The organism is Streptomyces sp. NPDC101165 (genome assembly GCF_044768135.1).
GTDB lineage: Bacteria > Actinomycetota > Actinomycetes > Streptomycetales > Streptomycetaceae > Streptomyces.
The window spans coordinates 226,092-283,762 of record NZ_JBIWPG010000004.1; the positions used below are offsets into that span (position 1 = coordinate 226,092).

The window sequence follows — 57,671 nt, forward strand, 5'->3', positions numbered from 1 at the left end:
GCCGGCTGCACGCGTACTCGATCTTCGGCTCGGTCGAGATCGACCTGAGCGAGGCGATCTTCGAGTACCAGCAGGTCGTGATCAAGGCCGTCTCGGTCTTCGGCGACATCCAGATCCGCGTCCCGGAGAACGTCTCGCTGCGCGGCACGGGCGGCGGTGTACTGGGCAACTTCGAGGTGGACACGCTGGATTCGGTCGAGTCCGACGCGCCCGTGGTCTACGTCGACGGGTGGGCCGTACTCGGCAACGTCGAGGCGCGGCCCAAGCGCGGCCGGCGCGTGGCGGACATCCTCGACCGCGTCCAGGACAAGGTCGACAGGAAGCTGCGCAAACACCTGGACCGTTGACGGTCGCGAATCCGCCGGTGACCGGAGGGTCGCGGAGCCGCCGCTGAAGGTGCCCGGGGGCGTGAACAAGCCGCCGCGCGCCTGCGGTTGGAAACGCTGTGCATAGGCGCGCGCACAGCGGGTAGGCCTTGCTGCATCGTCGCTCACTCGCGAAGCCGTCGTCAGGAGTAGACCGTGCTGCAACCGCCGCATTCGTCCTTGCAGGTCGCTGCCGTTCCGGCCCAGCGGGTGCCCGCGCGCGACCGGGACCAAGACGCACCCTGGCACACCGAGGCGGTGTGCCGGCGGGACGAGGCCGGTCTCTTCTTCGCCCCGTCCAAGGAGCCGACGGCCGCCCGGCTGTCCCGCGAGGAGGCGGCCAAGCGCGTCTGTGCGCGCTGTCCGGTCATGGTCGAGTGCCGTGAACACGCCCTCCTGCAGCCCGAACCGTACGGCGTCTGGGGCGGCCTGACGGCAGCGGAACGCCGAGTGGTCCTGGCCAGGCGGCGCAGGCGCGAGGTGGAACTGAAGAAGGCGGCACGCGCGACGGCGAACCGCATAGCGGGTTGATCTTCGGCAAGGGGCGCCCCCTCCGCACCGGGGGCGCTTCCTCACCTGGGAGCGCGGGGAACTGCGCGGTCACCCACGACGGACTCGTACCCGCCGGCGAACGCGCAGCCCCCTCCCACTAGGCGCTACTTCGCCCGATCGAAGTCGATCGCGCTGTAGGCACGCAGCTTGCTGAGTCGGTGCTCGGAGTCGATCCGCCGCACGGTCCCGGACTTCGACCGCATCACGATCGAGTCGGTGGTGGCGGTCTCGGACCGGTACCGAACCCCGCGCAGCAGCTCACCGTCGGTGATGCCGGTGGCGACGAAGAAGACGTTCTCTCCCTGCACCAGGTCCTCGGTGGTCAGGACCCGGTCCAGATCGTGCCCGGCGTCGATGGCCCGCGCACGCTCCTCGGCGTCCTTGGGCCACAGCTTGCCCTGGATCGTGCCGCCCAGGCACTTCACGGCACAGGCCGAGATGATGCCCTCCGGCGTGCCGCCGATGCCGAGCAGCAGGTCGATGCCCGTGCCCTCGCGCAGCGCCAGGATGGAGCCGGCCACGTCGCCGTCGGAGATCAGCTTGATGCGCGCGCCGGCCTCCCGGACCTCCTTGATGATGCCCTCGTGCCGCGGCCGGTCCAGGATGACGACGGTGACGTCCTCGGGTGCGGACCGCTTCGCCTTGGCGATCCGGCGGATGTTCACGGCCACGGGCGCGTCGATGTCGACGAAGTCGGCGGCCTCGGGTCCCGTGACCAGCTTGTCCATGTAGAAGACGGCGGACGGGTCGAACATGGCGCCGCGCTCGGTGGCCGCGAGGACGGCGATCGCGTTCGGCATGCCCTTCGCCGTCAGCGTGGTGCCGTCGATCGGGTCGACGGCGATGTCGACCTCGGGCCCGGTGCCGTCGCCGACGCGCTCTCCGTTGAAGAGCATCGGCGCCTCGTCCTTCTCGCCCTCACCGATGACGACGATGCCGTTCATCGACACGGTGGAGACGAGGGTCCGCATGGCGCGTACCGCGGCGCCGTCGGCGCCGTTCTTGTCGCCGCGCCCGACCCAGCGGCCCGCGGCCATCGCCGCGGCTTCGGTCACCCGCACGAGTTCGAGGGCGAGGTTGCGGTCGGGGGCCTCGGAGGGGACGTCCAGCTCGGACGGCAAGTGATGATGCTCGGTCATCGGAGCGCACCTTTCTGATACGACGACGGCCGGATGAGGGTGTGTCTCCGACTCTATCGTTAGGTAGACAAAATGAGCAGGGGACCCCACGGATGAGCGCTCCGGGCACCTGCGACCATAGGGGGCGTGGCAGGTTCGAACGGCAAGCAGAAGACGGCCCGGGACATGATTCTCTCCCTGTGCCTCATCGGGATCGCGGCGGCGGTCATCTACCTCTTCGTCCCGCACGACGATCACGCGCCCGACCTCAAGCGGGTCGACTACCGGGTCGAGCTGATCACGGCGCGCCGTGCGGCGGGCTACCCGGTGGCCGCGCCGGAAGGGCTGCCCACGACCTGGAAGGCGACCTCGGTGCGCTACCAGGGCGAGGACTCCGACCGCTGGCACCTCGGTTTCCAGACCCCCGACCGGCAGTACGTGCAGGTCGAGCAGTCCACGCAGAAGAAGCGCGCCGACTTCATCGACCAGGCCAGCCAGGGTGCCTCGGCGACCAAGCGGACCGAGAAGATCGGTGACCGCACCTGGACCCGCTACACCGGCGGCCGCTACGACGCCCTGGTCCTGGAGGACACCCCCGGTTCCACCACGGTGGTCGCCGGCACGGCCTCCTTCGACCAGCTGACGAAGATGGCGGCGGCGCTGAAGATGCAGTGAGCGCGTCCGCGTGGAAGGCGCGGTGAGCGCGCGCGTGAGCGCACACGCAGGAGGCCCCCGGCGACGCTGCTGGGGGCCTCCTGCCGTACCGGGGCGACTCAGACGGTCGTGACGACGTCCTCGTACGCCAGGCGCGGCGAGCGCGGGAACCAGGCGTCCGGGCCCGGGCGGCCGATGTTGACGACCATCAGCGGGGTGTGGTCGTCGTCCAGGAACTCCTTGCGGATGCCCTCGAAGTCGAGGCCGGTCATCGGGCCGGCGGCGAGGCCGGCGGCGCGGACGCCGATGATGAAGTACGCGGCCTGCAGGGCGGCGTTCAGCCCGGCGGCGCCCTCACGGGCGGGGCGCTCGCTGAAGAACACGTCCTTGGCCTGCGGGAAGTGCGGGAAGAGGGCCGGCAGCTCCTCGTGGAACTCGTTGTCCGCGGAGAGGATCGCGACCAGCGGGGCGGTGGCGGTCTTGGCCTGGTTGCCCTCGGCCATGTGCTGCACCAGGCGCTCGCGGGCTTCGGCGGAGCGGACCAGGGTGATGCGCAGCGGGCTCTGGTTGAAGGCGGTGGGGCCGTACTTGACCAGGTCGTAGATCGCCTGGATCTGCTCGTCGGTCACCGGCTCGTCGGTGAAGGTGTTCGCGGTACGGGCCTCGCGGAACAGCAGGTCCTGGGCGGTGGGGTCAAGAACGAGAGACATGCGTGACTTCCTCGGGTGCGCGTCCGGTCCGGGGGTGTGACCGGCTGACGCACACGACCTTACGCATGCGAAGTTCAACGTTCAACAAAAAGCGGGGTGTGGTGATCCGCTTCACAGCACCCCGCTCTTGCCTACTCGCGCTCTTCCTGGGCCTCTTCCTCGGCGAGCGCCGCGTCCAGCCGGGCCCGTGCGCCCTCCAGCCAGCGCCGGCACACCTTGGCCAGCTTCTCGCCGCGCTCCCACAGCGCCAGGGACTCCTCCAGCGTCGTGCCGCCCGCCTCCAGCCGCCGCACGACCTCGATCAACTCGTCCCGCGCCTGCTCGTACGAGAGCGCCTCATCCACCTTGCTGGTCATCCACCCACCCTAGACATCAGACATCGACACGAACCGTGAACTCACCCTCGGCGACCCGCGCGCGCAGCGCCTCGCCCTCCGCGACCTCCTCCGGGTCGCGCACCACATGGCCGTCGGCCTTCTGCAGCACCGCGTAGCCGCGCTTGAGGGTCGCGGCGGGGGAGAGGGCCACCACGCGCGCGTGCGTGTGCGTCAGCTCCGAGTCGGCGCGGTCCAGGAGGTGGCCGAGGGTGCGCCGGCCGCGGTCCAGCAGAGAGACCACGTGGTCGGCGCGCTCGTCGATCATCCGGTGCGGATCCTCGATCGAGGGCCGCGCCAGCGCGTGCGCCAGGCCCCGCTGCTCCCGCTCCACGAACGCCTCCACGCACCGCCGCGCCCGGTCCCGCAGCATCCGCACCCGCTCGAACTCCTCGCCGACGTCCGGTACGACCTTCTTGGCCGCGTCGGTCGGCGTGGAGGCGCGCAGGTCGGCGACGTGGTCGAGCAGCGGGTTGTCCGGCTCGTGCCCGATCGCCGACACGACGGGCGTACGGCACTGGGCCACCGCCCGCACGAGCTGCTCGTCGGAGAACGGCAGCAGGTCCTCCACGCTGCCGCCGCCCCGAGCCACGATGATCACGTCCACGTCCTCGATCGCGTCCAGCTCCTTCACGGCCTGCACGACCTGCGGGACGGCGTGCACGCCCTGCACGGGCACGTTGCGCACCTCGAAGCGGACGGCGGGCCAGCGGTGGCGGGCGTTCTCCAGCACGTCCCGCTCCGCGGCGGAGGCACGGCCGCAGACCAGCCCGATCAGCTGAGGCAGGAAGGGCAGCGGCTTCTTCCGCTCCGGCGCGAACAGCCCCTCGGCCGCGAGCGTCTTCTTCAGCTGCTCGAGGCGGGCCAGCAGTTCACCGACGCCCACGGGCCTTATCTCGGCGGCCCGCAGCGAGAGCTGCCCGCGCGGTGCGTACCACTCCGGTTTCGCCAGGACGACCACACGGGCGCCCTCTCCGACGACGTCGGCGACCGCGTCGAACACCTGCCGGTAGCAGGTCACGCTCACGGAGATGTCGTGCGACGGATCCCGCAGGGTCAGGAACACGACCCCGGCACCGGGCCGCCGCGACAACTGCGTGATCTGCCCCTCGACCCACACGGCCCCGAGCCGATCGATCCAGCCCCCGATCAGCCGCGAGACCTCACCGACGGGGATCGGCGCTTCGGGCGACGTGTTCACAGCCATGCGGCGAGCGTAACGGTCCCCTCCGACACCGGACTCCGAAGCGCCGTCAGGGTGCGGACCGTCGCCGACCGCGGGCCCGTCGTGGCTGGTCGCGCAGTTCCCCGCGCCCCCGGGGAGTCGCAGCCCCGTGGGCCGCATACCTTCCGTAGCTGCGGGCAGTCGTGCCGCCAGGGCGGCACGGGGTGTCGGACACGGGGACCGGTATTCCCCCGAAGGGGACGGGTACGCGATCTCCGGCCCGCCGAACGCACCCTTACGATGGGTCCCATGACCGCTTCGCCTGGCCGCCGTGTCCTGCTCGCCGCCCCCCGGGGCTACTGCGCCGGTGTGGACCGCGCCGTGATCGCCGTCGAGAAGGCCCTGGAACAGTACGGGGCCCCGATCTACGTCCGGCACGAGATCGTCCACAACAAGTACGTCGTGCAGACCCTGGAGAAGAAGGGCGCCGTCTTCGTCGAGCGGACGGAGGAGGTGCCGCCGGGCAACATCGTGATGTTCTCGGCGCACGGAGTCGCCCCGGTCGTGCACGACGAAGCCAGGCAGGGCCGCCTCGCCACCATCGACGCGACCTGCCCGCTGGTCACCAAGGTCCACAAGGAAGCCGTCCGCTACGCGGGCGAGGACTACGACATCCTCCTGATCGGCCACGAGGGCCACGAGGAGGTCATCGGCACCTCCGGCGAGGCCCCCGACCACATCCAGCTGGTCGACGGCCCCGAGGACGTCGCCAAGGTCACCGTCCGCGACGAGTCGAAGGTCGTCTGGCTGTCCCAGACCACCCTCTCCGTGGACGAGACCATGGAGACCGTCGACGCCCTGAAGACGAAGTTCCCGGGGCTCGTCTCCCCGCCGAGCGACGACATCTGCTACGCCACCCAGAACCGGCAGCTCGCCGTGAAGCAGATGGGCGCCGAGGCCGAACTGGTCATCGTGGTCGGCTCGCGCAACTCCTCCAACTCCAAGCGGCTCGTCGAGGTCGCCAAGCTCGCCGGCTCCCGCGAGGCCTACCTGGTGGACTTCGCCGGCGAGATCGACGAGGCCTGGCTGGAGGGCGTCACCACGGTCGGCGTCACCTCCGGCGCCTCCGTCCCCGAGGTCCTGGTCGAGGAGGTCCTGCAGTGGCTCGCCGAGCGGGGCTACGGCGACGTCGAGATCGTCAAGGCGGCCGAGGAGTCGATCACCTTCTCGCTGCCCAAGGAGCTCCGTCGTGACCTGCGCGACGAGGCGGCCGCCCTGGTCGCCGAGCGCGGCGGATCGGGTACGTCTGACGCGTGACCGTCCGTCCGTCCGGGGCGTGACTGTCAGTCGTCCGTCGTAACGTGGGGCCATGCAGATCTTCGGCGTGGACATCGGCGGATCCGGGATCAAGGGCGCTCCCGTGGACCTGGCCAAGGGCGACCTGGCCCAGGAGCGGTGCAAGGTGCTCACCCCGCACCCGGCGACGCCCGAGGGCGTGGCCGACGGGGTGAAGCAGGTCGTCGACCACTTCGGCTGGACGGGCCCGGTGGGCCTGACCTTCCCCGGAGTGGTCTCCGGCGGTGCCACGGTCCGTACGGCGGCCAACGTCGACAAGAGCTGGATCGACACGGACGCGCGCGCCCTGTTCAGCGGCCGGCTGGGCGGCCTGCCGGTGACCGTGGTCAACGACGCGGACGCGGCGGGCGTCGCCGAGATGCAGTTCGGCGCCGGCCAGGGCCGCGAGGGCACGGTCATCCTGCTCACCTTCGGCACCGGCATCGGCAGCGCCGTCTTCATGGACGGCGCTCTCGTGCCCAACACCGAGCTGGGCCACCTGGAGCTGAACGGCCACGACGCCGAGACGCGGGCCTCCAGCAAGGCCAAGGAGGACGGCGAGCTGAGCTGGGAGCGCTGGGCCCGCCGGGTGCAGAAGTACCTCGCGCACGTCGAGATGCTCTTCTCGCCCGAGCTGTTCATCATCGGCGGCGGGGTGAGCCGCAAGGCGGACAAGTTCCTGCACCTCATCGACGGCGTCAGGGCCGAGATCGTGCCCGCCCAGCTGCAGAACAACGCGGGGATCGTCGGAGCGGCGATGCGCGCGGCGCACGACCACGCGGGATAGCGCAGCGGTGCTCAGGTGCGGTGCCTGCGGGCCCGCACCCGCAGCACCCGGCGTACGAGCACGATCACTCCCGCGACCAGCGTCCCCCCGTACAGCCAGCCCGCCTGCGTGGCGAGCCCGGTGACCAGCCCCATCAGCCGGCCGAGCAGCCCCCCGCTGCCGTCGACGGCGGGGAAGAGACCCACGGCGAAGGCGATCGGTACGACGACGGGTGCGGTGAGCAGATCACTGCCGCGCACCCACAGGGCGGTCAGCGCGCACACCGGCAGGAACAGCACGCCGTACAACGTCAGCGACGCACCGAACAGCAGCTGGTCCAGCAAGCCGAGCAGGAACATCACGACCGTGCAGAACAGCCCCCCGCCGAGCCCGGTGAGCCGCGGTCCCGGCAGCCGGCCGGGGGACACCGCCGGCCGGGCGGTCCGGGCCGGCCGCGGGCCCCGCTGCGCACCCGGCGCGGGCCTGCGCGCACCGGCCCGCCGCCGTGCCTGCGGTGGCAGCGGCGCGCGGGGTGTGCCACGGCGTGGTCCGTCGTTCGGGGGTCGTGTCCTGTGATACTCCACTGGACCAACCTAGGTCGGTTAATGTGCCGAATCGCCCCTCAGACACGCCGATGAGGAGAGCTTGGCCAGGCGTTCGACGCTCCAGTGAGTCCGCCGCCGTCGACGCCGTAGACTGGTGGATCGGCCAGTGTCTCTGGCCCCTGGCAGCCCCTGGCCCCTCTCATCTACGGGAAGTCGTAACGTGTCGCTCACGATCGGAATCGTCGGCCTGCCGAATGTCGGCAAGTCGACCCTGTTCAACGCCCTGACCAAGAACGACGTGCTGGCGGCCAACTACCCGTTCGCCACGATCGAGCCCAACGTGGGTGTGGTCGGCGTCCCCGACGCCCGCCTGGCCAAGCTGGCGTCGATCTTCGGCTCCGAGCGCATCCTTCCGGCCACGGTCGACTTCGTCGACATCGCCGGCATCGTGCGCGGCGCCTCCGAGGGCGAGGGCCTGGGCAACAAGTTCCTCGCGAACATCCGTGAGTCCGACGCGATCTGCCAGGTCATCCGTGCCTTCAAGGACGAGAACGTCGTGCACGTCGACGGCAAGGTCTCGCCGAAGGACGACATCGAGACGATCAACACCGAGCTGATCCTCGCCGACCTCCAGACCATCGAGAAGGTCCTGCCGCGCCTGCAGAAGGAGTCGCGGATCAAGAAGGACGTCGCGCCCAAGGTCAAGGCCGTCGAGGAGGCCAAGGAGATCCTGGAGAAGGGCGACACGCTCTTCGCGCACGGCATCGTCCAGGGCACCGAGCGCAACGAGCTGCTGCACGACCTGCACCTGCTCACGACGAAGCCCTTCCTCTACGTCTTCAACGTCGACGAGGACGAGCTGGTCGACGAGGACTTCAAGAACGAGCAGCGCGCCCTGGTCGCCCCGGCCGAGGCGATCTTCCTCAACGCCAAGCTGGAGCAGGACCTCGCCGAGCTGGACGAGGACGAGGCCCTGGAGCTGCTGGAGTCCGTCGGCCAGCACGAGCCGGGCCTGGCCACCCTCGCCCGCGTCGGCTTCAACACTCTCGGCCTGCAGACCTACCTGACGGCCGGCCCCAAGGAGTCCCGCGCCTGGACGATCAAGAAGGGCGCCACGGCCCCCGAGGCCGCCGGTGTGATCCACACCGACTTCCAGAAGGGCTTCATCAAGGCCGAGGTCATCTCCTTCGGCGACCTGGTGGAAACGGGCTCGGTCACCGAGGCCCGCGCCAAGGGCAAGGCCCGCATGGAGGGCAAGGAGTACGTGATGCAGGACGGCGACGTGGTGGAGTTCCGCTTCAACGTCTGATCACCCCAGCACAGAAGGGGTCGGGCTCAGCAGAGCCCGACCCCTTCCGCGTTCCTGCGCCGACGTCTACACGTGCCGGGGTGGGGTGAGCTTGTCGAGGTTCAGGTTGATCTCGAAGGGCACGGAGCGCTGGAGAGTGCCTCGGAAGATACCGGCGGGGGCATATGCGCCAGTCGGTTCGTCGAGCTCGTAGGCGTGGACGACGGGGGCGCCATTGTCGTCCTCGATGCACCAGTAGTGCGGGATGCCTGCTTCCGCGTACTTACGGAGCTTGACCGTGCGGTCCCGGTGCGCGGACTCGGGTGAGACGACCTCAATGACAAGTCGTACCTCTTCCGGTGTGAACCAGGTGCGGTCGCCGTCATAGTCGGCTGTCGTCAACAGCAGGTCCGGTTCCGGTCGGTTTCGTTCGTCGAGCTTTATGGTCATCTCGCGGCCGACTCTGACATCGGCGGGCACCTGCTCCATGAGGGCGACGGTGAGCATGGTGACGAGGTGGCCGTGCCACCATCGCTGGGGCGACATCATGAAGACGAGAGCTCCGTCGATCAGCTCGGTATGGCGGGGTGCCTCGGGGAGGCGGTCCAGGTCCTCCGCGAACCAGCCTTCCTCGCGCGGTGGGCGCATCCAGTCGGGCAGTGCGGTCATGGCACCACGGTAGCGACTGGGCGGGGCCCGGGCCACGAGATCGTCGGCAGGGCCACCACCCGTCGGTGGGAGGATGCCCGGACGGTGTGAGAAGGGCGGGGCGTGTGGGGCGGGGCGAGCGGGATGTGGTTGCGGGTGGGGCGCGGCTGTACGCGGCGGCGCAGTCGGTGGCCGGTGACCACGGCAGGGTGGTCGAGGCGGTACGGGCGGCGCTGAAGCCGATCCTCGACGAGGCGGTGGGACGGGAGCTCGACGCCATCCCCGTCGCCCGGCTGCAGGACGTCACCGAGGGACGTCTGCGGCTGGGAAATGTCGAGAAGAGCGGACTGCGTACGGTGGGGCAGGTCCTGGAAGCAGGCCCCTACCGGTTGCGGCAGATTCCCGGGGTCGGCCAGCGGACCGTCGACCAGATCCTTGCCGCCGCCCGCCGGCTTTCCGAGGCCGCACACGAGACCGTCGCCGTCCACATCGACGTGGACCGGCCGGAGCCGAGGACCACCGCCCTCGTCCTGGCTCTGCACGTGCTGGTCGAGGCCGGCCCGGACGCCCGGCGCGCGGTCGACGCGGCCGCCGGACTGTCGAGACGCCTCGGGCCGTTGCTGGCCGACGCCCGGCCCGCCGCCGGACGGTTCCGGATGCTGCTGGCCGGCCGGGACAAGAAGGACCGTGCGCTGGCGGCGGTCGCGGAGATCCGGACGCTGGTGCAGCAGGCGGAGCAGGCGGGCCTGCCCGGGCTGTTCGCCCAGGCCTCGGTGGATCTGCTGCGCGGGCCTGCCACCGATGTCGCGGCCTGGGTCGACTTCGAGCTTCGCTCCGCCGAGTACTACAGCCTGCTCGCCGAGATCTCCGCAGGTGTGCCCGACGCGGCGAAAGCCGAGGGGTTCCTGCCGGACGAGATCGCCGAGCACATCCGGAGCCAGCATCTGGACGACTCCCACCGGCGGGTTTCCCTGCGCGGCTACCAGGAGTTCGGCGCGCGGTTCGCCCTCGCCCGGCGCAAGGTGATCCTCGGCGACGAGATGGGTCTGGGCAAGACCATTCAGGCGATAGCCGCGCTGACGCACCTGGCCGCCGAGGGCCACAGCCACTTCATGGTGGTGTGCCCGACGAGCGTCCTGGTGAACTGGACACGGGAGATCGAGGCCCGCAGCACCCTGCGCGGCATGCTGCTGCACGGACCCGACCGGCACGATGCGTTCGCCGACTGGAAGGGGCGGGGCGGGGTCGGTGTGACCACGTTCGACGCGCTGCGTGGCTTCCCCGCGCCGGGCGGCGGAGAAGTCGGGATGCTCGTGGTCGACGAAGCGCACTCCGTGAAGAACCCGAAGGCCAAGCGGACCCAGGCGGTCGCCCTGTGGACGGAGCGTTGCGAGCGCGCCCTCTTCATGACCGGTACCCCGATGGAGAACCGGGTCGCCGAGTTCCGCAACCTGGTCGGGATGCTCGATCGCGGCGTCGCTCAGTCCCTCGGCGAGCGGGACGCGCTCGCCGGGTCGGTCGCCTTCCGCAAGGCTGTCGCCCCGGTGTATCTGCGGCGCAACCAGGAGGACGTGCTGACGGAGCTGCCCAGCCTCCAGCGGATCGACGAGTGGGAGGAGTTGAGCGCCTCGGACGAGGAGGCCTACCGCGAAGCCGTCCGCGCAGGCAACTTCATGGCGATGCGCAGGGCCGCGTACCTGCGCCCCGAGAGGTCGGCCAAGCTGAACCGCCTTCGGGAGATCGTCCAGGAGGCCGGCGAGAACGGCCAGAAGACGGTGGTCTTCTCCAACTTCAAGGACGTGCTGGGCGTGGTGCGGGAAGCGCTCGCCGCGGGTCCCGGCGGCACCCCCGTGTTCGGTCCGCTCACGGGGGGTGTCCCGGCCGGGCAACGGCAGCGTGTCGTCGACGACTTCACGGCGGTCGCGGGTCCGGCGGTGCTGCTGGCGCAGATCCAGGCAGCGGGCGTCGGCCTCAACATGCAGGCCGCCTCCGTCGTGGTCATCTGCGAACCTCAGATCAAGCCGACCATCGAGCACCAGGCGGTGGCCCGGGCCCACCGCATGGGCCAGGTCAGGTCGGTCCGGGTGCACCGCCTGCTGGCCACCGGCGGGGTGGACGAACGCCTGGTGAAGATGCTGGAGAACAAGACCCGCCTGTTCGACGCCTACGCCCGCCGCAGCGCCGTGGCGGAAGCCACCCCGGACGCGGTCGACGTGTCGGACACCGAGATCGCCCGCCGGATCGTGGAGGAGGAACAGGCCCGCCTGGATGCCCATTTCCGGCAGTGAACCCCCGCGCGGCGTGTCGTGGAACTTGCGCGGAGGGTCGGCACGTTCGCACAATGGGTCGAAACGGGGGAGGTCTTGAGATGCGAATTCGCATTCCTGAAATGCGTGCTCTCGGCAAGTAAAAGGGGAATCACAGATTTCGCGGTGACGTACCCGGTGAAAAGGGCGGCCGGTGAAATCGATGGGGGGCAAGTTCACTTTCTCGGGTATTCTCGTCCGTTGGGCCACCTGACGGGACGTAGGGATGGAAGTTCTGGGGGAACATCCGTGGGCGAGCGGCTCAGGTTCGAGGTACTCGGGCCCGTGACGGTGACGTCACATGGCCGAAGTCTGCCGATCGGCGGTGCGCGTCAGCGAACGGTGCTCGCTCTGCTGCTGCTCAACTCGGGCCGGATCGTCCCGGTGGACACCCTCGTGGACGCCGTGTGGAACGACCACCCGCCGGCCACCGCCCGCACCCAGATCGCCATCGTGATCGCCGCACTGCGCAAGACGTTCAAGAGCCAGGGCGCGGCCGAGGACACCATCGTCACCGCCCACCCCGGCTATCTGCTCAGACCCGACGGCCACTCGGTGGACGTCCTGGAGTTCACCCGGCTGGTGAAGACCGCCGAGACCGCCGTGCAGCAGGGCCGGCTCCCCGAGGCCGCCGGGGCCTACACCCAGGCCCTCGCGTTATGGCGGGGTCCCGCCTTCGCCGGCATCTCCAGCTCCCTGGTCGAGGACGAGGCCGCCCGCCTGGAGGGCCACCGCCTCAACGCCTACGACGACGCCACCGCCGTCCAGCTGGAACTGGGCAACCACCACGACCTGGTGCCCGAACTCACCTCCGTGGTCCGTGAACAGCCGCTGCGGGAGCGGACCCGGCACCATCTGATGCTCGCCCAGTACCGATCCGGCCGGCGGGCCGAGGCGATGGCCACCTTCCGGGAGGCACGCGCCCAGTTCATCGAGGAACTGGGCATGGAACCGGGCCCGGACCTGCAAGGGCTGCACGACGCGATCCTGCGCGACGACCCGTCGCTGGCGCCCGCACCGGCCGTACCGGCGAGCGACGCGCTGCGCGCCGACACCCTCGTCGTCCCCTCCGAACTCCCGCCGGACGTCCCCGGCTTCACCGGGCGTCAAGTGGAACTCGCGTTATTGGACACGCTGGTCGCGAGCCGCGACCGGCAGCACGGGCCCGCCATCGGGCTGATCACGGGCATCGCCGGCGTCGGCAAGACCGGCCTCGCCGTGCGCTGGTCGCACCGCGCCGCCCAGCACTTCCCGGACGGCCGCCTCTTCGCCGACCTGCGCGGCTACGACGAACACCACGAGCCGACCCCGGCCCGTGACGCGATGAGCAGGTTCCTGCGCTCGCTCGGGGTGCCCAGCGACCAGATCCCCACCGAGACCGAGGACCTCGTCGCGCTCTACCGCAGCGTGCTCGCCGAGCGGCAGGTGCTGCTGGTGCTCGACAACGTCCGCTCCTTCGCCCAGATCCAGCCCCTGCTGCCGGGCAGCGGCGGCTGCGCCGTGCTGGTGACCAGCAGGGAGCAGCTGGAGGAGCTGGTCACCTGGCCGCAGGACGCCCGGGTCCACCTCGGGGTGCTGCCCGGGGACGACGCCGTGGAGCTGCTCGGGCGGATCGTCGGCGAGGAGCGCATCGACTCCGCCCGCGCCGACACGCGGCGTCTCGCCGACCTGTGCGACCGGCTGCCGCTGGCGCTGCGCATCGCCGCCGCCCGGCTCGCCTCCAAACCGCACTGGACCGTACGGCACCTGGTGACCCGGCTGGGCGACGAGCGGCGCCGGCTGGACGAGCTGAGCCAGGGCGCGGCGCAGGTGCGGGCCAGCTTCGAGCTGTCGTACCGCTATCTCCCGGACGACACGGCCCGGCTCTACCGGCGCCTCGGTCTGCTGGACGTACCGGACTTCGCCGCCTGGGTGGGCGGCGCGCTGCTCGACGTCGACGTGCTGGACGCCGAGCGGCTCATGGAGGATCTGGTCGACGCGCAGTTCCTGGAGGTCGTCGGGGTCGACGCGACCGGTCGGCTGCGCTACCGGCTGCAGAACCTGATGCGGCTGTACGCCCGCGAACGGGCCCAGGCCGAGGAGCCCGAGCCGGAGCAGCGCGTCGCCCGGGAGCGGGCGTTCCGCACCTGGCTGGCCCTCGCCGAGGAGGCCCACCGGCGGGAGTACGGCGGCCACTTCAGCGTGGTGCACAGCCCCGCGTCCCGCCGCCCCCTCGACCGTATCCACACCGACGAGCTGCTCTCCTCGCCGCTGGAGTGGCTGGAGGCCGAGCGGCTGTCGCTGGTGGCCGCGGTGGCGCAGGCGGCGGAGCTGGAGATGGAGGACCTCGCCTGGGACCTGACGGTGTCCGCCGCCGTGCTCTTCGAGACCCGGCACTATCTGGAGGACTGGCGGGAGTGTGCCGAGGTCGCGCTGGAGGCGGCCCGGCGCGGCGGCAACCTGCTCGGCCAGGCGGCCATGCTGCACCAGCTCGGCGGGGTCGCCCAGTCCTACCGGCGGCTGGCCGAGGCGCACGCCCGGTACACCGAGGCGATGGAGCTGTTCGAGGAGGCCGGGGAGCCGCACGGGCAGGCGCTGAACCTGCGGAACCTGTCGATCCTGGAGCGGTTCAGCGGCGACCTCGACCTCGCCATGACCCGGCTGGAGCGTGCGGGCGACATCTTCCGCACGGTCGGCGACGTCTCCTCCGAGGCGCACGCGCTGGACAACATGGCCCAGATAGAGCTGGAGCGGGGCAACACCGAGCTGGCGATGAAGCTGGGGGTCGAGGCCGTGCGGATCATGGAGTCGATCGACCGGGGCAGCAAGCGGGGCGTCGCACAGACCATCCACCGGCTCGGCCGGGTGCATCTGGCCCGCTCCGATTTCCCGAAAGCAGAAGAAGCGTTTCTGCAGGTGATCGAGCTGGTTCAGGCCAAATCGGATCTGGTCGGTCTCGCCTACGCCCTGCTCGGTCTCGGCGAGGCCCGGCTCGGCGCGGGTGACGTGGACGCCGCCGAGGCGACCCTCTCGGAGGCCCTGGACGTCGTCGAACGCATCGACAGCCCGCTCGTCGACGGCCAGATCAACCTCGTTCTCGGTGAGGCCCGCTCCCGCCAGGGCCGGCTCGACTCCGCCCGGGAGCGGGCGAGCGCGGCCCACGCCGTGTTCCTGCGCACGGGTTCGCCCCGGTGGCGCGCGCAGGCCGAGCGGCTGCTGTCCCGGCTGGACGAGCAGCCGGGCCGGAACGCCTCCGGCTGACAGTCGTCCCGTGTACGTCCTGTACCGCGTAATGCCGCACGTCCAGATCGGCCGCACGTCCTGCACCGCGTACCGCAGCACGTCCTGTTCCGCAGCACGTCCAGTACCGCAGCACGTGATGTAGACGCCCAATAATCAGCCGATAAGCGACGTGCCTACTTTCGGCTGGGACAGACGTCAGCCGAAGTGTGGAGTACAAGATGCCGCCCGTTGCCAAGGCGCCTTCCTTCGCGGTGATTTCCGGGGCCCAGGTCCACCGGGTACTCGACGGCCGGTACCGGGAGGTGGTGGGCCTGATCGAAACGGCGTACCGCGTCCACGGCGCCGGTGACACCGTCAATCCGCCGTCCTATTTCCTGCGCTTTCCCGACCGCCCGGCCTCCCGGATCATCGCCCTGCCCGCGTCGATCGGCGGCGAGGTCCGCGTCGACGGGCTGAAGTGGATCTCCAGCTTCCCCGAGAACGTGGCCGCCGGACTGCCGCGCGCCTCCGCCGTGCTGATCCTCAACGACCACGACACCGGCTATCCGCTGGCCTGTCTGGAGAGCTCCATCATCAGCGCGGCCCGTACGGCGGCCTCGGCGGCGCTGGCCGCGGACGCGCTGAGCCGGGGACGGGGCGAGCGGCCCCGGCGGATCGGGTTCGTCGGCACCGGACTCATCGCCCGCTACGTCCATCAGTACCTGGCCGGTACGGGCTGGCGGTTCGACGAGATCGGTGTGCACGACCTGTCGGCCGAGCACGCGGCCGGATTCGCCGGCTACCTGGAGGGCGCGGCGGACGGCGGCCGGGTCACCGTGCACGAGAAGGCCGAGGACCTGGTCCGCGGCAGCGACCTGATCGTCTTCGCCACCATCGCCGGTACCCCCCACATCACCGACCCCGGCTGGTTCGGTCACCACCCGCTGGTGCTGCATGTATCGCTGCGCGACCTCGCGCCCGAGGTGATCCTCACCGGCGCCAACTTCGTCGACGACATCGAGCACTGCCTGAAGGCCGACACCTCCCCGCACCTGGCCGAACAGCTCACCGGCGGCCGGGAGTTCATCGACGGCACCCTGTGCGACGTCCTCACCGGCGAGCGGGCCGTACCCGCCGACCGGCCGGTGTTCTTCTCCCCGTTCGGCCTCGGCGTGCTGGACCTCGCGCTCGGCAAGCACGTGTACGACACCCTGCACGCCTCCGGCGAACTCTCCGTCCAGCCCGACTTCTTCCACGAGCTGCGCCGCTACGGCTGAGCGCACTCCTGACCGGACCACCCCGAGGAAGGGGCCCCACCCGTGACCACCCTGCTCGACCCACCGCCCCACGCGGCCGGCACCCGGCGCCGGCCCGTTGCCGTCCGCGTCGACGAGACCCCGCTGCCCCCGCACGACCCGCTCGCCCTGTACGACACCCTGCGCGAACGCCTCGGTGACGGCGAGGTGTTCCTCCTGGAGAGCCTGGAGGCGCCCGAACTGGAGGGCGGGGACTCCCTCGTCGGCCACGGCCGGCTCGCCGAACTCCAGGTGCACGCCGACCGGGTCACGGTCGACGGCATCGCCCCGGTGGTGGACGCGCTGCTCACCGCCGCCGACGCCCTGGACCTCGCCCCGCTGCCGGGCGGGGCCCGGGCGCTCGCCTCCGACGACCAGGTGTGGGAGCTGCTGCGGGCCGCCGAGCGCGCCTTCGCTGTCGAGACCGCGGTCCCCGCGGACACCTATGCCTTCGGGTTCCTCGCCACCGTCGGCTACGGCGCCGCCTGGCACATGGAGCGGCTGCCGCGGCGCACCGCCGACGGCGGACCCGACCTGGTGCTCACCCTGTTCCGCGAGGTCGTCCACTACGACGGTGCCGCCGGCACGGTCGCGCTGCGCACCGCGCACAGCGAGGACTTCCCGCCCGCCGATCCCGGCACGGTCGTGGCGGCCGTCGCCGGGCTGCGGGCGGTGCCCGGTGCCGTACCCGAGGCGCCCGCGCCGCACGCGGTGCACGACAGCACCAACGAGGAAGCGTTTCTGGAGAACGTCGAACGCTGCCTCGGGCACATCCGGGTCGGGGACATCTACCAGATCCAGATCGGCCATCGCATCGACGTCACCAGCGACCTGGCCCCGCTCGACGTCTACCGGCGGCTGAGGCACCGCAACCCGTCCCCGCACATGTACCTCGTGCCGCGCGGCGGGACCACCCTCATCGGCGCCAGCCCCGAGGTGCTGTTCGCCACCCGCGGCGACCGGATCGTGATGCGGCCCATCGCCGGCACCACCCCGCGCAGCGGCGACCCGGCCGTCGACGGCCCCCGCGTCGCCGCCCTGCGGGCCAGCGAGAAGGAGCGCGCCGAGCACGTGATGCTGGTCGACCTGTGCCGCAACGACATCGGCCGGGTGTCCCGGCCGGGCACGCTGGCCGTGGAGCGGCTGATGACGGTCGAGACGTACTCGCACGTCTTCCATCTGGTCTCCAGCGTCGAGGGGCGGCTCGCGCCCGGCGAGGACACCTGGTCCGCGCTGCGCGCCACCTTCCCGGCCGGCACGGTCACCGGCGCGCCGAAGATCCGCGCCATGGAGATCATCGAGGAGCTGGAGAGCGAGCCGCGGCGCATGTACGCAGGCGCCGTCGGCCTGGTCGACGTACGCGGCTGGTCCAGGCTCGCGCTGTGCATCCGTACCGTCGCCCACGACGGGACGACGTACTCCACACAGGCGTGCGCGGGCATCGTCGCCGACTCCGACCCGCAGGCGGAGTGGCGCGAGACGCTGCACAAGATGGGCGCCGCCTACTGGGCGCTGACCGGTGAGGAGCTGCTGCCGTGAACGTCCTGCTCGTAGACGCCTACGACAGTTTCACCCACATCATCGACCAGTACCTGCGCACCCTCGGCGCCCGCACCGAGGTGGTGCGCTCGGGTACCCGTACACCGGAGCAGCTGCTGGCCGGGGTACCGGACGCGGTGGTCCTCGGACCGGGGCCCGGGCATCCGGCCGACTCCGGGCACGTGGAACTCGTGCACGCCTTCGCCGGGCGGGTGCCGCTGCTCGGCATCTGCCTGGGCCACCAGGCCATCGGGCTCGCCTACGGGGCCGAGGTGGCCGTCGCCGAGCGGCTCAAGCACGGCAAGACCAGCCCGGTCACCCATGACGGGGCCGGGGTGTTCACCGGGCTCGGCACCGAGGTGACCGCCACCCGGTATCACTCGCTGATCGTCGCCGAGCCGCTGCCCGAGGAGCTGACGGTGACCGCGCGGGCCGTGGACGACGGGTATGTCATGGGACTCCGACACCGGCAACTGCCCGTCGAGGGCGTCCAGTTCCATCCCGAGTCGGTGACCACGCTCGGCGGGCTGCGGCTGCTGGAGAACTTTCTGAGGGGTGCGGCGACGGTGGAGCGGGTCGCTTGACGAGCGGAATTAACGGCACCGTGTGCGGAATTACCCGTACCGGTGCCGATTCCACTTCCGGGGTATCGGAATTCAATGGTCCGTATTCTCGTGGACCGCCTCTGACCTGCATGTATATCGTCGTTATCGCCGGGTGTGCGGGGGCGAAGCTCGGCCGATAATAAAGCGAAGCGGCACCCCCATAGATTTCTTGCTGTCGGAACGAACCGCAGCAATGAAAACCCAACGGGAGACGAAAATGCAGCTCGTCAAGTCCGCTCGGAAGAACAAGCTCCAGGCTCTCGTCCTTGCGGCGCTGACCGCGGGCGCCGTTTTTACCGCGGTGGCGGGCGCCGACCACGCCGAGGCGCAGGAGCGGCCGGTCGCGGTCACCACCGCGGACGGGGTTCAGGCCGGCGTCGTGGTCTCCGGTGACGGGGTCACGGTGACGCTGGGCACCGACGGCGTGGACCCCTGGAGCTAGGCCGGGGCGACGGGCCGAACCACGGACCGAAGGAGAGTACCTGTGAGCACAGGCACTGAGACGGAGCGGACGGAACGCTCCTGGCCCGCACTGCTCGGGTCCGTTCTGAACGGCCGTGACCTGTCCGGCGCGGACACCGCGTGGGTCATGGACCAGGTGATGCGGGGCAAGGCCCCGGACGCCCTGATCGCCGGCTTCCTGGTCGCCCTGCGCGCCAAGGGGGAGACGGTCGGCGAACTGGAGGGGCTCGTACGGGGAATGATGGCGCACGCCGTGCGCATCGACGTGCCGGGGAGGACCGTCGATGTGGTCGGTACCGGGGGAGACGGGGCGAACACCGTCAACATCTCCACCATGGCCGCCATCGTGGCGGCGGGCGCCGGCGTACGGGTCGTCAAGCACGGCAACCGGGCCGCGAGTTCGGCCTCGGGGTCGGCAGACGTACTGGAGCGGCTCGGCGTGAGTCTCAGGATTCCGCCGGGGCAGGTCGCCGCGGTGGCGGAGGAGGCCGGGATCACCTTCTGCTTCGCCCCCGACTTCCATCCGGCGATGCGGCACGCGGCCGGGGCACGGCGCGCGCTGGGCATTCCGACCGTGTTCAACGCCCTGGGACCGCTGACCAATCCGGCGGCTCCCGCGGCGCACGCGGTGGGGGTCTCCGACCCGCGGCTGCTGCCGCTGGTCGCCGGGGTACTGGCGCGGCGGGGGGCCACCGCGCTGGTGTTCCGGGGCGACGACGGGCTCGACGAGCTGACGGTGACGACCACGTCCACCGTGTTCTCGGTGGCCGGGGGCCAGCTGCGGCAGGAGGTCTTCGACCCGCGGGACGTCGGTGTCGCGCTCGCACCGGTCGAGGCGCTGCGGGGTGGCGACGCCGTGCACAACGCGGAGGTCGCGCTACGGGTGCTGGACGGTGAACTTGGTCCCGTGCGGGATGCGGTGCTGCTGTCGGCGGCGGCTGCGCTGGCGGCTGTGGAGGACGCCGGCGGTCGTACGGTGACCGAGAGGATCGGTGCGGCGCTGGATCTGGCTGCGGAGGCTGTGGACTGCGGGGCCGCTCGGGCGACGCTGGAGCGGTGGGTGCGGGTGAGCGGGGAGAGGGCGCTGGCACCGGCCGCATGAGTGGGCCCCCGGGGTCGGCGTGACCGCCCCCGGGGGCTTCGCCCCTGGATCTCCGTATCGGCCCTGAAAGGGCCTCGTCATCAAACGCCGGACGGGCTGGGTTCTGCAGGCCGGTGCGCAGAGGCTCCCGCCTCCTGCGGGGTGTCCGGCACGGGCACGCGACGGAACCAGGTGAGCGCAGGAGAAGTGATCGCTGTGGTGAGGAGGGCCATCAGGACCAGGATCGTGAACAGGGCAGGGCCGATCACGCCCAGCTGAAGGCCGAGGTTGAGGGCCACCAGCTCGGTCAGGCCGCGGCAGTTCATCAGCGCGCCGATGGACATCGCGTCCCGCCAGGTCTCGCCGGCCAGCCGGGCCGCGGCCGTGCTGCCGCCCCACTTGCCGAGAGCGGCCACCGCCAGCACCGCCGCCGCCCACAGCCACTGGGTGGAGTCGCCGCTGAGCAGGGCCACGTCGGTCTTCAGGCCCGTGCTGACGAAGAACAGCGGGAGCAGCACCGGGACGGTGAACGCCCGCAGCCGGGCCGCGGAGATCTCGACGGTGCGCGAGCCGCGCGGGGTCACCACACCGAACAGGAACGCGCCGAACAGGGCGTGGATGCCGATCCGGTCGGTGACGAAGGCCGACAGGCACAGGCCGCTGAACAGCACCACCAGGACGGTGGACTCCACCGCCCGCGACGCCCGCTCGGCAGCCCTCGCCAGCAGCGGCCGTACGACCAGCAGCATCACCGCGAGGAACACCACCGACCACAGTGCCGTCAGCGCAGCGTCCTGCAGGGAGCCGCTCGCGCCGACCGCCGCCACCACCGCCAGCAGGCACCAGGCGGTCACGTCGTCGACGGCCGCGCAGGCCATCGCCAGCGAGCCCAGCCGGGTGGTGTACATGCCGCGGTCGGTGAGGATGCGGGCCAGCACGGGGAACGCGGTGATGCTCATCGACACGGCGATGAACAGGACGAACGGCAGCCGGCCCACGCCCTCGGGGGCGAACGTGCCGTACATGCCGAGCGCGAGCAGCGAACCGAGCGCCAGCGGCAGCGCGATGCTGGCCTGAGAGACGACCACCGCGGAGCGGCTGTGGCCGCGCAGCGCCGAGAAGTCCAGCTCCAGGCCGACCAGGAACATGAACGCCAGCAGCCCCAGATTGCCCAGCGCGCCGATGTACGGCAGCACTTCGGGCGGGAAGAGCCAGTGCTGGAACGACGGTGAGAGCCAGCCGAGCAGGGACGGGCCGAGCAGGATGCCCAGCGTGATCTCGCCGATCACCGGGGGCTGGCCCAGCCGCCGGAACAGGCCCGCGCCCGCACGGCACGCGGCGATCACCACCGGTACCGCGATCAGCAGGTCGGGCAACGGGTCAAAGGCGGGTGCCGACACGGGCGTCCCCTTCCAGGGTGGTGGGCAGGGGCACTTCGGTGGCGGCCTCGGCCGGCGGGCTGGTCGCCACCGACCAGCGGGCGTACCGGCGGCGGCCGTACAGCAGGGGCTCGCCCGCGTCCGCCAGCGTGACTCCGGTGACCCGGCCGAAGACGGCCGTGTGGTCGCCGACCTCGACCGTCTGCGCGACCTCGCAGTCCGCGACGGCCAGCGCCGCCCCGGTCAGATGGGGGCCGCCGGCGCCCAGGGGCAGCCGCCACTCGGCGCGCTCGAAGCGGTCGGCGTTGCCGGAGGCGAACAGGTCGGAGAATGCGCGGGCCCGCTCGTCCAGGAGGTTGACGGCGAACCGGCCGCTCTCCAGGGCGGCCTGCAGGGTCGGCCCCGCGGTGCGCAGGCAGACCACCAGGGTCGCCGGGTCGAGGGCCACGCTCGCCAGCGAGCTGCAGGTCATCCCGCGCGGGACGGAGTCGGCGTCGAGCGCCGTGACGACGGAGACCCCGGACGGGAAGCAGGACATCAGCGGGCGTATGTCGGTGTTGCCGGACGACGTGCTCAGGGATGTGCTCATGCAGGAGGACTCCTGTCCGTGAGAGGCCGGCGGTGCCGCGCCGCCAGGAGCGACGGGCACCGCCGTGCGGTGCTGGCTCTTACTTGCCGTGCAGCCGGCGCAGGTAGTCGTAGGTGCTGGGGAGGGTCTGCAGCAGGTGCTCCTGCTGCTGCCGAACCTGCTCGAACAGCGGCTCGGCACCCGCCACGGACTCCGGCTTGTGGGCGAGGGCCGGCAACGGGGTGTCGGGTTCCAGACCCAGGCCGGCGAAGATGCAGTAGTAGCTGCCGTTGGTCCAGAAGTTGCGGAACTCCGCCTCGAAATTGCCGTAGTACGTGGACTCGTCGGCGATCGGGGAATTGATCGGAAGGCCCGCCTTGTAGGCCGCGATCTTCTTCTGGATGTTCTCCGGCAGCGTCAGTTCCTTCTGGGCCTGCCAGAACGGGCTGTCGTTGCGCGGGGCGTAGTAGAAGTGTGCCTGGATGAAGTCTCGGGTGTCGTCGAACATCACCTCGATCTCGTTGTTGAAACTGTCGACGAGCGCCGGGTTGAAGGTGCGGTCCGGGAAATGCTTCGCGAGCTGGTAGATGGCGGCGGTGATGAAGTAGATGCCGGTCGACTCCAGCGGCTCCAGGAAGCAGGAGGCGAGGCCGATGCTCACCACGTTGTTGACCCAGGCGCGACGGTTGCGGCCGACCCGGAAACGGACGTGGTTGAACTTGGTCTCGGCCGGGTCCAGGTTCCACATTTCGCAGAATTCCCGGGTCGCCTCGTCCTGCGAGGTGAACTTGCTGGAGTAGACGTAGCCGGTGCCGAAGCGGTCCAGCATCGGGATCTTCCAGGCCCAGCCGGAGGACATCGCGATGGCGGAGGTGTACGGCTCCACGCCGTTCGCCTCGTCGTCGTGCGGAACGGCGGTGGCGACCGCGCTGTCGCACATGAGGTGGTCGCTCATGTCCAGGAACGGCTCGCCCAGGGCCTTGTTGATCAGCAGCCCGCGGAAGCCCGAGCAGTCCACGAACAGGTCCGCCTCCAGCACCCGCCCGGACTTGCAGTGCAGCGCGGTGACGTACCCGCGCTCGTCCTGCTCGACCTGCACCATCTCGTCCTGGACGTGCTCGACGCCCTGCTTGTCGGTGGCGAACCGGCGCAGGAAGTCGGCGACCAGCGCCGCGTCGAAGTGCCAGGCGTAGCGGGTGGAGGGGGTGCCGTCGAGCCACTTCGGGGAGAGCTTGGCGTCCATCGCCGGGGGCTCGCGGAAGCAGGAGTAGTCGAACGGCAGGTCCGTGCGGCCCTCGTGCTTGTTCTTGAACCAGTACTGCGACAACGGCGTGTTGTCGTGGTCCGGCAGGATGCCGAACGGGTGGTAGAAGTGGTCCGGCCGGCCGTCGTCCAGCGTGCGGGCCTCGGGCTCGCCCCGGCCCGGCGTGCGCCAGTTGACGAAGCGCACCGCCATCTTGAAACTGGCGTTGCACTCACGCATCCACTCCTCCTCGGGTATCCCGAGATAGTCGAAGAGCACGCGGTGCAGATTGGGAACGGTGGCCTCGCCCACGCCGATCCGGGGAATGGCGGGAGCCTCCAGCACCTGGATGTCCACGGTGCCCTGCAGCGCCTTGCCCAGATAGGCCGCGGTCATCCAGCCGGCCGTACCGCCGCCGAGGATGACGACCTTACGGATACGCGAGTCGGTATCGGTCATATGCGGGGCTCTCTCTCCTGGTCGGGTGGGTCGGGAGCACATTCGTCCCGACGCTGTCGAGCGATTCCACGCCAGATTCGGAGGGCCGGCTATGCCGCTTCTATAGATGGCTGGAATCTCGGCTTGAGCAGCTTTGTATGGGTGAGGTATAGGCGGCCCGGCGATTGTCGGTTGGCATAGAAACCGCCCCGCAACTCCCAGCAGAGGATGGCTGCATCAGATGCCGTACGAAGACGGGAATGCCGTTGCCCCGGGGCCGGGCGGACTCCCCGGCACTCCGCCGGCCGGACTCAAGGGAATTCTTTCCGCGGTGGGGGGAACCCCGCTGATCGAGCTGGAACGGCTCGTCCCCGGATTCCCCGGCAGGCTGTTGGCCAAAGCCGAACGGTTCAACCCCGGCGGCAGTGTCAAGGACCGCTCCGCGCTCGGCATGGTGCTGGGCCGGATCCGCTCCGGGGAGCTCGTGCCCGGCCGCTCCACGGTGATCGAGTCCAGCTCCGGCAACCTCGCGATCGGACTCGCCCAGATCTGCGGGTACTTCGGACTGCGCCTCGTCTGCGTGGTCGACGCCCGCACCACCCAGCAGAACATCGCGATCCTGCGCGCCTACGGTGCCGAGGTCGAAGTGGTCCGCGATCCGGACCCGGTCACCGGTGAACTGCTGCCCGCGCGGCTGCGCCGGGTGGCCGAACTGCTGGCCGAAACCCCCGACTCGTACTGGCCCGACCAGTACGCCAACCCGCTCAACCGGCAGGCGCACCTGACCACCATGCGGGAGATCGCCGAGGCGCTCGACGGACAGGTGGACCACCTGGTCCTGGCCGCCGGCACCGGCGGCACCCTGGGCGGCTGCGCCGAGTACATCCGGCAGGCGGGCCTCGCCACCACCGTGCACGCCGTCGACGCCGTCGGCAGTGTGCTGTTCGGGCCGACCACCAACTGCAAGCGGCTGGTGCCCGGGCACGGTGCCTCGGTACGGCCCAAGCTGCTGCGCACCGCGGACGCCGACCACGTCATCCACGTCACCGACCTGGACTGTGTGGTGGGCTGCCGGCGGCTGGTGCGGCGTGAGGCGATCCTCGCCGGGGGCTCCTCCGGTGCGGTCGTGTCGGCGCTGGAGAGCGTCCTGCCCCAGGTCGAACCCGGCGCGAACGTCGTCCTGATCCTGCCCGACGGCGGCGACCGCTATCTCGACACGATCTACGACGACGCCTGGGTGGGGCGCCACTTCGGCGGGGTCTCCCACCTCTGGGAGGACGGCGCCGTGTTCCCCCAACCCGCCAAGAGCACAAGCGAGTTGGCCGATATAGGGCATCGATAGCCGGCTCGCCCAGCATGGTCGGCATCGACCACGGAACCCCCTTTCATCCCCACTTACGGAGGCATCCCATGACCACGCAGATCCCCGCCCTGGACGAGACCGAGCAGAGCCAGATCAAGGACATCGTCTGCGACATCCTCGAGCTGGAGCTCGACGAGGTCACCGACACCAGCCTGTTCAAGGAGGAGCACGACGCCGACTCGCTGCGCACCATCGAGATCCTGGCCTCCCTGGAGCGCACCTTCGGCATCACCCTGAAGCAGTCCGAGCTGAGCCGCATGGTCAACCTCGCCGGCGTCTACGCCGTGGTCGCCGAGGCCAAGGCCCAGTGACCGGCGCCCGGCACCGGGTGGTCGTCACCGGCCTCGGGGTGGTGACCAGCATCGGCACCGGAGTGGACGCGTTCGCCGCGGGCCTGCGGGCCGGGCGCAGCGGCGCGAAGCCCATCACCGCCTTCGACACCACCGGCTTCGCCTACTCCAACGCCTGCGAGATCACCGACTTCGACCCCGAGGCCTGGATCACCGAGCAGTCCCCGGACGACCTCGGCCGCGCCGCCCAGTTCGCGGTCGCCGCGAGCCGGATGGCGGTGGCCGACGCCGGCCTCACCGAGGAGCAGGTGCGCGAAGTCCGGTCGCTGGTCTCCGTCGGCACCACCGACGGCGAGTCCCGTGACCTGGACCACCTCACCGGGCTGCAGGTCAACGGCGGCGACGACGTGCTCGACGCCGTGGTGGCCCGCCGGGTGTGGCCCGGCCGGCTGTCCGCCGGGATCGTGCGCGAACTCGGCCTGGAGGACGTGGAGACGGTCACCGTCCCCACCGCCTGCGCCGCCGGCAACTACGCCGTCGGATACGGCTACGACGCGATCAGCTCCGGCGACGTCGAGATGGCGCTGTGCGGGGGCGCGGACGCGCTGTGCCGCAAGACCTTCACCGGCTTCTACCGGCTCGGCACCATCGCACCCGACGTGTGCCGCCCCTTCGACGCCGACCGGCAGGGCATCCTGACCGGCGAGGGCGCCGGCATCCTGCTCATGGAGTCGCTGGAGTCCGCGCTGGCCCGCGGCGCCCGCATCTACGCCGAGGTGCTCGGCTACGGGCTGTCCTGCGACGCCAGCCACCCCGTCGCCCCGGACCGCGACTCGATCGCCCGCTGCATCACGGCCGCGCACCGCAACGCCGGGATCGAGGCGGCCGACGTCGACTTCATCTCGGCGCACGGCACCGGCACCAAGGCCAACGACGTCACCGAGGTCGGCGCGATCCGGCAGGTGTTCGGCGAGGAACTGCCGCGCACCGTCTCCATCAAGTCGATGATCGGGCACACCATGGGCGCGGCCAGCGCCCTCGCCTCGGCGGCCTGTGCGCTCGCCCTGCGCGACGGCTTCATCCCGCCCACCGTCAACCACCGCACCACCGACCCCGAGTGCGCGGTCGACTGCGTGCCCAACGAGGCCGTCGAGGCGGACCTCAGGGTCGTGCAGAACAACGGCCTCGCCTTCGGCGGCAACAACGCCGTGCTGGTGCTCGGCCGGTGGGACACACCCGCGCCGACCGCGGCCTGAGACAGACGGCCTCGGACAGACGGCCTGAGACAGACACAGCACACCGACACACGACGACAGAGGGGAGTGGGACGCCATGGCAGCCGAAACGGGCGCGCCGCCGGCGGAGCTGGTGATATCGGGCTGGGCCGTGTCCTCGCCGTACGGACTGGGCAGGGCCGCCTTCGCCGGGGGCCTCGCGTCCGGACGGCGTGCGATCGCCCCGCTGGACGGCGCCGACTGGCCGGTGCCGTACGAGGAGGCCGGGCTGATCCCCGGCTTCGACATCAAGGCGGTACTGGGCCGCAAGGGCACCCGTTCCATGGACCGGGTCACCGGCATCGCGGCCACCACGGTCGGCATGCTCCTCGCGGAGTACGGCACCGGGCTCGCCGCCGACCCGGAGTCCACCGGGCTGGTCCTCGGCACCTCCGGCAGCGTGCAGTCGATCATGGACTTCACGCGGGACGCGCTCACCGGTGACAAGCCCTACCTCGTCGACCCGGCACGCTTCCCCAACACCGTCATGAACTGCCCCACCGGACAGAGCGCCATCCGGCACACCCTCAAGGGCCCCAACGTCACCGTCTCCGGCGGCGCGGCGACCGCGCTGCTCTCCCTGCAGTACGCCTCCCGGCTGCTGCGCGGCGGACACGGCAGGGCGCTGCTGGCGGGCGCGGCCGAGGAGTTCTCCGTGCAGCGTGCCCGCCTGGAGCGGGTCGCCGACCACGGGGGTGCCGCACCGCAGCCGCTCGGCGAGGGCGCCGCGCTGTTCCTGCTGGAGGACGCGGCGGACGCCCGGGAGTCCGGCCGTCCGGTCCTCGCCACCGTCCTCGGCTCCCGCTTCCGCGCCTTCCAGGACACCGCGCGGGCCGGTACGGCACTGGAGCGCTGTGTCGCCGACGTGCTGGCCGCCGCGGGCGCCGCCCCGGACGACGTGGAGCTGATCGCGCCCGGCACCCCGCCCGGACTGCTCGGCAAGCAGGAGGAGTCCGCCCTGGACGGCCTCACCGGCAACCGGCTGCCCGTCCGCTCCCTGGTCGGTGACGCCGGCGCCGCCTCCGCCGCCTTCCAGCTCGCCGCCGTCCTCGCCGAGGCGGAGACCGACCCGCGACTGGTGGACCGGCTGACCCTGGTCACCGCCGTCGACCGCGACGGCACCGCGGGCGCGGTGCTGCTGCGCCTGGCCTGACGGCCGTACCCCCGACACTTCCGCAACCAACGGTCCGAACTTCCTAGGAGAGAGGCAAGTCCATGTCCGACACACCGAGGCCGGTGGCGCTCGTCACCGGTGGATCGCGCGGTATCGGGCGGGCCGTCGTGGAGACGCTGGCCCGGGACGGCTACGACGTGGCGCTGTGTTTCCAGTCCAACGAGCAGGCGGGCGAGCTGGCCGCGAAGGCGGCCGAGGCGCACGGCGCGCGGGCCCTGGCGCGCCGGGTCGACGTGACCGACCGGGCCGCCGTGGCGGACTTCGTGCAGCAGATCGAGGACCGGCTCGGCCCGGTCGACGTCCTGGTCACCGCGGCCGGCATCGTCCGGGACGGCCATCTGGCGATGATGGCCGACGAGGACTGGGACGCCGTCCTGCGCACCAACCTCGACGGCACGTACCACTTCGTCAAGGCGCTCGCCTTCCCCATGATGAAGCGCCGCCGCGGCACGGTCATCACGCTCTCCTCGGTCGCGGCGGAGGGTCACGCCACCCAGACCAACTACTCCGCGTCCAAGGCCGGGATCATCGGCCTCACCAAGGCCTTCGCCAAGGAGGCCGGCCGGTCCGGCATCCGCGCCAACGTGGTCGCCCCCGGCTTCATCGGCACCGACATGACCGGTGGGCTCTCCGAGAAGCACGTCAAGGAGATGACCCGCCGCATCCCGCTGGGCCGCTTCGGCGAGCCGCAGGAGGTCGCCGAACTGGTGTCGTTCCTGGCGGGCGAGCGCGCCTCGTACATCACCGGACAGGTCTTCGCCATCGACGGCGGCCTGGTCGTCTGACCACGGCACCACGGAAGGAATCAGCCATGCCACGCGCCGCCCGGCCGCCGCGGTTCTACTTCAACCTGCGCAGCCCCTACAACTTCTTCGCCCTGCGCGCGCTGCGCGCCCACCGCCCCGACCTGCTCGACCGGCTCGAGTGGCGGCCCTTCTGGGAGCCCGACGAGACCAGCCAGAAGCTGCTCGCCGAGGCCGGGGCCGAGTTCCCGTACACGCCCATGTCCCGGGCCAAGCAGTTCTACATCCTGCGCGACGTGCGCCGCCTGGCCACCGCCCGTGGCCTGGAGCTGACCTGGCCGGTGGACGCCGAGCCGTGGTGGGAGCCCGCGCACCTGACCTGGTTCGTCGCCGAGCGGCACGGCCTCGGCCAGGCCTGGGTCGAGCGGGCCGGCCGGGCCCGCTGGCTGGAGGGCCGAGACCTCTGCGACCCGGCCACGGTCGCCGAACTCGCCGCCGAACTCGGCTTCGAGGCCGCCGACACCGACGACCCCGAACTGCGCGCCCAGGGCGCCAAGGCGCTTCTGGACGTCGTACGCGACGGCGTGTTCGGGGTGCCGTACTTCATCAACGGCTCGGAGCCCTACTGGGGCCTGGACCGGGTGGCCGACTTCGTCGCCTCCTTCGACCGGCCGGGCGAGGAGAGCGACCCGGACGCCGCCGACCTGTCCGTCGTCGCGGGCCGCGCCTCCGACCTGAGCCACGCGGGAGGCTGCGGATGAGCACCGCCGTGCGCGCCCTGCCGCTCACCACGATCCAGGAGTCGATGTGGACGGCGTACCGCATCGCCCCGGACAGCGCCGCCTACAACATCGTGATGCCGCTCAGGCTGCGCGGCCGGATCGATGCCGCCGCCATGGACGCGGCCGTCGCCTCGGTCGGTGAACGGCAGGAGCTGCTGCGCTCCGTCTTCACCGAGCAGGACGGCCGCCCGGTCCGGGTCGTCGCCGAACAGCCGGTGATCCGGCTGGAGTTCCGGGACCTGGACGGCGCCGACGAGTCCCAGCTGTTCCAGGCCGCCGAGGAGGCCGGAGCCCGGCCGTTCCGGCTGGAGGCGGGCACCTTCCGGGTCGTCCTGCTGCGGCGCACCGACGACGACTGGGCGCTGGTCACCTCCGCCCACCACATCGTCAGCGACTTCACCTCGCGCTGGCTGCTGGTCCGTGACGTCCTGGACGCCTACGCGGCGCACACCACCGGCACCACACCCGCCTGGCGCCCCCTGACCTCCTCCTACAGCGAGTACGCGGCCGAGGAACTGCGCTTCACCGCCTCCGACGCGGGCCTGAGGGCCGTCGAGGAGTGGCGGAGCACGGTGAGCGGATCGGCCCCCGCCGAACTGCCCCTGGACCGCCCCCGGCCGCGGGTTCGCTCCCTGCGCGGCGACACGGTCGTACGACGCCTCGCGCCGGAGTCGGCAGACGGGCTCGGCCCGGCCGCCAACGCGGCGGGCGTGACCCCGTTCGCCTACCTGCTCGCCGTGTTCCAGGCCCTCACCCACCGCTGGAGCGGCCAGGACGACTTCCTGCTCGGTGTGCCCGCCTCGGCGCGCTCCGGGCGCGGCCAGCGGGACCTGATCGGCTGCTTCCTCAACACCATGCCGGTGCGGGCCGAGTTCGGCCCCGACACCACGTTCCGGTCGGCGGCCGGGCAGGCGGGGGAGCGGATCATGCGGGGCATGCTCGGGGTGCGCTACCCCTGCGGGCTCGCCTTCCCGGACACCGTGCTGTTCCGGGCCGCGCTGTTCCTGGTCCAGATGGACCGCATGCGGCCGCCCGTGCCCAACGTCCCGCCGGGCGCGGCCGTCGGCCCGGCCATCTCCTACGCCGGCCTCGACATCGCCCTCATCGACGTACCGCAGCAGGAGGGCCAGCTCGACCTGCTGCTGCGCATCGAGCAGACCCCCGACGGCGTCACCGCCGTCTTCTCCTACGACACCGACGTGCTGGACCGGACGAGCGTGGAGCGGCTCGCGGACGGTTACGAGCGGCTGCTCGCGGCCGCCGTGCGCGACCCGGACACGCGGATCGCGGACGTGGAACTGGCGGGCGCCGCCGACCTGGACGCCCTCCTCGCGCTCGGCGACTCCGGCACCTACGACGACTTCGCGATGGACGAGTCGTACGACTCGTTCGATTCCTTCGACTCCTTCGAGAACGCCTGGGACCACCGATGATGACGACCACCACGATCGCGGTGACCGGCGCCGGAATCGGCGGCCTCGCCGCCGCCGCGGCCCTGCATCACCGGGGCATCGACGTGCACGTCTACGAGCGCGGCGACACCCTGCGCGAACAGGGCGTCGGCATGCACCTGGGGCCCAACGGCACCCGGCTGCTGCACCGGCTCGGCCTCGCCGACGAACTGGAGCGGGCCGCCGTACGGCCCGAGGCGCTGGAGGTGCGGGCCTTCCACGACGGCTCCGTCGTGGCCCGGCAGGAGATGGGCGCGGCCTGGGAGCGGGCGTTCGGCGCGCCCTACCTCACCGTCCACCGCGGCGACCTGCACCGCATGCTGGCCTCCCTGTTGCCGGCCTCGCGGGTGCACACCGGGCGCGAGCTGGTGGCGTACGAGGAGAGCCGCAAGGGCGTCACCCTGCGCTTCGCCGACGGCACCGCGACCCGGGCCTCCGCCCTGGTGGGCGCGGACGGGGTGCACTCGGTGGTGCGGCGCTCGCTCGCGGGCGACGAACAGCCCCTCTACTCGGGCAACAGCGCGCTGCGCGGCCTGGTGGACGCGGCCGACGTGCCCGGGCTCGACCCCGCGCAGATGTACATGTTCGCCGGGCCGACGGCACGCGTGCTGGTGTATCCGGTCAGCGGCGGGCGGCAGTTCACCTACGTCGTGGTCGCGCCGGCACCGGAGGGCCACGCCGAGTCCTGGACCAGCTCCGCGGAGCGCGCCGACCTCGACGCCGCGCTCGAAGGCTGGGCACCGCAGGTGCGGGGGCTCGTCGAGGCGGCACGGAACGTACGGCGCTGGGCGCTGTACGACCGCGAGCCGCTGCGGCGCTGGAGCACCGCCCGCACGACGCTGCTCGGCGACGCGGCCCACCCGATGCTGCCGCACCACGGGCAGGGCGCCAATCAGGCCGTCGAGGACGGCATCGCACTCGCCGTCTGCCTCGCCGAGGCCGGACCCGGCGGCGACGGCATCGCCGCCGCGCTGTCCCGCTACGAGACGGCGCGCCGCCCGCACACCACCCGCGTGCAACTGGGCTCCCGGGACGGCGGCGGACGCGGCCCCGGCAAGGGGGTGCGGGACCAGGCCGCCGACGTGTCCTGGATCCTCGCGCACGACGTGGAGCGGAGCCTGTACGAGGAGGTGTCCGGGGAGAACGCCGCCTGAACACGTCTGACGCGCTACATGTCCCAGAGGTGGGTAAGGGCATCGGCCCGCACAGCGCAGTGCGGGCCGATTCGCGCGTGGTCGCCCTTCAGGAGGCTGTTGGTGTGGCGGTCGAGGCTGGCGTCTTGCCAGGCGCGGTGGGCTGCCCGGTGAAGACGACGAGGTGCCACGTGCCCTTGTCGCGGGTCACTGTGAAGGTGTCGTTCATGGGTTTGCCCGCCTTGTCAGTGGCGGTGAGATGGGCGCTACCGGTGTTGGGGCCCATGTCATGGTCGATCTCGAGATCGCTGATCTTCCATCCTCGTCCGCCCTTGTCGGCGAGGATCTTTGAGGCTTCTCGTCTCGACCAGGGCTCGTCCTTCACGCCGCCGATCCGGATGAGGCCGGTCGTACTGCGTGCGTTGAGAGCGGAGATGTAGTCGGTGACGGCCTGGCGTGCGCCGTCGGTCGGTGAGGCAGCGGGTTTGGCTTCGTCCTTGTTTGACGAGCAGCCGGCCAGGGCCAGTAACGCGAGCGCGGCGACGGCGATGCGGCGACGGTTCATGGCAGGGTTCCTTCTTCTCCTGTGAGGGGTCGGCAGCCTGTCACGTGCGATGGGCGTACCACCAGGTGTTCGGGTGGTCGGAGACGAGCGTGTTCACGGGCTTGTTGTGCGTGTCGTGGGTGTGGTACGTGAGGTAGGGGATGCCCCTGTACTTCTTGGTGACGAACATTGAGTGGTCGATGACGTTGTTGCGGTTCCAGTCGGCCTGGAGAACATCCGAAGCCAGCAGGTCATACACGTTGCGAAGCGCCTTCGTCCGCTTCGAGTGCTTGATCGCGAACCAGTACCAGTTCTCGGCTCCGCCCCAGGTGTACGAAGTCCAGAGACTGGTGGGTCCGTAGAACCAGTACTTGTTGCTCGTGCGCTGGATGATGGAGCCGCCCGCAGGCTTCCAGCCGCCGGCGAGCGTGATCTGCGACAGGAAATTCGTGCAGTCATTGCCGCCGTAGGTACGGAAGGCGGAGTTGTGGTGTTTCCAGTACTTGTCCGCGTAGGCGATCATCTTGTTGTAGCTGTACGCGGCTGTTGCGGCGGGTTTCACTGCCCCGGGCCCGGTGTCGGTGTCGGTGTCGGTTTCGGCAGGCGGCGTGGTGCTGGAACCCTCGCCCTTGGTGCCCTCGTCTTCGTCTGCGGTTCCACCCTCGTCCGTTGTCTCCGGCTCCACATCGACGTCGGAGACCTGTGTGGTCGGCGTAGGTCCGCTCCCGGCGTCCGCCTGGTCTGAGGCCAGAAGCCAGGTGCCGTCGTCGGCTTTCGTGAACTTGACCGTATGGGGGAGGGACGACTCCTCGTATTCGGGAGCGCCGTCCTCGATTTCCTTCTGCGTGAACGGGAAGTACAGGCGGGTGTCTTCGGTGAGTCGAAGCGTGGCCTGCTGGCCGTCGACCGTGGAGTCGTCGACACTGACGTCGACCTGGGCCTTGGTGTAGGTGGTGCCGATCTTCTCGTACCGCTCCCTCTTGGCGGCCAGCGCGGACAGATCGTCCTGCGTCTGGGCCGACATGGCGGGCGTCGCCTTGATGCGGGCTGCAACACCCCGGAGAGTGGGCGGGCTGGTCGTGAGCATGTCGGCGCGCTGCTGAAGGTAGCCCTCGGCAAGCTGTGACAGTGACGATGCGGTGGCGTCCGAAGAGGAAGGGGCGTCATTCGGGACGGCGCTCGCGGGTATGTCGACGAGTGCGAGTATCGCCGCCGTGCCGGCTGCGGCGAAGGCGAGTCTGCGCTGCGCAGGGCGCATGAGACCTCCTGATCATGAGCTGACTGGTCGCCGTCAGCCTGCATGAGAGGAGATCAAATCCGGGCGGAGCGTTCCCTTCTGGCTCTTTTCCTGCTCGGGAATGTCCGGTTCCTCGCCGCCTGACGCTTCAGCTCCAGCAGGTGCTTGATCCACGGGTGTGCCGAACGCACGGGTCACGGGTCTGTCTGCCAAGCCCAGGTGTCCCTGATGGTCTCGGCGAGCGGCCGGCAGCAGAGTCCGGCGGCTACATTCCGGTTGGTAGGGACACCTCGGCGGGGGTGCTTGGCGGTGTGCCCACCGAGGCTTGAGCGACCTGCCCCGGCTGCTCGACCTGTCCAGGGTCAGGGTGCCGGAGCAGGAGTCGTACGGACACCGAGACGGCCGCCACGTACATGAGCAGGCCGACGGTCGCCTTCATGACCGCGCGCTCACGGCTGCTCGGCGCCCAGGTTCTCGTAGTGGCTGCACAGGGCGTTGACACAGCGGGCGAGCTTCTGTGCCACGGCAATGCGGGTGGGCGGCGTGCGGCCGTTCCCGAGCCGCAGCTTCCTGCGGGCCTCACCCACACACGCCAGGGCGCAATAGCGCGCGGTGCTGTCCTTCGGCTCTCGCCCTGCGACCATCTCGACCTCGGGGATGAGCAGTTGCATGTGTCCGCGCAGGGTCAGGGTGAGCATGCCCAGCTCATCTGCGAAGGGCGCTTCGGTGAGGGCACGGCGTGCGGTGGCGCGCATCGTCGCGATGTCCAGAGGCTGTGCGGCGTTACCGATCTCGACTGCGGCGCTCACCGGGTCACCGCCCGGGTCTTTTGGCAGTCCGGGCAGCAGCACGGGGGAAACGCCGTACTCAGCGGGAGGGGTCCGCTGCTGGGCGGCACGTGCACCGTGCCGCACTCCTCGGTGACGGTGCCCTCGCGGGTGACCTTGTACACCCTGATCGTCATGGCCGGGCCCCGTGTGTAGTTGTGGGGTGGGGCGGTACCGTTCGTCATGTCGACGCTTCCTCTGCGGAATTGAGCGTTGACCACGCCCGGGGCCGTTCGCGCGGCCGCCGGGTTTGGCATGGCGGTTCCCGAGGGCGGGCACGTCTGCGTCGTCCTGTGCTGGCAACCGCATGTGCGGATCTGCCACACGCGTTTGCAGCCGAGGACAACAACCTGGCCCGCCGAGCGCAGGGGCTTGTTGACGGCTCCGCAGTCAAAGCAGGCCTCGCCATGGAGGCGAACGATGCTCACGTGGCTGTCTACGACCATCGGCGTGAGCGGGAGTGCATCGGGCATCCCCGATCCCATCTGTGGTTCCTGCGCGTGTCACAGATGGTGGGGGTAAGGAAGCATCACAAGTACCCCAGCGAGGGGTAGCTGTGAAAGGTGCTCAGGATGCGGCGCACCACTCGGCGAAGTTGCTGAGGCTCTCCGAGTCGGCTCGTTTCAACCGGCGCAAAGTGGCCGCGTCCTCACGGACCCAGGGATGCTCTCGGGTGTGTTGCGGGGCGATGCGACGGGCCACTTTCAAGGACTCGAAGGCCTGCTCAGCCTGCCCCGCCCAGAGCTGGGCCCGGCCAAGCTCGATGTAGAAACCGCTGCGCCGCTCCGCAGGAAGTTCCGCTGGAGGCTTCCATTCACGGGCGACGTCCAGGGCCCTGGCGACTTGGTCCTGGCCCATGCTCACAGCGACGGACACCGCGTGAATGCGCACGGAGTCAGGGCCGAACGCCGTGCCGTAGTACACGGCCTCGGGCAGCCCGTCAGCCAGTGCGCGGGCTTCGTCGAGGTGGATCTGTGCGATTGAGGGATTGTTCGCCCTCCCGGCGATGACGGCAGCCCTCATGTGCAGAGCGCCCCGTGCCGCGATCCGCACTGCTTCGTTAGGGGCCGGTGCCGCGTCGAGGGCGTGTTCCAAGGCACGCAGACCAGCGGCGTGAGCACGTGCGGCGAAGAAGGTCTCCGTGCGCACGTAGGCGACCGAGGCAGCCAGGAGAGAGTCCTCGGCGTCAGGAGCGGCCCACCGCATGAGGTCGACCAGGCGGGCGGACAGGTCGTGGGCACCGAACTTGTAGGCGACGGCGTCGGCAGAGCGGTAGGCCCTGACGAGGAGCGCGGCCAACTGGTTGCGCTCGCCGCCAGGGGCTGAGTGGTAGGCGCGCGCGAGTTCGGTGAGCAGGTCTGGCAGATTGCGGGCGATGCGGGTGTACTGGGCTGCCAGACGCCAGTGGGAAGCTTCGTTCACCGCTGCCCGCAGCTCGCCGAGGGGGCGGACTGGTCCCTCGTCGGGGAGATCGTAGGTGGCGATCGCGGCCGACAGCGCAGGCAGCGCGGCATGGACCGGGGTGCGGGTCGGTTCCGCGTCGTAGCGCAGCCGGGCCGGGTCCACACCTATGGCGTCGGCGAAGGCGTCCAGCATGCCCTCGCTGAGATTGCGCTCGCCACGCTCGATCTTGCGGACGGCGCCCAAGGAGGCACCCGACGCATCAGCGAGCTGCTGCTGCGTCATGCGGGCCAACCTGCGCTGGTAGGCGATTCGCCGTCCTACGCCCGGATAGGTAAGTGGGGGCATTCTGGCTCCAGTTCGGTGCATCCGCTTCGAACCGTACTCGCGCGAAGACTCTGCGTGTACAGGAACCGCCCCGCCTTGGGGTGGCGCGTCGCCGGTCAGCGTCCCGTGATGTCGATCAACTCGGTGAGGCTGTCGATCCGCCAGTCGGCCGCCGCGGCAACCTCGGGATCGGTCGCCCACAGGTATCCCCATGGGCCGCGCCGGAGATGCGCTGCCTTCAGGCCGGCTTGCTTCGCGGGAATGATGTCGTTCGCCGGGTGGTCGCCCACGTAGAGCGTCCGGTCGGCGGGGGCCCGGGCCACGTCCAGGACTCGCGCGAAGAACTCCGGCTCAGGCTTGGCCACCCCCCACTCCCCTGAGGTGACAACCAGGTCGGCGGGGAGTGCCAAGCTGCGGAGCAATTCACCCACTCGTGTCGTCTGGTTGCCGGCGATGATGACGCGCATTCCGGCCTGCCGCAGTGCGGAGAGGGTCGGCCGTACGTCGTCGTAGAGATCGCTCTCGTCCAGGTGTTCTCCGCGGCCGGCCGCTTCACGGGCGCGGTATTCGGCTGCGACGTCGACGCCTGGCCGAATGAGCCGTAGGGCTTCCGCGTTGTCGAGGCCTCGGGCAACGACAGCGCCGACGAGCGCGGAGAGGGTGTGGCGGGGGACGCCGATCCAGTCCGCCCAGGACGCCCAGTAGCGGTCGTCCCTGGTGATCGTCTCGCCGATGTCGAACACGATGGTCTCAATCACCGGGGAAGCCTACGGCTCTTGCGGGCGGGCACCAGTGGCTGCTCAACCCCGGAAGGGGACGTGCCGGGTCGCATATAGACGCTCAATACGCCCCTGATAGCGCCGGGTTCAACCATGGGCCAGAACTGACCCCATTGAAGGGACGTCCCATGGCCGAACAGACGACCGACGGCGCCGTGTACCGCGTGGTGCTCAACGACGAGGAGCAGTACTCGATCTGGTGGGCCGAGCGTCAGCTGCCGGCCGGCTGGCACGCCGAGGGTACCGAGGGCTCCCGCGAGGAGTGCCTGGCGCGCATCGACACCGTGTGGACCGACATGCGCCCCCTGAGCCTGCGCCGCCGTATGGCCGAGGCCGGGTCGACGGCGGCCTGAGACGCCGGACTCCACGCCGAGCCCCTGCCGATGCCGACCCCGAAGATCCCGATGGAGGAGAGATCGTGAACGAGCCTGCGAAGTCGGGACGCGTCCCCGGCCGTCTGCTGCTCCCCGCACTGTTCGCGGCCCAGGCCGCGCGCACGCCGGACGCGCCCGCCGTTCTGCGCGCCGATGGAAGCGCCGTCCGTTACGCCGAACTGGCCGACCTGGCCGGGCGCATCGCCGCCCGGCTGCGGGCGGCCGGGGTGCGGCCCGGCGACTTCGTCGGCGTGTGCCTGCGGCGCGGCCCGGAGCTGCTCGCCGCGCTGCTCGGGGTGTGGCAGGCGGGCGGCGCGTACGTGCCGCTGGACCCGCAGCACCCGGCGGCCCGGCTGGAGGCCGTGCTGGAGGACACCGCCCACCCGGTCGTGCTCACCGAGCGCGCCACCGAGGACCGGCTGCCCGCCTCCGCCCGGCACCGGATCGCCGTGGAGTCCGTGGACCGCGAAGGGCCGTACGAGAATGTGGAGTTCGCCGCCGACGGCGAGCGGCCCGCCTATGTGCTGCACACTTCAGGCTCCACCGGCCGGCCCAAGGGCGTCCTGGTGCCGCACGGCGGCATTGCCAACCGGGTGCGCTGGCTGGCCCACCGGCACAAGCTGGGTGCCGGCGACCGGATGCTGCTGAAGACCACGATCGGATTCGACGCGGCCGGTCTGGAGCTGTACGCCCCGCTGGTCTCCGGCGGTGCGGTCGTGCTCGCCCCCGAGGGCGCCGAGCGCGACCCGGCGGCGTTGCTGCGGACGGTGGCCGACAGGGGTGTAACGATCCTGCAAGGGGTGCCGTCCCTGTACCGGCGGCTCGTCGAGGAGCCGGGCTGGGAGCGGGCCGGCAGCCTGCGCCTGCTGTTCAGCGCGGGTGAGCCGCTGCACGCCGAGCTGTGCCGGGCGATCGCCGAGCGGGCCCCCGGCGCCGAGATCTGGAACACCTACGGACCCACCGAGGCGTCCGTCGACATCACCGAGCACCGCTGGGACCCGGCCCAGGACACCGGCGCGGTGCCGATCGGGCGGCCCATCGGCAACATGCGGGTGGTCGTGCTCGACCCGGCGGGCCGCCCCGTCCCGGTCGGCGTCCCCGGTGAGCTGCACGCCGGCGGCGTCGGGCTCGCCCTCGGCTACCTCGGCCGCCCCGGCCAGAGCGCCGAGCGCTTCGTGCCCGACCCGCACCGCCCCGGCGAGCGTCTCTACCGCACCGGCGACCGGGTGCGCTGGCGGGCCGACGGCACGCTGGAGTACCTCGGGCGCCTCGACCACCAGGTCAAGGTCAACGGCGTGCGCATCGAGCCCGGCGAGGTCGAGGCCGCGCTCGCCGCCCACCCCTGGGTGCGGGCCGCCGTCGCCGCCGCCGTACCGGACGGCACCGGCGGCTACCGGCTGGTCGCCTGGGTGCAGTCCCGCGGCGAGGCACTGCGCCCGCAGGAGCTGCGCGCCTTCCTGCGCGGCTCGCTGCCCGACCCGCTGGTGCCGACCGCCTACGTCCCGGTCACCGAGTTCCCGCTCACCCCCAACGGCAAGATCGACCGGTCCGCGCTGCCCGACCCCGCCGACACACCTGCCGACACCGCGCACGTGCCGGTGCGCAACCCCGCCGAGCGGGCGGTGGCCGAGGAGTGGGCGCGGCTGATCGGCACCCCGGCCGACGAGATCGGCGCGCTGCACGACTTCTTCCAGCTCGGCGGCTCCTCGCTGATGCTCAACAAGCTCGCCGCCGGACTCTCCCAGGCCGCGGGCCGCACCATCCCGGCCACGGCCCTGCTCACCGCGACCACGGTGGAGCAGCAGGCCGAGCTGCTCGCCATCCGGGCCGAGGGCGCCGAACCGGCTGTCGACGAGCCCGTGGGGCCCGTGCCGCGCGATCCGCAGGGCCTGCCGCTCTCCCCGGGGCAGCAGGGCATGTGGCTGCTGGACCGGCTCCGTCCGGGCAGCGCCGAGTGGAACGCGCCCGTCTTCCTCACCCTGCCCGCCGTCTACGACGACATCACCCTGAGCCGGGCGCTGACCGCCCTCGCCGAGCGGCACGAGATCCTGCGCACCCGGTACGCCCTGCGCGGCGCCGAGCCGGTGCAGATCGCCGACCTGCCCGCCGCGTGGGAGCTGCGCACCGCCCGCGCCGACACCCCCGAGGAACTGAACGCCCTGGTCGCCGAGGAGTTCACGCTCCCCTTCGACCTCGTCCGCGGGCCGGTGCGCCGGGCCCTCGCGGTGCGCGGACGCGGCACCCTCGCCGTCGTCCTGAGCATCCACCACATCGCCTGCGACGGCTGGTCCTCCGTCGTCCTGGAACGCGACCTCAGAGCGCTCGCCGAGGCCGCCCACACCGGCACCGACGCCCGGCTGCCCGAGCTGCCCGTGCAGTACGCCGACCACGCCGTGCACCGGCGCCGCCGCCTCACCGAGGACTTCGTCGCCACCGAACTGGAGTACTGGAAGGGCCGGTTGGACGGCATCCAGCCGGTCGAGCTGCCCACCGACCGGCCCCGCCCGGCCACCCGGGACGCGGCGGGCAGAGCCCACGTGTTCACCGTGCCCGCCCCGCTCGCCGAGCGGGCCGCCGCCCTCGGCCGCAGCTGCGGGGCCACCCTGCAGCAGACGCTGCTCACCGCCTTCGCCGCGCTGGTCGCCCGGTACACCGGCAGCTGGGACGTCCCGGTCGGGGTGCCCGTCGCCGGCCGGACCGGACCCGAGGTCGCCGACGTGGCCGGCTACTTCCTCAACACGCTGGTGCTGCGCTGCGACACGGACGCCGACACACCGTTCCGGGACGCGCTGGTGCGGGTGCGCGACACCGCCCGGGAGGCCTTCGCCCACTCGGAGCTGCCCTTCGACCGGCTCGTGGAGGAACTCGACGACACCCGCGACCCGGCCCGCACCCCGCTCTACCAGGTGATGTTCGACCTGCACGAGGAGGGCCGCACCGGCACCGCGGTCGGCGCCGCCGACGCCGACGCCTTCCGCGGCGCCTGGAGCACCGCCCGCACCGACCTCACCCTGGTGCTCCAGCGCCAGGCCGACGGTTCGCTGCTCGGCCTCGCCGAGTACGCCACCTCGCTGTTCGACGCGGCCACGGTCGAGCGCTTCACCGACTGCTGGGTCCGGCTGCTGGAGTCCGTCACGGACGACCCGGCGCGCCGCCTGCGCGAGGCCGACATCCTGCCGGCGCCGCTGCGCGCCGAACTGCTCGCGAGCGGCCGGGGCAGGCCGGAACCGGGCGCGGACACCGTCGCCGGCACCACCGTGCACGCGGCGATCGCCGCCTCGGCCCGCCGGGCGCCGCAGGACACCGCGGTGGTGTGCGGCGAGGAGAGCTGGACGTACGCGCGACTGGAGCGCCGTGCAGAGGAGTTCGCCGCCCGGCTGCGGGGTCTTGGCGCCGGACCCGACACGGTCGTCGCCGTCATGCTGGGCCGCAGCGCGGACCTGGTGGCGGCGTTCCTGGGCACCTGGAAGGCGGGCGCCGCCTACGTCCCGCTGGACCCGGCCGCCCCCGACGAGCGCACCCTGCACGTCCTCGCCGACTCCGGCGCACAGGTGCTCGTCACCGACGCCGCGGGCGCGGAGCGGCTGGCCGGGCGCCACGGGGTGGCCGTACTCGCCGTGGACGCGGGCTTCGCCGACGCCGCCGTGGCCGCCGTACCGGAGGCGTACGACGACCCCGACCGCCTCGCCTACATCATGTACACCTCGGGCTCCACCGGCCGCCCCAAGGGCGTCGCCGTCGCCCACCGCTCGCTGCTCGCCATGCTGCGCGCCTCCCAGGCCCACCTCGACTTCGGTCAGGGGCCGGACGACGCCTGGCTGGCGCTCGCCCAGGTGACCTTCGACATCTCCTGCACCGAGCTGTTCATGCCGCTGGTCGCCGGCGGCCGGGTCGTCCTGGCGCGGGAGCGGGAGCAGCACGACCACGCGGCCCAGCTGCGGCTCATGGACCGGCACGAGGTCAGCCACCTCCAGGTGGCTCCGCCGCACTGGCAGATGCTGATCGACGCGGGCCTCGGCCACCGCCCGGTCGTGGGCCAGACCGGCGGCGAGCCCTGCCCGCCCGTGCTCGCCCGCGAGCTGTCCCGCCGCCTGATGCGGTTCATCAACGAGTACGGGCTCACCGAGACCACCATCGCCGCGACCCGCTGGGACGCCGACGACACCGCCACCGCGGTCCCCGTCGGCCACCCCTACCCGCATGTCACTGCCCACGTCCTCGACGCGGACCTGCGGCCCGTGCCGTACGGCGTCACCGGTGAACTGTGCGTCGGCGGCGCCGGACTGGCCCTCGGCTACCACGCCCGGCCCGCACCGACCGCGGCCGCGTTCGTGCCCGACCCGTACGGCGCCCCCGGCGCGCGCCTCTACCGCACCGGCGACCGGGCGCGGATGCGGCCCGACGGCACCCTGGAGTTCGCCGGCCGCGCCGACGGCCAGGTCAAGATCCGCGGTCGGCGGGTGGAGACCGGCGAGGTGCAGGCGGTGCTCGCCGAGCACCCGGCCGTCGCCCAGGCCTTCGTCACCGTCCACACCGGCGGCTCCGAGGCCGCGCTGGTCGGCTACTTCACGCCCGCGCCCGGCACCGAGGCGCCCGCCGAGAGCGAGCTGCTCGACCACTGCGCGCTGCGGCTGCCCGACTACATGCTGCCCGCACTGCTCATCCGCATGGAGCGGCTGCCGCTCACCCGCCACAACAAGGTCGACACCGCCGCGCTGCCCGTGCCGGACCTGACCGCTGCCCTCGCCGACGAGCCGTACAGCCCGCCCGAGGGCCCGGTGGAGGAGGCGCTCGCCGAGATCTGGGCCGAGGAGCTGTACGGGCCCGGCTCCACCCGCCGGGTCGGCGCCCGTCAGGGCTTCTTCCGGATCGGCGGCAACTCCGTGAAGGCGGCCCGGGTCATCGCCCGCATCCAGGAGGAGTTCGACGTGGAGCTTCCCCTGCGGGCCGTGTTCGAACGGCCCACCGTGCAAGGCCTGGCCAACGCCGTCGAAGAGGCCGTACGCGCCGAGATCGAATCGCTCACCGAGGCCGAACTGGCCCACGCCCACCGGGAGTTCCAGCCGTGAACGCACCCACCGCGCCCACCCAGGAAGAGCTGCGGGCCGAACTGCTGCGCCGCCGGCTCGCCGCCCGCAAGGGCACCACCCGGCCGCAGCAGGCCGCGATCCCGCCCGCCGACCGCAGCCGCCCGCTCGCCCTGTCCGCGGGCCAGCGCCAGCTGTGGTTCCTGCACCAGCTCGACCCGGACAGCCCGGAGTACCTGCTCCCCATGGCGTACCGGCTGCGCGGCACCCTCGACGCGGACGCCCTGCGCCGCGCCGTCGACGCCCTCGCCGCCCGTCACGAGATCCTGCGCACCCGCTACGCCCTCGACGGCACGGAGCCCTGCCAGGTGATCGACCCGGCGGGTCCCGTGGACTTCGCCGTGACCGAGGCGAGCGGTGCCGACCCCGACGCGGCGGCCGTCGCCTTCACCGAGGCCGAGGCGGCGCGGCCCATCGACCTCGCCACCGAACACCCCCTGCGCGTCCGCCTGCTGCGGCTCGCCGAGGACGACCACGTGCTGGTCGCGATCGTCCACCACATCGCCTGCGACGCGATGACCCGCCCGCTGCTCCTGGAGGACCTGTCGGCCCTGTACGCGGCCGCCGTGGCGGGGCGTGACCCCGCCGCCGAGCTGCCTGCGCCGCCCGTGCAGTACGCCGACTACGCGGCCTGGCTGGCCGGACGGCACTCCGGGGCCGCCGCCGAGCGGGGCCTGGACTGGTGGCGGGAGCGGCTGGCCGGCACCGGGCCGCTCGGCCTGCCCACCGACCGGCCCCGGCCCGCCGTACGGGACGGGGACGGCGCCGCCGTCGGCTTCGACGTCGACGCCGCCGTGGCCGACCGGGTGCGGGCGCTGGCACGGGAGACCGGCGCGACCCCCTTCATGGCTCTGCTCGGCGCCTGGCAGCTGCTGCTCGGCCGGTACGCCGGGAAGACCGACGTGTGCGTCGGCAGCGCGGCCAGCGCCCGCACCCGGCCCGAGCTGCGGCGGATGGCCGGATACGCCTACAACACCCTGGCCCTGCGGGCGAGCTGGCGTCCCGAGGTGCCGTTCCGGGACTTCCTCGCCGCCGGCCGCGGTGCCGTCCTGGACGCCTTCGACCACCAGGACACCCCGTTCGACCGGATCGCCGACGCGCTGGAGCCCGACCGGGACCTGTCCACCACCCCCGTCTTCCAGGTGATGTTCGACCTGGTCGGCGGGGAGGGCGCCGACGGTCCCGAACTGCCCGGCGTGGTCACGGCTGCGGTCCCGGCCTCCGGCCGGATCGCCCGCTTCGACCTCACCCTGCACCTGGCCGAGCGCGCCGACGGCTCGCTGCACGGCAGCCTGGAGTACGCCACCGCCCTCTTCGACACCGCCACCGCCGAGCGCATCACCGCCCACTACGGCGCGCTGCTCGCCGCGATCGCCGCGGCACCCGACACCCCGGTGGCCGACCTGGACTTCCTCTCCACCGCCGAGCGCGCCCTGCTCCTCGACGGCCCGGCCCAGCCCGTGGGCACCGACCGGCCCCTCGACCTCACCGGCCTGCGCTCCGTGATCGAGACCATCGGCGACCAGATGGCGGCCACCCCGGACGCCGTGGCGATCCGGTACGCGGACATCGCCGTCGGCTACGCCGAACTCGACGCCCGCGCCGACCGGTTCGCCCGCCGCCTGGCCGCGCTCGGCGCCGGTCCCGAGACCACGGTCGGCGTCCTGCTCGACCGCAGCCCCGACCTGGTCGCCGTGCTCCTCGGCATCTGGCGGGCCGGAGCGGCCTACGTGCCGATCGACCCGGCCTACCCGGACCACCGCATCGCCTACATGCTCGACCAGACCGCCACCACGCTCGTGGTCACCGAGTCCCGGCACGCCGAACGCTTCCAGGGCGTGCGCCGGATCGTCGTCGACGACCCCGCCGAGCGGGCCGCGATCGAGGCTGCCGAAGCCGAACTCCCGGCCTCCCTCGACCTCGACCGGCTCGCCTACGTCATCTACACCTCCGGCTCCACCGGCAAGCCCAAGGGCGTGCAGATCACCCACCGCGGGCTCGCCAACTACCTGGGCTGGACCGTGCAGGCCTACGCGAGCGCCGGCACCGGGGGAGCGCCGCTGTTCTCCTCGGTCGCCTTCGACCTCGGCGTGCCCGACCTGTACGCGCCGCTGATGACCGGGCAGTCCGTGCACCTGCTGCCGCAGGACCTCGACACCGCCGACCTCGGCGCCGAACTCGCGGCGGGCGGCCCGTACGCCTTCATCAAGCTCACCCCGGGCCATCTGCACCTGCTCACCCAGCAGTTGACCGACGAGCAGATCGAGGCGCTGGCCGGACTCGTCATCGCGGCCGGCGACTCCTTCACCGCACGGCTCGCCGAGCGGTGGGCGCAGGCGGCCGGGCCGCACGGCACCCGGCTCGGCGCCGAGTACGGGCCCACCGAGATCACCGTCGGCAACTCGGCGTACTTCCTCGACGGACCCGTGGCCACCGAACTGGTCTCCATCGGGCGTGCCATCCCGCACACCACCATGTACGTCCTCGACGAGCGGTTGCGTCCGCTGCCGGTCGGCGTGCCCGGCGAGGTGTGGATCGGCGGCATCGGACTCGCCCGCGGCTACGCCGGCCGCCCCGGCCTCACCGCCGAGCGCTTCCTGCCCGACCCCTACGGCCCGCCCGGCGCCCGCCTCTATCGCACCGGCGACGTGGCCCGGGTGCTGCCCGACGGCAACCTCGACTTCCTCGCCCGCGTCGACCACCAGGTCAAGCTGCGCGGCTACCGCATCGAACCCGGCGAGATCGAGACCGCCCTCACCGCGCACCCCGCCGTCGCCGAGGCCGTCGCCCTGGTCCGCGAGGACACCCCGGGCGACCAGCAGCTCGTCGCCTACCTGGTGCCCGCCGAGGACGCCGACGAGGAGGCGCTCGCCCCGGCCGCGCTGCGCGACCGGCTCGGCGAGACCCTGCCGCCGTACATGGTGCCCACCGCCTACCTGCGGCTGGACGCGCTGCCGCTGACCGGCAACGGCAAGCTCGACCGGCGCGCCCTGCCGGCCCCGGGCCGGGCCGCGACCGCCGTCGGCGAACACGTCGAGGCCCGCGACGCCGACGAGCGGGCGATGGCCGCCGTCTGGGCCGAGGTGCTAGGCCTCGACACGGTCGGGGTGCACGACAACTTCTTCGACCTCGGCGGGGACTCGCTGCGCGCGGTCGCCCTGGTCGGGGCGCTCCGGGCGGCCGGCTGGGAGACCAGCGTGCGGGACGTCTTCGAGCACCGCACCGTGGCCCGGCTGCGCGCCGCGGTGCCCCGCGACGGCTCCGCCGGCCCCGGCGGCTTCGTGCCCGTCGAGCCGTTCGCCATGATCGACGCCGCCGACCGGGCCGCGCTGCCCGCCGACGTCACCGACGCCTACCCGATCTCCCGCATCCAGGCCGGGATGCTGATCGAGATGCACGGCGGCAGCGGCGAGAACCGCTACCACAACATCACCTCCTTCCGGATCCGCGACGACCTGCCCTTCGACCCGGACGCCTTCCTCCGCGCCACCGACCTGATCACCGAGCGGCACGAGGTGATGCGCACCTCCTTCGCCCTGTCCGGCTGCTCCGAGCCCCTCCAGCTGGTGCACGCCGCCGCGACCATGCCGGTCGTCCACGAGGACCTGCGGCACCTGCCCGAGCAGCAACGGCAGAACACGCTCTGGGAGTTCGCCGACCGCGACCGGGCCGAGCTGTTCGACCTGGCCCGGGCGCCGCTGATGCGGATGGCGGTGCACCTGCTCGACGACGAGAGCTGGTGGCTGTCCATCACCGAGTGCCACCCCGTCATCGAGGGCTGGAGCTACCACTCCCAGCTGATGGAACTCCTGCGCGCCTACAACGACCTGCGCCAGGGCCGCGAACCCGCCCCGGCAGCGCCGCGGCCCGCCGTCCGCTACGCCGACTTCATCGCCGCCGAGCTGCACTCCCTCTCGGACCCCGCCGACCAGGAGTACTGGCGCGGGATCGTCGAGGGGTACGAGAAGTTCACCGTGCCCGCGGGCTGGGCCGGCGACCCCGAGGGCTCCGACGAGCGCTACCGCCTCGACCTGTCGCTCGAGGAACTGGAGCCAGGGCTGCGGGCGCTGGCGACCGCGGCCGAGGTGCCGTACAAGAGCGTGCTGCACGCCGCGCACAGCAAGGTGCTGTCGCTGCTCACGCCCGCCCGGGCGTTCCGCGGCGGCATGGTCGCCGACGCCCGGCCCGAACAGGCCGGCGCCGAGACGGTCTCCGGCATGTACCTCAACTCGGTGCCCTTCCCGTACGAGCGGGGCGCCCGCAGCTGGGGCGAACTGGCCCGGCAGGTGTTCGCGCACGAGGTGGCGCTGTGGCCGCACCGGCGGTTCCCGATGCCCGCGATGCGGGTGCCGGGCGGCGAACGGCACCTGATCGACGTGCTCTTCCACTACCTGGACTTCCACCAGGTCGACACCGAGCTGATCGACATCATGGCCAGCCGCGACGACAGTCCCAACGAGTTCCCCGTCGTCGTCGGCACCCCGGTGCGCGGCCACCTCTCCCTCGCTTCCCGTACCGGCACCCTCTCCCGCGCCGCCGCCGACCGGCTGCTCCGGCTGTACCGGGCCGTGCTCACCGAGATGGCCCGGGCGGGCGCCGACGGCGACAGCACCGGCGCCTTCCCGGACGCCCACGAGCGCGCCCGCCTCAAGGCGCCCGCGCTGCCCCACCCCGACACCCCGGCGGACACCCTGGCCGCCTTCGAGGCGCAGGCCGCCCGCACCCCCTGGGCGACCGCCCTGCACGGCACCGGGTTCACGGTCTCCTACGGCGACCTCGACGCCCGCGCCAACCGCGTCGCCCGCCGGCTGCGCGCCCTCGGCGCCCGCGCGGAGACCCGCGTCGCGGTGCTCCTGGACCGCGGCCCCGACCTGGTCGCGGCGCTCCTCGGGGTGTGGAAGGCGGGCGCCGTCCAGGTGCCGGTCGACCCGTGCACCCCCGACGCGCGCATCGCCACGGCCCGTATCGAACTCGCCGTCACCCAGGCGTCGTACGCGGACCGGCTGCCCGCCTGTGACCTGGTGCTCGCCGAGGAGGCCGGGCACGAGGGCGACGGCTCGCCGCTCGGCCTGCGGCACGACCCGGACCGGCTCGCCTACGTCCTGCACACCTCCGGCTCCACCGGCACCCCCAAGGGCGTCGAGGTGTCCCACCGGGCGCTCGCCCACTACCTCGACTGGGCCGTGCGCGAGTACGCGGCCGCGGGCAGCGGGGGAGCACCCTGGTTCACCCCGGTCGGCTTCGACCTCGGGATGCCCGCGCTGTACGCGCCGCTGATGACCGGGCAGCCGGTGCACGTGCTGCCGCAGCTGTACGAGACGGCCGACTTCGGGCCGCTGCTGCTGAGCCGGGCACCGTACTCGTTCGTCGGCCTGACCCCGGGCCATCTGGCCCTGTTGGAACACCAGTTGGACGACAGCGAGCTGGCCGGCCTGGCCGCGCTCGCGGTGTGCGCGGGCGATGCCTACCCGACGGCCCAGGCCGACCGGGTGGCCGCGCGGATCCGGACCGCCGGCGGGCCGGACGAAAGACACGGCATGGAGCTGACCGCCGAGTACGGACCCACCGAGGCCACCGTCGCGGCGACCTTCACCCGGGTCCGGGCCAGGTCCGGGCGCACGCTCGTACCGCTCGGCTCGGCGCTGCCCGGCGTCCTGGTCCGTGTCCTCGACGCCGGCCTCGGGCCCGTGCCCGACGGCGTCACCGGCGAGGTCTGGCTCGGCGGCGACGGGCTCGCCCGCGGCTACACCGGCCGCCCCGACCTCACTGCCCTCGCCTTCGTGCCCGACCCCTACGGCCTGCCCGGCACCCGCCTGTACCGCACCGGCGACCTGGCCCGCCGGCTCGCCGACGGCAGCCTGGAGTTCGCCGGGCGCGCCGACCAGCAGGTCAAGATCCGCGGTCACCGGGTCGAGCCCGGCGAGGCCGAGGCAGCCCTCACCGCCGACCCCGCCGTCCGGGACGCACTCGTCAGCGCGGTACCGGCGGCCGACGGCGGCCGGCGCCTCGCCGCCTGGGTGGTGCCGGCCGACGGGCACACCGTGGAGGTGGCCGCGCTCCGCGACCGGCTGCGCACGGTCCTGCCCGCGGCGCTGGTCCCGGCCATCGTCACGGTCGTCGACACCCTCCCGCTCACCACGCACGGCAAGCGTGACCGCGGCGCCCTGGCCGAACGCGCGGCCACCGCGGCCGCCGTCCACCCCTACGCCCCGCCGCGTACCCCGACCGAGCACCGGCTCGCCGCGGTGTGGGCCGAGGTGCTCGGCCTCGAACAGGTCGGCGTCCAGGACGACTTCCGCGACCTGGGCGGGGACTCGCTGCTCGTGCCGCCGCTGCTGGTGGCGGCGCGACGGGCGGGACTCGCGCTGGATCTGCCCACGGCACTGCGCCACCACACCATCGCCCGGTTGGCCGCCGCGCTGGACGAGCGCGCCAACGACTCGAACAGGGAAGGCTGATCCTCATGGACGTCCGTACGGACGGGCGCCGCGTGCGCCATCTCGTCTCCATCGACGACCTCACCGACCCGGAGCTGCACCACGTCGTGGAGCGCGGCGCGGAGTTCTCCGCCGGGCTCGCGGGCCCGGTCCGGCCGCTGGCCGGGCTGGTGGCCGGCGTCTACTTCGCCAAGACCTCCACCCGCACCAGGACCGCGTTCTCCTCGGGCGCGCTGCGGCTCGGCGCCTCCCTCATCGCCTACGGGCCCGGCGACCTGCAGCTCAACACCGGTGAGACCACCGAGGACACCGGCCGGGTGCTGTCCGGCATGCTCGACGTGCTGGTCGCCCGCACCGCGGGACCCGAGGCCGAGCTGCGCGGCTGGGCGAGCCAGCACCGGATGTCCGTGGTCAACGCCATGAGCGCCGAGGAGCACCCCACCCAGGCACTCACCGACCTGACCACGCTGCTGCGACACTTCGGCCGCATCGAGGGCCTGCGCGTCCTGTACGTCGGCGAGGGCAACAACACCGCGGCCGCCCTGGCCCTCGCGCTCACCCGCTACCCGGCCGTCGACTTCGAGGTGCGCACCCCGCGCGGCTACGGCCTCACCCCCTCGGTCCTGGAGCGGGCGCGGGCGAACGCGGCCCGCACCGGCGCGCGGATCACCGAGCGGCACGACATGGCGGCGCTCGACGGGGCGTACGACGTCGTCTACACCACCCGCTGGCAGACCACCGGCACCAGCAAGCCGGACGCGAACTGGCGGGAGATCTTCGCCCCGTTCCAGGTCACCCAGGACCTGTGGCGGACCAGCCCGCGCGCCGTCTTCATGCACGACCTGCCCGCGCACCGCGGCGAGGAGGTCACCGCCGAGGTCCTGGACGGCCCGATGAGCATCGCCTTCGCCCAGGCCACCAACAAGATGCACAGCGCCATGGCGGTCCTGGAACACGTCCACGCCCCGGCACCGGTCGCGCTGGCCGCCCGATGAGCGGTACGACGCGCCGAGCGGCGGCGGATCCGGCGGAGGTGCCGTGGCTGATGGCGGAGGAGGGGAGCGAAGAGAGTGAGGAGAGGGCCATGACGGTGACCGAGGAGGTTGCCGTCGAACCCGCCCCTCGACCCCTGCGGCAGAACCGCGACTTCCGTCTCCTCTGGGGCGGCGCCGGCCTGTCGCTGCTGGCCGGGCGGGCCACCGCCGTGGCCTATCCGCTGACCGTGCTGTGGGCGACCGGGTCGCCGGGCGACGCCGGGCTCGTCGGCACCGCCCTGCTGCTGCCGCAGCTGGTGATGCAGCTGCCGGGCGGCGCGCTCGTGGACCGCTGGGACCGGCGGCGGGTCATGGTGGCCGCCGGGCTCGGGCAGGCCCTGGTCGCGGGGCTGGTCATGGCGCTGCTGCTCAGCGGGCGCACCTGGCTGTGGGCGCTGCTCGTCGCCGCGTTCGCCGAGGGGACGCTCGGGGTGCTGCACCAGCTCGCCGAGCGGGCCGCCGTACCGAGCGTGGTCCCCGCCGAACAGCTGCCGGCCGCGCTGACCGGCAACGAGGCCCGCACCCGCGGGGCCGCGATCGCCGGGCAGCCGCTGGGCAGCGGACTGGTCGGGCTGGGTGCGTCCCTGCCGTACGCGGCCGCCGCCGTCGCCCAACTCGCCTCGGTGCTGTGCCTGTTCGGCATCCGTGGGCGGCTCCAGCAGCAGCGGACCGCGCCGCCGGCGAAGATCGGCACCGAGATCCGCGAGGGCCTGGTGTGGATGTGGCGGCAGCCCTTCCTGCGGGCCGTGATGACCGCGGTCGCCGTCACCAACGTCCTGTTCCAGGGCCTCAACCTGGCCGTGATGACCGGCATCCAGGACCACCACGGCACCCAGTTCGAGGTGGGCCTGGTGCTCTCGCTGAGCGGCGCCGGGGGACTGGTCGGCGCCCTCACCGGCGGCTGGTGGCAGCACCGGCTGCGGCTGCGCACCCTCGTCCTCGGCGGACTGCTCGCCTGGACCGCGCTCATGGCCCCGGTCGCCGCCGCCCTGCACACGCCCGTGCTGCTCGGCGCGCTGTTCGCGGCCAGCGGCTACGTCGGCGGTGTCTTCAACGTGGCGGGCGGCGTCCTGCTGGTGCGGGCCGCCCCCGACCGGATGCGCGGCCGTGCCAACTCCCTGGCCAACCTGGTCGGTTCGGGCGCCATGGCGGCAGGACCGGTCGCGGCCGGCTTCCTGCTCGAGGCCACAGGACCCGTCCGCTCGGTGCTGGCGCTCAGCGCCGTCATGGCTCTCACGACCGTCTGCGCCCTGCTCTCCCCGGGTCTGCGCAAGGCCCCCTATCCCGAGTCCGAAAGCCCTTCCTGACCTGCGGATTCCCGGTATAGGCCGCCGATAGGGCGGACCTGGAAAGTCGTACCAAGGAAACCTTCGGCCCTCGCCGACGAAAACGCTTCGCCCCTCGTAAGGAGAACCCATGTCGCTCAACACCCTGGACCGGAGGGGCGCGCTGCGGGCCGCCCTCGGCGTGGCGGGCGCGGCCGCCGCCGCGACGCTGATCGGCGCGGCGCCGGCCTCGGCCGCTCCCAATCGCTGCCACCCGTCCCTGCCGGACGTGCCGGGCATGGTCGGCGACCGCTGGGCCAACGAGTTCTGGTACCAGTACGACGAAATGTCCTACTACACCCCCTCGCAGGAGATGAAGGACGCCGTCGCCGCCATCACCACCCCGTTCGGCGGCTTCACCAAGACGTACGACGCCTGGCTCGCCACCCGCAAGAGCGGCCGCTACCCGCGCAGCTTCCTGGAGCTGATCCAGCCCAACAAGGACGCCTTCGAGGTCCTGTCGCGCAATCAGATCGCGGTCTACGACCAGTTCTACGGCCGTGACCCGCGCGGACTGGTCTTCGCCTTCCAGGAGTTCGGCCAGGGCACGCTGTTCGACCCGCGCCGCCCGGTCGGCCAGAAGGTCCACATGATGAACTACACGCCGCCGGAGCCCACGCACGCCTACCACCGCTGGCACCCGTTCCTCGCCGGTTTCGTGCTGCTCGGCATCGAGCCCCGCTGGTGGACCCACGTCAACCGGCTCGCGGGCGCCGCCTGGGAGCTGCAGTCGCTGGCCCAGCCGATCACCGACCACACCGACAACCCGCACCTGCCGAAGCACACCGTGCGCCACATCACCGCCAAGTGGCTGCGCCGTGACCGCGACGAGCTGGACGCGGCCTTCGACGTCTCCCCGTTCCCGGCCGACCTCGGCAAGTAGCCCTCGTTCCGTACGGCACCACCAGCAGGAGGCAAGCTCACCATGCAGGACACTGACCGCTCCCCCGGAACCTCCCCCCGCGTCGGCGTCTGGCTGGTCGGCGCCCGTGGCTCGGTCGCGACCACCGTGGTCGCCGGCACAGCCGCGATCGCCGCTGATCTGGCCTCCGCGACCGGATGCGTCACCGAGTCCCCCGTCTTCCGTGGCGCATCCCTGCCGGCCCTCGCCGACCTCGTGTTCGGCGGTCACGACATCGTCGACGTGCCGCTGTCGGCGAGGGCCGGCCTCCTGGCCGACGCGGGCGTGCTGCCCGCCCGCGTCGCCGCCGCCGTACGGCCCGCCCTGGAGGCGGCCGACCGGGAGATCCGGGACGGCTCCCCGCGCGAGGGCGAACCCCAGTACACGACCGCCCGCCGGCTCGCCGCGGACATCGCGGACTTCCGCACCCGCCACGGCCTGGCGCAGGTGGTGGTCGTGAACGTCTCCTCCACCGAGCCGCTGCCCGACCCCGACCCCGCCTTCCTCGGCCTGGCCGACCTCGACAAGGCGCTGGCGACCAGCACCACCGTGCTGCCGCCCAGCTCCCTGTACGCGTACGCCGCCTTCCACGCCGGCTGCGCCTACGTCAACTTCACCCCGTCCGCCGGAGCCGCGCTGCCCGCCCTGGAGGAGCTGGCCCGGCTGCGCGGGGTGCCGCACGCGGGGCGGGACGGCAAGACCGGCGAGACGCTGGTCAAGAGTGCCCTCGCCCCGATGTTCGCGCAGCGCGCCCTGCGGGTGCGCTCCTGGTCCGGCACCAACCTGCTCGGCGGCGGCGACGGCGCGACCCTCGCCGACCCGGCGGCGGCGCGCAGCAAGACCGAGTCCAAGCAGCGGGCCCTGGAGGAGACCGTGGGGCACGCGGTCGAGGGCCAGGTGCACATCGACAACGTGCCCGAGATGGGGGAGTGGAAGACCGCCTGGGACCACATCTCCTTCGAGGGCTTCCTCGGCGTCCGGATGTCGCTGCAGTTCACCTGGCAGGGCTGTGACTCGGCCCTCGCCGCGCCCCTGGTCCTGGACCTCGTCCGGCTCGCGGCCCTGGCCCACCGCCGCGGTGAGAGCGGCGCCCTGCCCGCCCTCGGCTTCTTCTTCAAGGACCCGGTGGCCTCGACGGAGCACAACCTGACCCTCCAGTACGGCGACCTCGTCAACTGGGCCGGTTCCGCCGAGCGCACCCGCTTGCCCGAGGGGGCACGGTGAGCAGGACGCGGATGTCCGGCCTGGGGCGGGCCGCGATCACCGCGGTGACCGTGGCCGCCCTGGGCCGGGCCGTGGTGAGCACGGTGACGGCGGCCCGCCCGGCGCGCCCGACCGGCTCCGCCGCACCCTCCCGGCCCACGGCCCGGGCGGCCTCCTCACCCCGGGCACCGAGGCCCGGCGGCCCGCTCACCGACCTGACCCGTGCGGCCAGGGAGGCGGCGCGGGCGGCGGGAAGCGCGTTCCGGGCGGCCCGCGGACAGGCGGCGGCGGAGCCCGGCGTCTCCGGCGCCGGCGCGGCTGCCGCTGCCGCTGCCCCTGACCGGGCCGGCACCGATGCCTCCGCGGGAGCGGCTGCTCCTCGCCGGAGCCGGCCGTACGACACCGGATACCGCCCCCGGTCGGTCGCCCTGCGGCAACACGCCCGCGACGTCGCCGAGTTGGTGCGGGCCCCCGCCGCGCTGACCGTGCCCGGTGACGTGCTCGCCGGGGCGCTGGCCGTAGGGCGTCCCGCCGGCGGGCGGACGCTGCTGCTGGCCGCGTCCTCCGTCAGCCTGTACTGGGCCGGCATGGCACTCAACGACTGGGCGGACCGGGAGGAGGACGCGACGGAGCGCCCGGCGCGGCCCGTGCCGTCCGGCAGGATCGGCGCCGGGACCGCGCTCGGCATCGCAGCGGGACTCACCGCGGCGGGCCTCGGCCTGGGCGCGCTGGCCGGCGGACGGCGGGTCCTGCTGTGCCGCACCCTGCCCCTCGCGGCCAGTGTCTGGGCGTACGACCTCGGTCTGAAGCGGACCCCGCTCGGCCCCCTGGCCATGGCGGCGGCACGCTTCCTCGACGTACTGCACGGCACGGGTCCCGCCCCGGCCGCCCCGGCCCTGCGCGCCGCGACCACGGTCGGCCTGCACACCTGGGCGGTGACACGTCTCAGCCGCCACGAGGTGGACGGCGCGGCGGGCCACGAGCCACTGGTGTCGCTGGCGGTCACGACGGCGACGGTGCTGGGCGCAAGCGGTGCGGCCGGGGCGGTCTTCGGTTCACGCGGTGCGGCCGGGGCGGTCCTCGGGCGCCTGGCGGCGCATCGGGTGCTGCCGGACGGCCCGGCAGCCCTCGCGACGCTTCGACGCGGCTCCCTGCCGTTGGCGGACACCGTCACCGGAACCACCCTCCTCACCCGGCTCCCCTCGCTGCGCGCCCTCTTGGCCCCCCGGACCTCCGTACCCCTCCTCGCCTCCGCCGCCTACGCCACGACCTGCGCCCGCTCCCAGTGGGCCGCTCTCCGCACCCCGCAGGACCCCGCACGCATCAGGGCCGCGGTCGGCGCCGGCATCCACGCGCTGCTGCCCCTGCAGGCGGCGCTGGTCGCGCGGGCCGGGGCTCCCCGGCTCGCCGTGGTCCTCGCCGCCGGCCTCCCGCAGGCTGCCCGACTCGCCAGGAAGGTGTCCCCGACATGACCGCCGGAGGCCTCCGCTTCGGATACGGCACCAACGGCTTCGCCGACCACCGGCTCTCCGACGCCCTCGTGGTCCTGGCCGGGCTCGGCTACGACGGTGTGGCCCTGACCCTCGACCACCAGCACCTCGACCCCTACGCCCGCGGCCTCGCACCCCGGGTCCGCCGCGTCGGCCGGGACCTGCGCCGTGCCGGACTCGCCGTCGTGGTGGAAACGGGCGCGCGCTACCTGCTCGACCCGCTGCGCAAGCACCGCCCCACCCTGGTCAGCGCCGAACCCGAAGGACGCGCCGCGCGCCTGGAGCTGCTGCGCCGGGCCATCCGCATCGGGTCCGAACTCGGAGCGGAGGCCGTGCACTTCTGGAGCGGCACGCCCGACCCCGGCACCACCCGGGAGCAGGCCTGGCAGCGGCTGGAGGAGGGCTGTGCGCAGGCCCTCGCCGAGGCGGAGCGGGCCGGTGTCGACCTGGCCTTCGAGCCGGAGCCCGGCATGCTCGTCGAGGACCTCGCCGGCTACCGCCGCCTGCTGCGCGCCCTCGGCGGCCACGAACGGTTCCGGCTCACCCTGGACATCGGGCACTGCCGCTGCCTGGAGCCGTGGCCCGAGGTGCGCTGCGTGGAGCTGGCCGCGGACCGGCTGGCCCACGTGCAGATCGAGGACATGCGCCGCGGGGTGCACGAGCACCTGCCCTTCGGCGAGGGGGAGATGGACTTCCCGCCGATCCTCCAGGCCCTGCGCGCCGCCCGCTACACGGGCCTGGTCTCGGTGGAACTGCCCCGCCACAGCCACGCCGCGGCGACGACCGCCCGCCGGAGCATCGAGTTCCTGCACCGGACGGCCACAGCGATCCCTGCACCCGCCGACGGCGCTTTCGCCCCACAGGGGCCACCCGCACCCGACCCCGAAAGCCGCACGGGTCGTGCGGGTGGGAACACAAATCCGGCCGAAGGCCGGATGCCCGCCCACAAACCCGCACCCGCACCCGCACGCACCCCGAAGGAGGTAGCCGCATGACCGCCCCCACCCTCGCCCAAGCTCCCGCGCCCATCCACAACGCCCTGACCACCCGCACCCTGAAGGAGTCCCTGCTCTCCGTCCTGACGGAGCCGCAGCGCCAACGCCTCGCCGAGGACACCGCGGCGGTCGAGGAACAGGGCCCCACCGCCCTTGACCCCCGCTTCCCCGCGGCCGGCCGCCACTACGGCCGAGGCCCCCTCCCCGGCTGGGCCGACTGGCACGTGGAGGACGGCGTCCGCGCCCTCTTCCTCACCAAACTCCCTCTCGACGGCACGGAGCTGGCGGAGGAGGCCGCGGCCCGCTACTGGGGCGGCGACGCGGCCGAGCGGCGCGGAGTGCTCCGGGCCCTCCCGTTCCTCCCGATCGGCGCCGCGGGCCTGCCCCTCACCGACGACGCCCTCCGCACCAACGACACCCGGCTCATCGCCGCCGCCCTCGGCCCCTACGCCCGGACCCACCTCGACCAGTACCGCTGGCGCCAGGCCGTCCTGAAGTGCCTGTTCACCGGCATCCCCCTGCGCACGGTCACCGGCCTGCGCGAACGCCGGGACGCCGAACTCGCCCGCATGGCCCTGGGCTTCGCCGCCGAGCGCCGCGCGGCGTCCCGCACCGTGCCCGCCGACCTCTGGCTCATCGCCACCCCCGACAACTGACCGAACCCCAACCCGGAATCCACTCCCGAGCGGAAAGCCCCGGCCATGCGCATCTTCGATCCACACATCCACATGACGTCCCGCACCACGGACGACTACAAGGCGATGCACGCCGCGGGCGTCCGCGCCCTGGTCGAGCCCGCGTTCTGGCTCGGCCAGCCACGCACCTCCCCGGCCAGCTTCACCGACTACTTCGACTCCCTGCTCGGCTGGGAGCCCTACCGCGCCGCCCAGTTCGGCATCCGCCACCACTGCACCATCGGCCTCAACCCCAAGGAGGCGAACGACCCGCGCTGCACCCCCGTCCTCGACGAGCTGCCGCGCTACCTCGCCAAGGACGGTGTCGTGGCGGTCGGAGAGATCGGCTACGACACCGTCACCGAGGCCGAGGACCATGCCTTCGCCACGCAGCTCGCCCTCGCCGTGGAGTTCGGGCTGCCCGCCCTGGTCCACACCCCGCACCGCGACAAGGCCGGCGGCACCCTCCGCTCCCTGGACGTGATCCGCGAGTCCGGCATCGACCCGGCGTACGTGGTCCTGGACCACCTCAACGAGGTCACCGTCGACGAGGTGGCCGGCACCGGCTGCTGGATGGGCTTCTCCATCTACCCCGACACCAAGATGACGCCCGAGCGCATGGTCGCCATCCTCCAGCGCCACGGCACCGAGCGCATGCTGGTCAACTCGGCGGCCGACTGGGGGCACAGCGATCCGCTGCTGACCCGGGTCACCGCCGAGGCCATGCTCGCCGCCGGGTTCGACGAGGACGACGTGGACCGCGTGCTGTGGCGCAACCCGGTCGCGTTCTACGGCCAGTCCGGCCGGCTCGACCTCGACGGCTACAACGACACCCAGGCCGCAGGCCTGTTCGCGGGCAACTCCATCGCCCGTGGCGGGAGCTGAGGAGCAGTCATGCGAGTGCGACACCCCGACGGCAGCACCGTCCATCTGGCGTACTGCACCAATGTGCACCCCGCCGAGACCCTCGACGGCATCATCGGCCAGCTCGCCGCCTACGCCGAGCCGGTGCGGGTCGCGGCCGGCGCCGAGCGGATCGGCGTCGGCCTGTGGCTGCCCGCCGAGACCGCGGGCCGGCTCGCCGCCGACCCGGCGGCCGTGGCCCGGCTGCGCCGCGAGCTGACCGCGCGCGGCCTGGAGACGGTCACCCTCAACGGCTTCCCCTACCGCGGCTTCCACGCCCGGGTCG

The 57,671-nt window shown here is 72.3% G+C and carries 48 protein-coding genes (2 of these 48 cut by a window edge); 33 read left to right on the forward strand and 15 right to left on the reverse strand.

Features of this window, described 5'->3' with window-relative positions; translation table 11 throughout:
* Positions 1–347, forward strand: partial view of a DUF1707 domain-containing protein gene (locus tag ACIRVH_RS10160; RefSeq protein WP_403950410.1) — the 3' end only. Its footprint begins 355 nt before the window's first position; the window shows 347 of its 702 coding nt (coding positions 356–702); its start codon lies beyond the left edge, outside the window; the stop codon is at positions 345–347.
* A 174-nt stretch (positions 348–521) separates the two neighbouring features.
* Entirely contained in the window at positions 522–896 is a 375-nt protein-coding gene (locus tag ACIRVH_RS10165) for a WhiB family transcriptional regulator (protein ID WP_319147745.1), read from the forward strand.
* A gap of 125 nt (positions 897–1,021) precedes the next feature.
* On the opposite strand, the gene glpX is transcribed toward ACIRVH_RS10165, so the two are convergent.
* Complete coding sequence (gene glpX, locus ACIRVH_RS10170; RefSeq protein WP_403950411.1) at positions 1,022–2,056, reverse strand: class II fructose-bisphosphatase; 1,035 nt, start codon at positions 2,054–2,056, stop codon at positions 1,022–1,024.
* A 126-nt stretch (positions 2,057–2,182) separates the two neighbouring features.
* Between glpX and ACIRVH_RS10175 the strand changes: the two genes are divergently transcribed.
* Positions 2,183–2,710 carry a DUF4245 domain-containing protein gene (locus ACIRVH_RS10175; RefSeq protein WP_403950414.1) on the forward strand — a complete coding sequence of 176 codons (528 nt, stop codon included), beginning with the start codon at positions 2,183–2,185 and terminating at the stop codon, positions 2,708–2,710.
* Positions 2,711–2,808: 98 nt separating this feature from the next.
* On the opposite strand, the gene ACIRVH_RS10180 is transcribed toward ACIRVH_RS10175, so the two are convergent.
* From ACIRVH_RS10180 to xseA, 3 genes are all read right to left on the reverse strand, one after another.
* Positions 2,809–3,399, reverse strand: a complete 591-nt coding sequence (locus ACIRVH_RS10180; protein WP_403950416.1) for a malonic semialdehyde reductase — start codon at positions 3,397–3,399, stop codon at positions 2,809–2,811.
* A 131-nt stretch (positions 3,400–3,530) separates the two neighbouring features.
* Entirely contained in the window at positions 3,531–3,755 is a 225-nt protein-coding gene (locus ACIRVH_RS10185) for an exodeoxyribonuclease VII small subunit (RefSeq protein WP_403950418.1), read from the reverse strand.
* A 16-nt stretch (positions 3,756–3,771) separates the two neighbouring features.
* Positions 3,772–4,980 (reverse strand): exodeoxyribonuclease VII large subunit, encoded by a 1,209-nt coding sequence (xseA, locus tag ACIRVH_RS10190; RefSeq protein WP_403950420.1) that lies wholly within the window; start codon positions 4,978–4,980, stop codon positions 3,772–3,774.
* 258 nt (positions 4,981–5,238) lie between these two features.
* Here xseA and ACIRVH_RS10195 point away from each other — a divergent pair, with 258 nt between their 5' ends.
* Together ACIRVH_RS10195 and ppgK are read left to right on the forward strand one after the other, a co-directional pair.
* Positions 5,239–6,255 (forward strand): 4-hydroxy-3-methylbut-2-enyl diphosphate reductase, encoded by a 1,017-nt coding sequence (locus ACIRVH_RS10195; RefSeq protein WP_403950422.1) that lies wholly within the window; start codon positions 5,239–5,241, stop codon positions 6,253–6,255.
* Positions 6,256–6,307: 52 nt separating this feature from the next.
* Positions 6,308–7,060, forward strand: coding sequence for a polyphosphate--glucose phosphotransferase (gene ppgK / locus ACIRVH_RS10200; RefSeq protein WP_403950424.1), 753 nt, complete (start codon positions 6,308–6,310; stop codon positions 7,058–7,060).
* Between the two features lie 11 nt (positions 7,061–7,071).
* On the opposite strand, the gene ACIRVH_RS10205 is transcribed toward ppgK, so the two are convergent.
* Positions 7,072–7,623, reverse strand: a complete 552-nt coding sequence (locus ACIRVH_RS10205; protein ID WP_403950426.1) for a DUF6542 domain-containing protein — start codon at positions 7,621–7,623, stop codon at positions 7,072–7,074.
* A 181-nt stretch (positions 7,624–7,804) separates the two neighbouring features.
* Here ACIRVH_RS10205 and ychF point away from each other — a divergent pair, with 181 nt between their 5' ends.
* Positions 7,805–8,893 carry a redox-regulated ATPase YchF gene (gene ychF / locus ACIRVH_RS10210; protein WP_403950429.1) on the forward strand — a complete coding sequence of 363 codons (1,089 nt, stop codon included), beginning with the start codon at positions 7,805–7,807 and terminating at the stop codon, positions 8,891–8,893.
* Positions 8,894–8,959: 66 nt separating this feature from the next.
* Here ychF and ACIRVH_RS10215 read toward each other — a convergent pair whose 3' ends face one another.
* The gene (locus tag ACIRVH_RS10215; protein WP_403950432.1) at positions 8,960–9,541 is read right to left on the reverse strand and encodes a Uma2 family endonuclease; all 582 of its coding nucleotides are present in this window, start codon (positions 9,539–9,541) and stop codon (positions 8,960–8,962) included.
* 104 nt (positions 9,542–9,645) lie between these two features.
* On the opposite strand from ACIRVH_RS10215, the gene ACIRVH_RS10220 reads away from it, so the two are divergent.
* The 7 genes from ACIRVH_RS10220 to trpD all read left to right on the forward strand — a co-directional run bounded on the left by ACIRVH_RS10220 (position 9,646) and on the right by trpD (position 20,030).
* On the forward strand, positions 9,646–11,808 hold the full coding sequence (locus ACIRVH_RS10220; protein ID WP_403950434.1) for a DEAD/DEAH box helicase: 2,163 nt from the start codon (positions 9,646–9,648) through the stop codon (positions 11,806–11,808).
* Between the two features lie 267 nt (positions 11,809–12,075).
* On the forward strand, positions 12,076–15,066 hold the full coding sequence (locus tag ACIRVH_RS10225; RefSeq protein ID WP_403950436.1) for a BTAD domain-containing putative transcriptional regulator: 2,991 nt from the start codon (positions 12,076–12,078) through the stop codon (positions 15,064–15,066).
* A gap of 200 nt (positions 15,067–15,266) precedes the next feature.
* Positions 15,267–16,304: a 2,3-diaminopropionate biosynthesis protein SbnB gene (gene sbnB / locus ACIRVH_RS10230; protein WP_403950439.1), complete on the forward strand. Its 1,038-nt coding sequence runs from the start codon at positions 15,267–15,269 to the stop codon at positions 16,302–16,304.
* 42 nt (positions 16,305–16,346) lie between these two features.
* Positions 16,347–17,861: an anthranilate synthase component I family protein gene (locus ACIRVH_RS10235; RefSeq protein ID WP_403950442.1), complete on the forward strand. Its 1,515-nt coding sequence runs from the start codon at positions 16,347–16,349 to the stop codon at positions 17,859–17,861.
* Positions 17,858–18,445: an anthranilate synthase component II gene (locus ACIRVH_RS10240; RefSeq protein ID WP_403950444.1), complete on the forward strand. Its 588-nt coding sequence runs from the start codon at positions 17,858–17,860 to the stop codon at positions 18,443–18,445. Before ACIRVH_RS10235 ends, ACIRVH_RS10240 begins: the two co-directional genes overlap by 4 nt.
* Before the next feature lie 238 nt (positions 18,446–18,683).
* Positions 18,684–18,908, forward strand: coding sequence for a hypothetical protein (locus tag ACIRVH_RS10245; protein WP_403950447.1), 225 nt, complete (start codon positions 18,684–18,686; stop codon positions 18,906–18,908).
* Positions 18,909–18,950: 42 nt separating this feature from the next.
* Positions 18,951–20,030: an anthranilate phosphoribosyltransferase gene (gene trpD / locus ACIRVH_RS10250; RefSeq protein ID WP_403950450.1), complete on the forward strand. Its 1,080-nt coding sequence runs from the start codon at positions 18,951–18,953 to the stop codon at positions 20,028–20,030.
* 80 nt (positions 20,031–20,110) lie between these two features.
* On the opposite strand, the gene ACIRVH_RS10255 is transcribed toward trpD, so the two are convergent.
* From ACIRVH_RS10255 to ACIRVH_RS10265, 3 genes are all read right to left on the reverse strand, one after another.
* Positions 20,111–21,409: a cation:proton antiporter gene (locus tag ACIRVH_RS10255; protein ID WP_403950452.1), complete on the reverse strand. Its 1,299-nt coding sequence runs from the start codon at positions 21,407–21,409 to the stop codon at positions 20,111–20,113.
* Positions 21,390–21,977 (reverse strand): flavin reductase family protein, encoded by a 588-nt coding sequence (locus tag ACIRVH_RS10260; RefSeq protein ID WP_403950454.1) that lies wholly within the window; start codon positions 21,975–21,977, stop codon positions 21,390–21,392. The genes ACIRVH_RS10255 and ACIRVH_RS10260 overlap by 20 nt, the downstream gene beginning before the upstream one ends.
* Positions 21,978–22,056: 79 nt before the next feature.
* A complete protein-coding gene (locus tag ACIRVH_RS10265) occupies positions 22,057–23,658 on the reverse strand; it encodes a tryptophan halogenase family protein (protein WP_403950456.1) in 1,602 nt (533 codons plus the stop codon).
* Between the two features lie 310 nt (positions 23,659–23,968).
* On the opposite strand from ACIRVH_RS10265, the gene sbnA reads away from it, so the two are divergent.
* From sbnA to ACIRVH_RS10305, 8 genes are all read left to right on the forward strand, one after another.
* Complete coding sequence (sbnA, locus tag ACIRVH_RS10270; protein ID WP_403950459.1) at positions 23,969–24,979, forward strand: 2,3-diaminopropionate biosynthesis protein SbnA; 1,011 nt, start codon at positions 23,969–23,971, stop codon at positions 24,977–24,979.
* A 68-nt stretch (positions 24,980–25,047) separates the two neighbouring features.
* On the forward strand, positions 25,048–25,311 hold the full coding sequence (locus ACIRVH_RS10275; protein ID WP_097252620.1) for an acyl carrier protein: 264 nt from the start codon (positions 25,048–25,050) through the stop codon (positions 25,309–25,311).
* Entirely contained in the window at positions 25,308–26,546 is a 1,239-nt protein-coding gene (locus tag ACIRVH_RS10280) for a beta-ketoacyl-[acyl-carrier-protein] synthase family protein (RefSeq protein WP_403950462.1), read from the forward strand. The genes ACIRVH_RS10275 and ACIRVH_RS10280 overlap by 4 nt, the downstream gene beginning before the upstream one ends.
* Positions 26,547–26,622: 76 nt before the next feature.
* A complete protein-coding gene (locus ACIRVH_RS10285) occupies positions 26,623–27,717 on the forward strand; it encodes a beta-ketoacyl synthase N-terminal-like domain-containing protein (protein WP_403950465.1) in 1,095 nt (364 codons plus the stop codon).
* 62 nt (positions 27,718–27,779) lie between these two features.
* On the forward strand, positions 27,780–28,523 hold the full coding sequence (gene fabG, locus ACIRVH_RS10290; protein ID WP_403950466.1) for a 3-oxoacyl-ACP reductase FabG: 744 nt from the start codon (positions 27,780–27,782) through the stop codon (positions 28,521–28,523).
* A gap of 26 nt (positions 28,524–28,549) precedes the next feature.
* Complete coding sequence (locus ACIRVH_RS10295; protein WP_403950468.1) at positions 28,550–29,242, forward strand: 2-hydroxychromene-2-carboxylate isomerase; 693 nt, start codon at positions 28,550–28,552, stop codon at positions 29,240–29,242.
* Entirely contained in the window at positions 29,239–30,696 is a 1,458-nt protein-coding gene (locus ACIRVH_RS10300; RefSeq protein ID WP_403950471.1) for a condensation domain-containing protein, read from the forward strand. Before ACIRVH_RS10295 ends, ACIRVH_RS10300 begins: the two co-directional genes overlap by 4 nt.
* Positions 30,693–31,868 carry an FAD-dependent monooxygenase gene (locus ACIRVH_RS10305; protein WP_403950472.1) on the forward strand — a complete coding sequence of 392 codons (1,176 nt, stop codon included), beginning with the start codon at positions 30,693–30,695 and terminating at the stop codon, positions 31,866–31,868. The genes ACIRVH_RS10300 and ACIRVH_RS10305 overlap by 4 nt, the downstream gene beginning before the upstream one ends.
* 88 nt (positions 31,869–31,956) lie before the next feature.
* On the opposite strand, the gene ACIRVH_RS10310 is transcribed toward ACIRVH_RS10305, so the two are convergent.
* From ACIRVH_RS10310 to ACIRVH_RS10335, 6 genes are all read right to left on the reverse strand, one after another.
* A complete protein-coding gene (locus ACIRVH_RS10310) occupies positions 31,957–32,412 on the reverse strand; it encodes a hypothetical protein (RefSeq protein ID WP_403950475.1) in 456 nt (151 codons plus the stop codon).
* Between the two features lie 40 nt (positions 32,413–32,452).
* Positions 32,453–33,649, reverse strand: a complete 1,197-nt coding sequence (locus ACIRVH_RS10315; protein WP_403950477.1) for an amidase domain-containing protein — start codon at positions 33,647–33,649, stop codon at positions 32,453–32,455.
* 428 nt (positions 33,650–34,077) lie between these two features.
* On the reverse strand, positions 34,078–34,437 hold the full coding sequence (locus ACIRVH_RS10320) for a DUF6415 family natural product biosynthesis protein (RefSeq protein ID WP_403950479.1): 360 nt from the start codon (positions 34,435–34,437) through the stop codon (positions 34,078–34,080).
* Positions 34,434–34,640: a hypothetical protein gene (locus ACIRVH_RS10325; RefSeq protein ID WP_403950482.1), complete on the reverse strand. Its 207-nt coding sequence runs from the start codon at positions 34,638–34,640 to the stop codon at positions 34,434–34,436. Before ACIRVH_RS10325 ends, ACIRVH_RS10320 begins: the two co-directional genes overlap by 4 nt.
* 382 nt (positions 34,641–35,022) lie before the next feature.
* Positions 35,023–36,204: a helix-turn-helix domain-containing protein gene (locus tag ACIRVH_RS10330; RefSeq protein ID WP_403950484.1), complete on the reverse strand. Its 1,182-nt coding sequence runs from the start codon at positions 36,202–36,204 to the stop codon at positions 35,023–35,025.
* A gap of 95 nt (positions 36,205–36,299) precedes the next feature.
* Positions 36,300–36,941, reverse strand: a complete 642-nt coding sequence (locus ACIRVH_RS10335; protein ID WP_403950487.1) for an HAD family hydrolase — start codon at positions 36,939–36,941, stop codon at positions 36,300–36,302.
* 149 nt (positions 36,942–37,090) lie between these two features.
* On the opposite strand from ACIRVH_RS10335, the gene ACIRVH_RS10340 reads away from it, so the two are divergent.
* The 12 genes from ACIRVH_RS10340 to eboE all read left to right on the forward strand — a co-directional run.
* Positions 37,091–37,315 carry an MbtH family protein gene (locus ACIRVH_RS10340; RefSeq protein WP_403950489.1) on the forward strand — a complete coding sequence of 75 codons (225 nt, stop codon included), beginning with the start codon at positions 37,091–37,093 and terminating at the stop codon, positions 37,313–37,315.
* A gap of 65 nt (positions 37,316–37,380) precedes the next feature.
* On the forward strand, positions 37,381–42,405 hold the full coding sequence (locus ACIRVH_RS10345) for an amino acid adenylation domain-containing protein (protein ID WP_403950492.1): 5,025 nt from the start codon (positions 37,381–37,383) through the stop codon (positions 42,403–42,405).
* Positions 42,402–48,881 (forward strand): amino acid adenylation domain-containing protein, encoded by a 6,480-nt coding sequence (locus ACIRVH_RS10350; protein WP_403950494.1) that lies wholly within the window; start codon positions 42,402–42,404, stop codon positions 48,879–48,881. Before ACIRVH_RS10345 ends, ACIRVH_RS10350 begins: the two co-directional genes overlap by 4 nt.
* 5 nt (positions 48,882–48,886) lie before the next feature.
* Entirely contained in the window at positions 48,887–49,855 is a 969-nt protein-coding gene (locus tag ACIRVH_RS10355) for an ornithine carbamoyltransferase (protein ID WP_403950496.1), read from the forward strand.
* A 50-nt stretch (positions 49,856–49,905) separates the two neighbouring features.
* Complete coding sequence (locus ACIRVH_RS10360; RefSeq protein ID WP_403950980.1) at positions 49,906–51,201, forward strand: MFS transporter; 1,296 nt, start codon at positions 49,906–49,908, stop codon at positions 51,199–51,201.
* A gap of 109 nt (positions 51,202–51,310) precedes the next feature.
* Positions 51,311–52,102, forward strand: coding sequence for a Tat pathway signal sequence domain protein (locus ACIRVH_RS10365; protein WP_403950499.1), 792 nt, complete (start codon positions 51,311–51,313; stop codon positions 52,100–52,102).
* Between the two features lie 42 nt (positions 52,103–52,144).
* Positions 52,145–53,344: an inositol-3-phosphate synthase gene (locus ACIRVH_RS10370; RefSeq protein ID WP_403950502.1), complete on the forward strand. Its 1,200-nt coding sequence runs from the start codon at positions 52,145–52,147 to the stop codon at positions 53,342–53,344.
* Entirely contained in the window at positions 53,341–54,795 is a 1,455-nt protein-coding gene (locus ACIRVH_RS10375) for an SCO3242 family prenyltransferase (RefSeq protein ID WP_403950504.1), read from the forward strand. Before ACIRVH_RS10370 ends, ACIRVH_RS10375 begins: the two co-directional genes overlap by 4 nt.
* A complete protein-coding gene (locus tag ACIRVH_RS10380; RefSeq protein WP_403950507.1) occupies positions 54,792–55,808 on the forward strand; it encodes a sugar phosphate isomerase/epimerase family protein in 1,017 nt (338 codons plus the stop codon). The genes ACIRVH_RS10375 and ACIRVH_RS10380 overlap by 4 nt, the downstream gene beginning before the upstream one ends.
* Positions 55,805–56,464, forward strand: a complete 660-nt coding sequence (locus ACIRVH_RS10385) for an EboA domain-containing protein (RefSeq protein WP_403950509.1) — start codon at positions 55,805–55,807, stop codon at positions 56,462–56,464. Before ACIRVH_RS10380 ends, ACIRVH_RS10385 begins: the two co-directional genes overlap by 4 nt.
* A gap of 45 nt (positions 56,465–56,509) precedes the next feature.
* The gene (locus ACIRVH_RS10390) at positions 56,510–57,367 is read left to right on the forward strand and encodes a TatD family hydrolase (protein ID WP_403950512.1); all 858 of its coding nucleotides are present in this window, start codon (positions 56,510–56,512) and stop codon (positions 57,365–57,367) included.
* Positions 57,368–57,376: 9 nt separating this feature from the next.
* Positions 57,377–57,671 carry the start of a metabolite traffic protein EboE gene (gene eboE / locus ACIRVH_RS10395; protein ID WP_403950513.1) on the forward strand. The gene runs 863 nt beyond the window's last position, so only the first 295 of its 1,158 coding nucleotides appear in the window; it begins with the start codon at positions 57,377–57,379; its stop codon lies off the right edge, out of view.

Coding starts and splice junctions, on each gene's coding strand:
- ACIRVH_RS10355 (WP_403950496.1), top strand. CDS start 48,887: ATGGACGTCCGTACGGACGGGCGCCGCGTGCGCCATCTCGTCTCCATC.
- ACIRVH_RS10390 (WP_403950512.1), top strand. CDS start 56,510: ATGCGCATCTTCGATCCACACATCCACATGACGTCCCGCACCACGGAC.
- ACIRVH_RS10360 (WP_403950980.1), top strand. CDS start 49,906: ATGGCGGAGGAGGGGAGCGAAGAGAGTGAGGAGAGGGCCATGACGGTG.
- ppgK (WP_403950424.1), top strand. CDS start 6,308: ATGCAGATCTTCGGCGTGGACATCGGCGGATCCGGGATCAAGGGCGCT.
- ACIRVH_RS10185 (WP_403950418.1), bottom strand. CDS start 3,755: ATGACCAGCAAGGTGGATGAGGCGCTCTCGTACGAGCAGGCGCGGGAC.
- ACIRVH_RS10265 (WP_403950456.1), bottom strand. CDS start 23,658: ATGACCGATACCGACTCGCGTATCCGTAAGGTCGTCATCCTCGGCGGC.
- ACIRVH_RS10245 (WP_403950447.1), top strand. CDS start 18,684: ATGCAGCTCGTCAAGTCCGCTCGGAAGAACAAGCTCCAGGCTCTCGTC.
- fabG (WP_403950466.1), top strand. CDS start 27,780: ATGTCCGACACACCGAGGCCGGTGGCGCTCGTCACCGGTGGATCGCGC.
- ACIRVH_RS10370 (WP_403950502.1), top strand. CDS start 52,145: ATGCAGGACACTGACCGCTCCCCCGGAACCTCCCCCCGCGTCGGCGTC.
- ACIRVH_RS10295 (WP_403950468.1), top strand. CDS start 28,550: ATGCCACGCGCCGCCCGGCCGCCGCGGTTCTACTTCAACCTGCGCAGC.
- ACIRVH_RS10330 (WP_403950484.1), bottom strand. CDS start 36,204: ATGCCCCCACTTACCTATCCGGGCGTAGGACGGCGAATCGCCTACCAG.
- ACIRVH_RS10305 (WP_403950472.1), top strand. CDS start 30,693: ATGATGACGACCACCACGATCGCGGTGACCGGCGCCGGAATCGGCGGC.
- glpX (WP_403950411.1), bottom strand. CDS start 2,056: ATGACCGAGCATCATCACTTGCCGTCCGAGCTGGACGTCCCCTCCGAG.
- ACIRVH_RS10315 (WP_403950477.1), bottom strand. CDS start 33,649: ATGCGCCCTGCGCAGCGCAGACTCGCCTTCGCCGCAGCCGGCACGGCG.
- xseA (WP_403950420.1), bottom strand. CDS start 4,980: ATGGCTGTGAACACGTCGCCCGAAGCGCCGATCCCCGTCGGTGAGGTC.
- sbnB (WP_403950439.1), top strand. CDS start 15,267: ATGCCGCCCGTTGCCAAGGCGCCTTCCTTCGCGGTGATTTCCGGGGCC.
- ACIRVH_RS10365 (WP_403950499.1), top strand. CDS start 51,311: ATGTCGCTCAACACCCTGGACCGGAGGGGCGCGCTGCGGGCCGCCCTC.
- ACIRVH_RS10215 (WP_403950432.1), bottom strand. CDS start 9,541: ATGACCGCACTGCCCGACTGGATGCGCCCACCGCGCGAGGAAGGCTGG.
- ACIRVH_RS10310 (WP_403950475.1), bottom strand. CDS start 32,412: ATGAACCGTCGCCGCATCGCCGTCGCCGCGCTCGCGTTACTGGCCCTG.
- ACIRVH_RS10300 (WP_403950471.1), top strand. CDS start 29,239: ATGAGCACCGCCGTGCGCGCCCTGCCGCTCACCACGATCCAGGAGTCG.
- ACIRVH_RS10260 (WP_403950454.1), bottom strand. CDS start 21,977: ATGAGCACATCCCTGAGCACGTCGTCCGGCAACACCGACATACGCCCG.
- ACIRVH_RS10325 (WP_403950482.1), bottom strand. CDS start 34,640: ATGACGAACGGTACCGCCCCACCCCACAACTACACACGGGGCCCGGCC.
- ACIRVH_RS10380 (WP_403950507.1), top strand. CDS start 54,792: ATGACCGCCGGAGGCCTCCGCTTCGGATACGGCACCAACGGCTTCGCC.
- ACIRVH_RS10340 (WP_403950489.1), top strand. CDS start 37,091: ATGGCCGAACAGACGACCGACGGCGCCGTGTACCGCGTGGTGCTCAAC.
- ACIRVH_RS10180 (WP_403950416.1), bottom strand. CDS start 3,399: ATGTCTCTCGTTCTTGACCCCACCGCCCAGGACCTGCTGTTCCGCGAG.
- ACIRVH_RS10385 (WP_403950509.1), top strand. CDS start 55,805: ATGACCGCCCCCACCCTCGCCCAAGCTCCCGCGCCCATCCACAACGCC.
- ACIRVH_RS10275 (WP_097252620.1), top strand. CDS start 25,048: ATGACCACGCAGATCCCCGCCCTGGACGAGACCGAGCAGAGCCAGATC.
- ACIRVH_RS10285 (WP_403950465.1), top strand. CDS start 26,623: ATGGCAGCCGAAACGGGCGCGCCGCCGGCGGAGCTGGTGATATCGGGC.
- ACIRVH_RS10195 (WP_403950422.1), top strand. CDS start 5,239: ATGGGTCCCATGACCGCTTCGCCTGGCCGCCGTGTCCTGCTCGCCGCC.